55 protein-coding genes and 1 riboswitch (2 of these 56 cut by a window edge) are annotated in these 56630 nt (G+C 65.9%); of the genes, 24 read left to right on the top strand and 31 right to left on the bottom strand.

From position 1 onward, the window contains the following. On the bottom strand, window positions 1-216 hold the 5' portion of the coding sequence (locus CFOUR_RS04435; RefSeq protein ID WP_230471796.1) for an ECF transporter S component. The gene continues 585 nt to the left of window position 1, outside the view; 216 of the gene's 801 nt are visible here — the first part of the coding sequence; it begins with the start codon at window positions 214-216; the stop codon falls past the left edge of the window. Window positions 217-527: 311 nt separating this feature from the next. Between CFOUR_RS04435 and CFOUR_RS04430 the strand changes: the two genes are divergently transcribed. After that, window positions 528-1511: a hypothetical protein gene (locus tag CFOUR_RS04430; RefSeq protein ID WP_085957557.1), complete on the top strand. Its 984-nt coding sequence runs from the start codon at window positions 528-530 to the stop codon at window positions 1509-1511. 77 nt (window positions 1512-1588) lie between these two features. Here CFOUR_RS04430 and CFOUR_RS04425 read toward each other — a convergent pair whose 3' ends face one another. The 3 genes from CFOUR_RS04425 to CFOUR_RS04415 are packed head-to-tail and all read right to left on the bottom strand — an operon-like array spanning window position 1589 to window position 4413. Then, window positions 1589-2584, bottom strand: a complete 996-nt coding sequence (locus CFOUR_RS04425) for a nucleoside hydrolase (protein WP_085957556.1) — start codon at window positions 2582-2584, stop codon at window positions 1589-1591. Then, entirely contained in the window at window positions 2581-3780 is a 1200-nt protein-coding gene (locus CFOUR_RS04420) for an MFS transporter (RefSeq protein WP_085957555.1), read from the bottom strand. Before CFOUR_RS04420 ends, CFOUR_RS04425 begins: the two co-directional genes overlap by 4 nt. A gap of 3 nt (window positions 3781-3783) precedes the next feature. Further along, the gene (locus CFOUR_RS04415) at window positions 3784-4413 is read right to left on the bottom strand and encodes a DJ-1/PfpI family protein (protein ID WP_085957554.1); all 630 of its coding nucleotides are present in this window, start codon (window positions 4411-4413) and stop codon (window positions 3784-3786) included. Between the two features lie 88 nt (window positions 4414-4501). Between CFOUR_RS04415 and CFOUR_RS04410 the strand changes: the two genes are divergently transcribed. Further along, entirely contained in the window at window positions 4502-5026 is a 525-nt protein-coding gene (locus CFOUR_RS04410) for a hypothetical protein (protein WP_290180085.1), read from the top strand. On the opposite strand, the gene CFOUR_RS04405 is transcribed toward CFOUR_RS04410, so the two are convergent. Further along, window positions 5013-5858 (bottom strand): hypothetical protein, encoded by an 846-nt coding sequence (locus CFOUR_RS04405; RefSeq protein ID WP_085957553.1) that lies wholly within the window; start codon window positions 5856-5858, stop codon window positions 5013-5015. The two genes, CFOUR_RS04410 and CFOUR_RS04405, sit on opposite strands and share 14 nt — an antisense overlap. An 88-nt stretch (window positions 5859-5946) precedes the next feature. Then, window positions 5947-7530: a carboxylesterase/lipase family protein gene (locus tag CFOUR_RS04400; protein ID WP_085957552.1), complete on the bottom strand. Its 1584-nt coding sequence runs from the start codon at window positions 7528-7530 to the stop codon at window positions 5947-5949. A gap of 82 nt (window positions 7531-7612) precedes the next feature. Here CFOUR_RS04400 and CFOUR_RS04395 point away from each other — a divergent pair, with 82 nt between their 5' ends. From CFOUR_RS04395 to CFOUR_RS04385, 3 genes are all read left to right on the top strand, one after another. Continuing rightward, entirely contained in the window at window positions 7613-8518 is a 906-nt protein-coding gene (locus CFOUR_RS04395) for a hypothetical protein (RefSeq protein WP_085957551.1), read from the top strand. A 76-nt stretch (window positions 8519-8594) separates the two neighbouring features. After that, window positions 8595-12107, top strand: coding sequence for an ABC transporter ATP-binding protein (locus tag CFOUR_RS04390; protein WP_435383887.1), 3513 nt, complete (start codon window positions 8595-8597; stop codon window positions 12105-12107). Between the two features lie 123 nt (window positions 12108-12230). Next, a complete protein-coding gene (locus CFOUR_RS04385; protein WP_085957549.1) occupies window positions 12231-15965 on the top strand; it encodes a multifunctional oxoglutarate decarboxylase/oxoglutarate dehydrogenase thiamine pyrophosphate-binding subunit/dihydrolipoyllysine-residue succinyltransferase subunit in 3735 nt (1244 codons plus the stop codon). Between the two features lie 86 nt (window positions 15966-16051). Here CFOUR_RS04385 and CFOUR_RS04380 read toward each other — a convergent pair whose 3' ends face one another. Together CFOUR_RS04380 and CFOUR_RS04375 are read right to left on the bottom strand one after the other, a co-directional pair. Beyond that, entirely contained in the window at window positions 16052-16762 is a 711-nt protein-coding gene (locus tag CFOUR_RS04380) for a hypothetical protein (RefSeq protein WP_085957548.1), read from the bottom strand. Then, entirely contained in the window at window positions 16755-17276 is a 522-nt protein-coding gene (locus CFOUR_RS04375; protein WP_085958424.1) for a YflT domain-containing protein, read from the bottom strand. Before CFOUR_RS04375 ends, CFOUR_RS04380 begins: the two co-directional genes overlap by 8 nt. A gap of 52 nt (window positions 17277-17328) precedes the next feature. Between CFOUR_RS04375 and CFOUR_RS04370 the strand changes: the two genes are divergently transcribed. Beyond that, the gene (locus CFOUR_RS04370) at window positions 17329-18465 is read left to right on the top strand and encodes an Mrp/NBP35 family ATP-binding protein (protein WP_085957547.1); all 1137 of its coding nucleotides are present in this window, start codon (window positions 17329-17331) and stop codon (window positions 18463-18465) included. Here the strand turns inward: CFOUR_RS04370 and tatB are convergent. Genes tatB through sigE form a run of 3 tightly spaced genes read right to left on the bottom strand, consistent with a single transcriptional unit; the run spans window position 18458 to window position 19853 of the window. Further along, on the bottom strand, window positions 18458-18871 hold the full coding sequence (gene tatB, locus CFOUR_RS04365) for a Sec-independent protein translocase protein TatB (RefSeq protein ID WP_085957546.1): 414 nt from the start codon (window positions 18869-18871) through the stop codon (window positions 18458-18460). The genes CFOUR_RS04370 and tatB overlap by 8 nt on opposite strands. A 10-nt stretch (window positions 18872-18881) precedes the next feature. Further along, window positions 18882-19241: an anti-sigma factor family protein gene (locus tag CFOUR_RS04360; RefSeq protein ID WP_085957545.1), complete on the bottom strand. Its 360-nt coding sequence runs from the start codon at window positions 19239-19241 to the stop codon at window positions 18882-18884. Window positions 19242-19259: 18 nt separating this feature from the next. Next, the gene (sigE, locus tag CFOUR_RS04355; protein WP_230471794.1) at window positions 19260-19853 is read right to left on the bottom strand and encodes an RNA polymerase sigma factor SigE; all 594 of its coding nucleotides are present in this window, start codon (window positions 19851-19853) and stop codon (window positions 19260-19262) included. An 87-nt stretch (window positions 19854-19940) separates the two neighbouring features. Between sigE and CFOUR_RS04350 the strand changes: the two genes are divergently transcribed. Beyond that, the gene (locus tag CFOUR_RS04350; RefSeq protein ID WP_085957543.1) at window positions 19941-20624 is read left to right on the top strand and encodes an O-methyltransferase; all 684 of its coding nucleotides are present in this window, start codon (window positions 19941-19943) and stop codon (window positions 20622-20624) included. Here the strand turns inward: CFOUR_RS04350 and glgC are convergent. Next, the gene (gene glgC / locus CFOUR_RS04345; RefSeq protein WP_085958423.1) at window positions 20621-21838 is read right to left on the bottom strand and encodes a glucose-1-phosphate adenylyltransferase; all 1218 of its coding nucleotides are present in this window, start codon (window positions 21836-21838) and stop codon (window positions 20621-20623) included. The two genes, CFOUR_RS04350 and glgC, sit on opposite strands and share 4 nt — an antisense overlap. 67 nt (window positions 21839-21905) lie before the next feature. On the opposite strand from glgC, the gene glgA reads away from it, so the two are divergent. Together glgA and CFOUR_RS04335 are read left to right on the top strand one after the other, a co-directional pair. Continuing rightward, the gene (gene glgA, locus CFOUR_RS04340) at window positions 21906-23060 is read left to right on the top strand and encodes a glycogen synthase (protein ID WP_085957542.1); all 1155 of its coding nucleotides are present in this window, start codon (window positions 21906-21908) and stop codon (window positions 23058-23060) included. After that, window positions 23060-24460 carry a GH32 C-terminal domain-containing protein gene (locus CFOUR_RS04335; RefSeq protein ID WP_290180077.1) on the top strand — a complete coding sequence of 467 codons (1401 nt, stop codon included), beginning with the start codon at window positions 23060-23062 and terminating at the stop codon, window positions 24458-24460. The genes glgA and CFOUR_RS04335 overlap by 1 nt, the downstream gene beginning before the upstream one ends. 65 nt (window positions 24461-24525) lie before the next feature. Here CFOUR_RS04335 and CFOUR_RS04330 read toward each other — a convergent pair whose 3' ends face one another. From CFOUR_RS04330 to dapE, 7 genes are read right to left on the bottom strand one after another with little or no spacing between them, the layout of a single operon-like run. After that, window positions 24526-25389: a class I SAM-dependent methyltransferase gene (locus CFOUR_RS04330; RefSeq protein ID WP_085957540.1), complete on the bottom strand. Its 864-nt coding sequence runs from the start codon at window positions 25387-25389 to the stop codon at window positions 24526-24528. 17 nt (window positions 25390-25406) lie between these two features. Beyond that, window positions 25407-25577, bottom strand: coding sequence for a DUF3117 domain-containing protein (locus CFOUR_RS04325; protein WP_070475087.1), 171 nt, complete (start codon window positions 25575-25577; stop codon window positions 25407-25409). A 15-nt stretch (window positions 25578-25592) separates the two neighbouring features. Beyond that, window positions 25593-25901 carry a cell division protein DivIVA gene (locus CFOUR_RS04320; protein ID WP_179154817.1) on the bottom strand — a complete coding sequence of 103 codons (309 nt, stop codon included), beginning with the start codon at window positions 25899-25901 and terminating at the stop codon, window positions 25593-25595. A gap of 10 nt (window positions 25902-25911) precedes the next feature. Then, window positions 25912-26628: a glucosyl-3-phosphoglycerate synthase gene (locus CFOUR_RS04315; RefSeq protein ID WP_085957539.1), complete on the bottom strand. Its 717-nt coding sequence runs from the start codon at window positions 26626-26628 to the stop codon at window positions 25912-25914. Next, a complete protein-coding gene (gene folP, locus CFOUR_RS04310) occupies window positions 26625-27476 on the bottom strand; it encodes a dihydropteroate synthase (RefSeq protein ID WP_230471793.1) in 852 nt (283 codons plus the stop codon). The genes CFOUR_RS04315 and folP overlap by 4 nt, the downstream gene beginning before the upstream one ends. Beyond that, the gene (locus CFOUR_RS04305; RefSeq protein ID WP_085957538.1) at window positions 27469-28254 is read right to left on the bottom strand and encodes an LOG family protein; all 786 of its coding nucleotides are present in this window, start codon (window positions 28252-28254) and stop codon (window positions 27469-27471) included. The genes folP and CFOUR_RS04305 overlap by 8 nt, the downstream gene beginning before the upstream one ends. A 3-nt stretch (window positions 28255-28257) precedes the next feature. Next, on the bottom strand, window positions 28258-29364 hold the full coding sequence (dapE, locus tag CFOUR_RS04300) for a succinyl-diaminopimelate desuccinylase (protein ID WP_085957537.1): 1107 nt from the start codon (window positions 29362-29364) through the stop codon (window positions 28258-28260). A gap of 29 nt (window positions 29365-29393) precedes the next feature. On the opposite strand from dapE, the gene CFOUR_RS04295 reads away from it, so the two are divergent. Genes CFOUR_RS04295 through CFOUR_RS04275 form a run of 5 tightly spaced genes read left to right on the top strand, consistent with a single transcriptional unit; the run spans window position 29394 to window position 34617 of the window. Continuing rightward, window positions 29394-30314, top strand: a complete 921-nt coding sequence (locus CFOUR_RS04295; RefSeq protein ID WP_085957536.1) for a 2,3,4,5-tetrahydropyridine-2,6-dicarboxylate N-succinyltransferase — start codon at window positions 29394-29396, stop codon at window positions 30312-30314. Between the two features lie 50 nt (window positions 30315-30364). Beyond that, complete coding sequence (locus CFOUR_RS04290) at window positions 30365-31750, top strand: amino acid permease (RefSeq protein ID WP_085958421.1); 1386 nt, start codon at window positions 30365-30367, stop codon at window positions 31748-31750. Next, complete coding sequence (locus CFOUR_RS04285; RefSeq protein ID WP_085957535.1) at window positions 31750-33117, top strand: amino acid permease; 1368 nt, start codon at window positions 31750-31752, stop codon at window positions 33115-33117. Before CFOUR_RS04290 ends, CFOUR_RS04285 begins: the two co-directional genes overlap by 1 nt. Window positions 33118-33122: 5 nt before the next feature. Beyond that, entirely contained in the window at window positions 33123-34097 is a 975-nt protein-coding gene (gene dapD / locus CFOUR_RS04280) for a 2,3,4,5-tetrahydropyridine-2,6-dicarboxylate N-succinyltransferase (protein ID WP_085957534.1), read from the top strand. Next, window positions 34087-34617, top strand: a complete 531-nt coding sequence (locus CFOUR_RS04275; RefSeq protein WP_085957533.1) for a GNAT family N-acetyltransferase — start codon at window positions 34087-34089, stop codon at window positions 34615-34617. The genes dapD and CFOUR_RS04275 overlap by 11 nt, the downstream gene beginning before the upstream one ends. On the opposite strand, the gene CFOUR_RS04270 is transcribed toward CFOUR_RS04275, so the two are convergent. The 8 genes from CFOUR_RS04270 to typA form a co-directional block, all read right to left on the bottom strand. Then, a complete protein-coding gene (locus tag CFOUR_RS04270) occupies window positions 34560-35645 on the bottom strand; it encodes an HNH endonuclease signature motif containing protein (RefSeq protein ID WP_085957532.1) in 1086 nt (361 codons plus the stop codon). The two genes, CFOUR_RS04275 and CFOUR_RS04270, sit on opposite strands and share 58 nt — an antisense overlap. 87 nt (window positions 35646-35732) lie before the next feature. Next, window positions 35733-36308, bottom strand: a complete 576-nt coding sequence (locus tag CFOUR_RS04265; RefSeq protein WP_413540779.1) for a GtrA family protein — start codon at window positions 36306-36308, stop codon at window positions 35733-35735. Window positions 36309-36362: 54 nt separating this feature from the next. After that, window positions 36363-37463, bottom strand: coding sequence for a succinyldiaminopimelate transaminase (gene dapC / locus CFOUR_RS04260; RefSeq protein ID WP_085957531.1), 1101 nt, complete (start codon window positions 37461-37463; stop codon window positions 36363-36365). Window positions 37464-37467: 4 nt separating this feature from the next. Further along, window positions 37468-37791 (bottom strand): ferredoxin, encoded by a 324-nt coding sequence (gene fdxA, locus CFOUR_RS04255; protein ID WP_070421608.1) that lies wholly within the window; start codon window positions 37789-37791, stop codon window positions 37468-37470. 13 nt (window positions 37792-37804) lie between these two features. After that, on the bottom strand, window positions 37805-38128 hold the full coding sequence (locus tag CFOUR_RS04250; RefSeq protein ID WP_085957530.1) for a hypothetical protein: 324 nt from the start codon (window positions 38126-38128) through the stop codon (window positions 37805-37807). Further along, entirely contained in the window at window positions 38125-38997 is an 873-nt protein-coding gene (mshB, locus tag CFOUR_RS04245) for an N-acetyl-1-D-myo-inositol-2-amino-2-deoxy-alpha-D-glucopyranoside deacetylase (RefSeq protein ID WP_290180067.1), read from the bottom strand. Before mshB ends, CFOUR_RS04250 begins: the two co-directional genes overlap by 4 nt. Continuing rightward, complete coding sequence (locus CFOUR_RS04240) at window positions 38994-40640, bottom strand: ABC transporter substrate-binding protein (RefSeq protein ID WP_290180065.1); 1647 nt, start codon at window positions 40638-40640, stop codon at window positions 38994-38996. Before CFOUR_RS04240 ends, mshB begins: the two co-directional genes overlap by 4 nt. Window positions 40641-40651: 11 nt before the next feature. After that, window positions 40652-42568, bottom strand: coding sequence for a translational GTPase TypA (typA, locus tag CFOUR_RS04235; protein WP_085957528.1), 1917 nt, complete (start codon window positions 42566-42568; stop codon window positions 40652-40654). 205 nt (window positions 42569-42773) lie between these two features. Between typA and CFOUR_RS04230 the strand changes: the two genes are divergently transcribed. The 6 genes from CFOUR_RS04230 to CFOUR_RS04205 all read left to right on the top strand — a co-directional run bounded on the left by CFOUR_RS04230 (window position 42774) and on the right by CFOUR_RS04205 (window position 50232). Further along, window positions 42774-43445, top strand: a complete 672-nt coding sequence (locus tag CFOUR_RS04230) for an Rv1157c family protein (RefSeq protein ID WP_230471791.1) — start codon at window positions 42774-42776, stop codon at window positions 43443-43445. Window positions 43446-43448: 3 nt separating this feature from the next. Continuing rightward, complete coding sequence (locus tag CFOUR_RS04225; RefSeq protein WP_085957526.1) at window positions 43449-43985, top strand: ribonuclease FAU-1 family protein; 537 nt, start codon at window positions 43449-43451, stop codon at window positions 43983-43985. A 376-nt stretch (window positions 43986-44361) separates the two neighbouring features. Next, complete coding sequence (locus CFOUR_RS04220; protein ID WP_085957525.1) at window positions 44362-46065, top strand: ABC transporter family substrate-binding protein; 1704 nt, start codon at window positions 44362-44364, stop codon at window positions 46063-46065. Between the two features lie 130 nt (window positions 46066-46195). Then, on the top strand, window positions 46196-47179 hold the full coding sequence (locus CFOUR_RS04215) for an ABC transporter permease (protein WP_085957524.1): 984 nt from the start codon (window positions 46196-46198) through the stop codon (window positions 47177-47179). A gap of 12 nt (window positions 47180-47191) precedes the next feature. Next, entirely contained in the window at window positions 47192-48268 is a 1077-nt protein-coding gene (locus CFOUR_RS04210) for an ABC transporter permease (protein WP_230471790.1), read from the top strand. Continuing rightward, window positions 48265-50232 (top strand): dipeptide ABC transporter ATP-binding protein, encoded by a 1968-nt coding sequence (locus tag CFOUR_RS04205; protein ID WP_085957523.1) that lies wholly within the window; start codon window positions 48265-48267, stop codon window positions 50230-50232. The genes CFOUR_RS04210 and CFOUR_RS04205 overlap by 4 nt, the downstream gene beginning before the upstream one ends. Here the strand turns inward: CFOUR_RS04205 and CFOUR_RS04200 are convergent. The 4 genes from CFOUR_RS04200 to CFOUR_RS04185 all read right to left on the bottom strand — a co-directional run bounded on the left by CFOUR_RS04200 (window position 50219) and on the right by CFOUR_RS04185 (window position 53391). Next, the gene (locus CFOUR_RS04200) at window positions 50219-50686 is read right to left on the bottom strand and encodes a nucleoside/nucleotide kinase family protein (protein WP_085957522.1); all 468 of its coding nucleotides are present in this window, start codon (window positions 50684-50686) and stop codon (window positions 50219-50221) included. The genes CFOUR_RS04205 and CFOUR_RS04200 overlap by 14 nt on opposite strands. After that, window positions 50683-51444: an energy-coupling factor transporter transmembrane component T family protein gene (locus tag CFOUR_RS04195; protein ID WP_085957521.1), complete on the bottom strand. Its 762-nt coding sequence runs from the start codon at window positions 51442-51444 to the stop codon at window positions 50683-50685. Before CFOUR_RS04195 ends, CFOUR_RS04200 begins: the two co-directional genes overlap by 4 nt. Further along, window positions 51445-52773 carry an ABC transporter ATP-binding protein gene (locus CFOUR_RS04190; RefSeq protein WP_290180058.1) on the bottom strand — a complete coding sequence of 443 codons (1329 nt, stop codon included), beginning with the start codon at window positions 52771-52773 and terminating at the stop codon, window positions 51445-51447. Further along, window positions 52774-53391 (bottom strand): ECF transporter S component, encoded by a 618-nt coding sequence (locus CFOUR_RS04185; RefSeq protein WP_085958418.1) that lies wholly within the window; start codon window positions 53389-53391, stop codon window positions 52774-52776. Continuing rightward, window positions 53383-53501: riboswitch (TPP riboswitch) on the bottom strand. (Overlaps the previous gene by 9 nt.) A gap of 82 nt (window positions 53502-53583) precedes the next feature. On the opposite strand from CFOUR_RS04185, the gene CFOUR_RS04180 reads away from it, so the two are divergent. The 4 genes from CFOUR_RS04180 to CFOUR_RS04165 all read left to right on the top strand — a co-directional run. Continuing rightward, window positions 53584-54492: a DUF808 domain-containing protein gene (locus tag CFOUR_RS04180; RefSeq protein ID WP_085957519.1), complete on the top strand. Its 909-nt coding sequence runs from the start codon at window positions 53584-53586 to the stop codon at window positions 54490-54492. Window positions 54493-54513: 21 nt separating this feature from the next. Further along, window positions 54514-55560, top strand: coding sequence for a hypothetical protein (locus CFOUR_RS04175; protein WP_085957518.1), 1047 nt, complete (start codon window positions 54514-54516; stop codon window positions 55558-55560). 53 nt (window positions 55561-55613) lie between these two features. Continuing rightward, the gene (locus CFOUR_RS04170; RefSeq protein WP_085957517.1) at window positions 55614-56033 is read left to right on the top strand and encodes a cupin domain-containing protein; all 420 of its coding nucleotides are present in this window, start codon (window positions 55614-55616) and stop codon (window positions 56031-56033) included. Between the two features lie 142 nt (window positions 56034-56175). After that, window positions 56176-56630 carry the beginning of a DUF4185 domain-containing protein gene (locus tag CFOUR_RS04165; protein ID WP_101706381.1) on the top strand. Its footprint extends 970 nt past the window's final position, so the window shows 455 of its 1425 coding nt (coding positions 1-455); it begins with the start codon at window positions 56176-56178; its stop codon lies off the right edge, out of view.

Raw genomic sequence — 56630 nt, 5'->3', positions numbered from 1 at the left:
CGCGGTGCCGATGCCATAGCCGGCGAGCAGCGCGATGCCCGGGCCGGAGCCGGTGACCTGGTCCCAGTCCGCCGGGTGAACCAGAACGAAGTACAGCCAGGTGGCGGCGATGAGGACGGCGCCTGCGATGACGAGCGCGCGGCGGGCGGGGGTCCATTCGGCCTTCTGCGCGGTGTTCTCCGTGGGCGCGGCCTGAGTGGAAACGGTGTGTGACATGGAATCTCCGAGTGGTGTGCGGGGAGGAACGGGAATTACAGCCCTAATCGCCTATGTCACCTCGGCAGGGCTGTCGGTTCGGGAGTCTAGCAGGCGGTCTTGTTCTTACTCGTTTCCACCCAGCAGATTATGGCGATAACACGCCTGCTCACGCCCTATCTACCTAGGGATCTTGACCGTGGGACAACCCGCTGTTTGATCCCAGCAACTACTGCGGGAGTTTCACCCTGTCACCAATCATGAATATTAAAGCGACTTTATTTCAAGCTGTGGTTAACTTAAACGGTTCCTGTTAGAGAAATGGAGACGCTATGAAGAAGACCTCAGCGCTTCTTGCGGCCATCGCCGTATCTTTCACCGCCGTAACCGCGCCTGCTTCAGATGGCCAAGAGTTGAGCCACGCGGACCTCTACGAACCGAGGGTCTACTCGATCGGTTCGCTGTCCGCCGGTCCGTCGGACAATCTCGTGACCTTGATCGTTAATGAGGGGCCAGAGTTTGCAGACCTGGACATCCTTGAGTTTGAATCGCCGTACCCGGTCACGTACGAGCGCATTCGAAACCCAATCGTGAACTTCAACGACAAAATCTATCTGCGGCTTGAGCAGAAGATGATCTACCCTGAAGAGTTCGAAATCGCCGTCAAGCTGCTGGTGCACTACAACGATGGTTCTTCCGAAGAGGTTGAGGGGAGCTTCCCAGTTCACCCGCTGCCTGCTTTGGTCTCGGGCAATCCGAAGCCGTCTGCTACTACGAAGCAATCAACCAGCCCGGTTGCTACGAAGACCGTGGTTAAGACCACGACAGTGACAGCAGAAGCTTCCGCACCGGTAACGACTACCGTCACCCAGAAGATCAACGCGCCGACGACCGTGACGGAGACTGCGGAAGCAGCAACTACCACGACCACAGTCACCAAGAAGGCTGCACCAGTCACCGCCACCGTGACCGAGACTGTGGAAGCAGCAACCGCCACCGTGACTGAGACGATTTCGGTTCCGGCACCGGCCGAAACCGCTACTGTAACCAAAACCGCCGAAGCAGAGACCGTCACGACCACTGTTCAGCAGGCTCCCGTAACCGCAACAGAGACAGTAACTGCAACCGCTGCCCCGGCGACTGTCGAGGTTACAAAGACGGTCCCGACAACCGTTGTGAAAGCGTCTAATGATGGACAATCCGGCAGCTCGACTGGATCCATTGTCGCGTTAGTGCTCGGACTTCTCGCTTTGATCGGTGGCGTCGGCGCTGCTGTGGCTGGAAATCCTCAGTTACTCGCTAACCTCCCGTTCTAACGGTTCAGCATAAACTCCCTAACCATTGTGGCTAGGGAGTTGTCTTTTTGGGCTGTTGCCGGCTTAAGCAGAACCACCTAGTCATCCGCGCGCAGGTGGCGCAGCTCCACAATCTCGGCGTCGCCGGCGGCGACCTTGGCGTGCACCTCGCAGGCCCACGTGAACCAGCCCCAGGCCATCGCGATGTCAGCCCCGGTGATTAGGCGCGCGTTGGGCTCGCGCTCCCAAATCCCGCGCAGGTCCGCCACGGACGTGCCACGCATAAGCTGCGAGTCCGCCTCCACGTCGACGGTCGCGTCCTTCCACGAGTATTCCACGTGCCCCAGCGCGATCAGCACGGTGAGCAAGTCGTGGATCTGGGCCTGGTAGCCCTCGCCTACGTCCTCGTGGAATTCGAAGTAGAAGCGGGTGATCGCCTCCAGGTGTTCGGCGAGCGGGGAGCCGCCAAGCTTATCGACGAACTCCGCCAACGCATCCGGAGAAAGCACCATCTTCTCGGTCACGCCGAGCGAGCACAGCGTGATCGGGGTCGGTGTCATGGCGAACACATCCGCGGCGGCGTGGGGGTCCACCCAGAAGTTCCACTCCGCGCTGGGGGTGGTGTTGCCCGGGTAGTTCACTGCCCCGCCCATCACGGTGATGTGCTTGAGCTTGGCAAAGTGCTCCGGGTGGGTGTGCGCGAAGGCGGCCAGGTTGGTGGCGGGCCCGGTTACGATCAGGTGCAGGTCGTCGGTGCCACGCTCGATGGAGTCGATCCACAGTGTGTCCCAGTCGTGCTCCACGTGGCGCTCGGGCGCAGTGGCGTAGCCCAGGCCCGTCTCCCCGTGCGTTTCCGGGGTGGTGGTCAGCTCCACCTCGAGCGGTTCGGGCAGGCCGGCGGCTAAGGAGATGATGGGCAGGCCGCACAGCCCCAGGATCCATGCGGCGTTTTTGGCGCATTGATCGGCGGGGACGTTACCGGAGGTCGTCGTCAAGCAATCGAGCTCGATGAGGCCCGCTTGGGCCGCAGCGGTGAGAAAAATGATGGCGTACGTGTCGTCGATGCCCGGATCGCAATCCAAAATCACTCTCACGGTTTCGTCTCCTTCCCAGCGACAAGCCAGATAATCAACGCGACGGCACACACCGCGCCGCTGACGGCGAACGCCGCCTGAAAGCCAGCGGCCTGAGCCACCGCGCCAAGCACAATCGGGGCCAGGATGGCGCCCGCGTCCTGCGTCATCTGATACGTGGACAGCACTGTACCGCCCGAGCGCTCGTTGCCGATGATGTCCGCCAAGGTGGCCTGGGTGGCGGGACTCATCAACCCGGAGCCGATACCCGCTGCCGCCGAAAGGATCACCAACGGCCAGAAGCTGGTCGCACTACCCAGCAACACGGCAAACACGCCGGAGGTGGCCAGGCCCGCGGCAACCAACGGGCGGCGCCCCAGGTTATCGGCGAGGCGACCGGAAAACTGCAGGGTCACAGCCATACCGAGCGCGAAGGCCGTGAGCGCGAAACCGGCCGCCGCTCCCCCACGCTCGAACACGGCCGCGGCGAACAACGGCAGCACGGACACGCGCGCGCCGAGGTTGACAAAACCGTTGGTGAAACCCGCGGCCAACAGCGCCTTGTAGGTGGGAACGCGCCACACGTGGCGCACCTGCATCTTCGGTTTCGCCGGCGGCAACGGCGCGGAGCCGGGCTTGTGCTGCGTGAGCACCCCGACAGCCAGCGCCGCGGCCGCCACCGCGATGCCATAGATGGCAAACGGCGCGCGGAAGCCCAAAAACGACAGCGCCGCGCCGAGAACCGGGCCGACGACGTTGCCCACCAGAAACGCCGAGGCGTACAGCGCGCTCGCGCGTCCGCGGATGCTCGGGTGCGTCACCCGCACGATCAGCGCCTGGGCAGACAACGTGAACATGGTCGAGCCGAAGCCCGCGACGAACCGCAGCGCGAGGATCTGCCAATAGGCCTGCGCAAACGCCACGAAGAAGGTGGACGCGGCCACGATGGTCAGACCCGTGAGGTAGATCGGGCGGGAGCCAAGCTTATCCACGAGCCTTCCGGCCCCCGGCGCCCCCAGCAATCTGGCCAACGAGAAGATCGAAATCACTGCGCCCGCCGCCGCCATGGACACGCCGAAGCTGCCGGCGAACTGCGGCAGGATCGGCGCGATCAGGCCGTAGCCCAAGGCGATGATGAACGCGGCCCCGACAAGGACCCAGATCGTGCGCGGAATAGCACGTCCGGGAGTGCTAGAGATCTCTGTGCCGCTACTCATTGTCTACTGCGAATCCCTCCACGCCTTGATGGATTCCAGGTGGCGCAGGAAAGCAACTTCGCTTTTCTCTTGGTGCATGGACACCCACGCGTCGATCACAGACTCGGGAAACACTTCCGCGACACGCAAGACCTCGGCAGTGAAGTCCACAGGCGCCAAACCACTTGCAGTGACAACGCCGGAATCTGACACCGCTTCCGTTTCGCAGTAGCGTGCCTGCCCCTTATAGCCGGTGTATGCGAGAAACGACACAGCGTTTGAGGTGTGCTGCACCTCGTCGAGCATTCCTGCGCGTGCAAGCGCGACAGTGCCACCGCAGATTCCCGCGATAGGCACCCCTCGTCCTCGCATCGACACCATTGCTTGGATAAGCGCCTCGTGGCCATGAAAGTACGTGTCTGCGCCCGGCACAACGAACACCGCGATGTCCGTTTTCCCCTCAAGGTCATCAAGCGTGATTGAAGGCGTGATTACCATCCCACCTTTCGAATGCACTGGGGCCTTTCTCTCGCCGACAAAAGCAACGCGAAATCGCCCGGGAACGGCAGCCTCAGCCTCGGCAATTTGAGTAGTGAGATATGCAAATTCCCAGTCAGCCATAGTTTCTGTCGCGTAAATCGCAATTGTCCTCATGCCGCACAACCCTAGTCCACCCACACGGGTCGAACACGTGTTCTATCTGGCGATTGGGGACGTCGGCACGCTTCGTAGTGTGTGCGCCATGAAGTTCAACACGAAGAATCCGCTGCACAGCGTCAGCCGCAACGAGACCGACTACTCCCCCGCCTACACCCCGGAAGCGCTTGCCGAAGCCATCCGCGAGCAACACCCCGAAATGATCCAGTCCGCCCAAGCTGTCATGCACCACCCGCGCTCGCTGTCGCGCCCCACTGCCGCGTGGCGCCCGCCGGTTGTGACCCTGCCCCGGGTGGCCAACGGCCCGCAGCTCACCCTCGCCGTAACGCGGCGCAGAGTCGGCCCGCGGGCACGGGCGCGGATACAGGGCTACGGCGGAGAGCAGATACCTGCCTACCTCATTGAGGTCCGCATCGCCGATACCACCGGCGCGCTGGTGGACACAGTGCTCACCGAGGCCTGGGTCCGCGCGATCATCCCCAACGACTGCGCGCATGCGGTGCACGAACTGGCCGGCACACGCACGGCGAACTACGTGTGGCTCGTCGACGGCGCCTTTCACCCGATCGCGTCGCCGCCGTCCATGTTCGAAGGGCTTAGCGCGGCGTAGCGCTGCCTTCGTCCTCGTCGTCCTCATCGTCCTCGCCGGCGAAGTCATCATCGTCGACCAGCGCGTCGCCGTCGATGTCGTCGTCCTCGTCCTCGTCGTCCTGGCCGAAGATGTCGTAGACCTCGGGCTCGTCGAAATCGTCGTCGACGGGCAAAAGCTGCGATTCCCAGTCCTCAGCCTGGTCGGCGGCGAGCGAGAGCACGTCGAAAAGCCGGTCGAAGTCCGTGAAGTTACCCAGCTCTAAGCGCTCGGCGTCGATCAGCGCCTCGTCGTGGATGGCGTCGAAGAGGCGCGCACGGTCTTCCTCGGTCAGCTCCGCGTCGCCGTCGGACTCCCACAGTTCGCCCTCGGCATCGTCGAGCACGTCGTCGTAATCGTCCGGCAGCGCGATGAACGTCACCTTCGCGTTCGGCGTGCCGTCGACAGTCTCGATGGTCACCTGCAGCTCGGCGTTGTCGCCCACCTCTGCACGCACCTGCTGTGGGTTGAGGTGGTCCTGGAAAAACTCCAAATCCCCGATGCGCTCGTCGGTGCCCTCGAGCAGGTCGCGCAGCACCGTGATGACCTGGTCGGTGGCCATGTGCTCCGCCACAGCCGCCACAGCGTCCTCGACGGAGAACACCACGGCCACCAGGACAGACTCGAAGTCCTCATCATCCTCGTCCACGTCCGCCGCCGCGATGTAGACGTTCGCGGCGGGCAAATGCGGATCAATTTCCACGAACTGGATCTCAAGTGCTGCGGTCATGGGCACGAACATGGTGTCCCCGCCCACGCGCGACTCAATGCCTTCGCGGTCGAGCGCCGCTGCGATGTCCTCGAAAAAGCTCATGTCGGTGGTTCCTTCCACGTCGCGCCGTCGGGCTGGCTTGCCGCAACGCGCCCAAGCCTAGCTACCAATCCTGTCCAGCGTGTGGCATTTAGCTGTCACCCCACGCCGGATGTGCGGCACCCAGCAGCGAGGCGGCCGAATCCATCAGGTCCTGGCGGTGCGTGCCCCACTCGCGCATGTCAAAGCTCTCCCAAGCCCGGCGCTGCGACGCCTTCGGGTCCCACTCCACGTGCATCCCGTTGTCGAACACGGCGGTCGCCCGGCCCGGCTTGTCGTCGGAGCGGAACCCGTAGACCGGCCACTGTTCGCCCGGCGCGCCGGTGTGGAAAAACTGTCCCCAGTGGTACTGCATGACCCGGCTGACCTCGACGAAGCCTTCTGTGCCGCCGAAGACGTCCCAGCGCGACGCCTTCGTGGAGTTCGGCTCGCCGAACACGGCACCCAGATCCGCGGTGTGCATCGCTCCCAAGCCGAGCATGCGCATCGCCACCGACGCGTAGTCGAAGCGGTACATCCACGTTTGCGCCATGCGCCGATGCGCGGTGGCCAGGATGACGGTGGGCGCCCAAAACACCGCGTCAGCGATGAGGTCGGCGTAGTCGCCACGCTCGCCGGCGTACCCGTACGCGCGCAGTACCGCCTGGGCATTGTCGGGGTCGAACGCCTCGAGTGCCCGGCGCGCCGCACGCTGGCGGGACTTGGCGGTTTGGTAGATGGCCTTGGCAAAGCTGGCCTCGTCCGAGTTCGTGCCCACGATCAGCGGCACGGCGGCCTGCTCGCCTGCCTCGAAGATGTCGATGGGGTGCGCGGTGAGGGTGTCGCCGTCCACGGTGGGCATAAAGCTGGTGTTGAGCTGCACCAGCTCCCTGGTGTTGAGCAGCATCGACTGCCCCGCACGGACAAGTTCCTCGGCGCGCGCCTCGCGCAGGTCTGCAAGCGTGGTGGTGCGCGGCAAGCCCATCCGGTTGACCAGTTCGCGCACCCACATCGCCGCCTGCAGCCGCGAGTGCACGCTCGCCGGCGGCGGCGACTGTGCCACCGCGCCGTGGAACAGCCCCCGGGCGCCGGGCGCGCACATCAGGTGCACCACGGCCGCGCCGCCGGCGGATTCGCCCATGATGGTCACCCGGTTCGGGTTGCCGCCGAAGTTGGCGATGTTTTCGCGCACCCACTCCAACGCCAAAATCTGATCCAGCAGCGCGGGCGTGGCCACGCAGTCGTGCCCGAGCGCGCGGAAGTCCAAATACCCCAGCACGCCCAGGCGGAAGTTGACCGAGACGTAGACGACCTTGGTGGCGTCGGCAAGCGAATGCCCCTGCAGTACCTTTTCGTGGCTTGCGCCGGTGACGAAGGTGCCGCCGTGGAAGTAGACCACCACGGGCAGCTCCTCGTCGGTGTCCGGGCGCACGATGTCCAGAGTCAGGCAGTCCTCGGTGCCGATGACCATGTCGCGCCAACCGAACGTGCCTTGCATGGCGGGCGGGGCGAAACTGGAAGCGTCGTAAAGCCCCTGCCAACGCTGCGCTGGCTGCGGGGCGCGGAACCGGCCGGTGCTCGCGGTCGACGCGCCGAACGGCACCCCGCGCCAAGTGCGCATACCTGAGCGCTCATCCACCACGCCGCGGACCTTGCCCGCGGTGGTGTCTGCGACTGGATGCTCGGCGGCAGTCATGCGCCCCAGGGTAGACGGATGTGCGCAAAGTCCAACTATGCTGGACCGACGTAAATCAGACCATTAACGAAAGAGCAAAACGATGTTTGGCAACAAGAAGCAGTCCGAGGACCTGGCCGTACGCCAGGAGATCGAGCAGGCACTGAAAGAAGACCCCGCGCAGCTGGAAAAGGACGCCGGCCCGCTGGGGCGGGCGTTTATCGGCGCGGTGGATAAGGCGGTGCAGCTGCAAACCTCCACCATCCGCGGTTACGTCAACTGGCTGCGCCGGCAGAACCCGGACGCCTCCCCGGCGCAGATTCAGGCGCTGATGGACAAGCACCTGAAAAATACCGTCACCGGCACCGGTGCCGGCGTGGGCGCGACCGCTGCCGTTCCCGGTATCGGCCTGGTTACCGGCGCGGCCGCCGTGGCCGGCGAGTCCGTGCTGTTTTTGGACCTCGCCGCGTTTTACGCCGTCGCCTCCGCCTACCTGCGCGGCGAAGACATCTCCGACCCGGAGCGCCGCCGCGCGCTCGTGCTGTCGCTGCTGATGGGCACGAAGGGCCTGGCCATCGTGGACGCGATGCTCGGCGACGACGCGGGAAAGATCCCCGGCAAATCCACTATTGCGAAGTTCTCCGGCCCGACGCTGGCTAACACCAACAACGTGCTGCAGCGCATCGCCATGCGCTCGCTGAAGAAGTCGTTGCGCCGCGCCTGGATTGGCAAGCTCATGCCGCTGGGCATCGGCGCGATCGCCGGCACCACCGCCAACCGCAAGCTCGCCGACGGCGTGATCGACAACGTCCAGGCCGGCCTCGGCGCGATGCCCGCCGGTTTTGCGCAACCGCTTGACGACGCCGATACCGACACCGACACCAAGGGCCTGAGCCTGAACCCGAAGACCTTCGCACAGTGGGTGCTGCGCCAGTTCAAGGACGACAACAAGGTCGACGTGAAGGACGACGGTGTGAAAGAAGACGTGAAGGACGGCGACAGCAATTAATCCCCTACTCACCAGATCCCTCCAGGCCAACCGCGTCCCCGCCGCTGCCGCGTTTGCCGCCGCCGCGCTCGCCGCGGTGTTCCAGGTGGCGGTGCCGGCGCTGACCGGCCAGGCGGTGGACATCGCCACCGGCGCAGCCGAGGGGTCAGTGAGCCACATCGCGTGGGCGATGGTGGCCGTCACCGCCGCCACCTACGCACTCAGCTACGTCCGCCGCGTCACCGCGGGCCGGCTGGGCTCGAGCTCCCAGCACTGGCTGCGCACGGAGATCTTGCGCACGCTGCACCGATTAGACGGGCCGGGCCAGGACGAGATTGTCACCGGCCAGATTGTCTCGCGCTCCATTTCGGATCTGAACCAGTACCACATGGTGCTGTCCAACCTGCCCATGCTGCTCACGCGCGTGGTGCAGCTTGTGGTCACCCTCGCGGTGATGCTGTACATGGACATCCCGCTGACGGTGATGTCGCTAGCACTGTTGCCGCTGATCTTGTGGGAGGCCAACCGCTCGCGCAAGACGCTCTACGCCGCAACGTGGGTCAACCAGCACGCCGCGGCGGAGCTTGCAGAGCACGTCGAGCAGACCGTCTCAGGCGTGCGCGTGGTCAAGGCGTTCGGCCAGGAAGAGCGCGAAATCGACCAGTTGGATCAGCTGGGCCGGAACCTGTACGCGGTGAAGATGCGCGCGGCAAAGCTCACTGCGCGGTTCCAGCCGGTGCTCTCGCAGCTGCCCAAGGTGGCGCTGGTGGTCACCATCGTCGCCGGCGGCATGCTGGCCATTCGCGGGCAGATCACCATCGGCCAGTTCGTGGCGTTTACCGCGTACCTGACGTCCATGACGTCGACGATGTCCATGCTGACCAACCAGTACGTGCGCCTGCAGATGGGCATGAGCTCCTTCGATCGCCTCGACGACGTGCTCACACTCGCCCCCGGCACCGGCGAACACGCAGCCGCCGACGAGGCGCCGGCGGCACAGGGGCTGCGCTTCGACAACGTCAGCTTCTCCACCGGCGGCAACGCCGTGCTGCGCGGCTTCGATCTGGCCGTGCACCCGGGCGAGACGGTGGCACTGGTCGGCCCGCCCGGCGCGGGTAAAACCATGGCGGTCCAGCTCGCGGGCGGTTTCTACGCCCCGGATGCGGGCCGGGTAAGCAGCGCGCGGCACGTGGTGTGCGTGTTCGACGACGCCTTCTTGTTCTCCTCCTCGGTGCGCGAGAACATCGCCATGGGTGCTGCCTTGCCGCCCGCCCAGCTGGACCGCGCCGTGCGCGAGGCGGCCCGCCTGGCGTGCGCGGACGAGTTCATCGAGCGCCTGCCAAACGGCTACGACACCGAAGTCGGCGAGCGCGGCCTGACCCTATCCGGCGGCCAACGCCAGCGCATCGCCCTTGCCCGTGCCCTCATGGCGCGGCCCGAGGTGCTCGTGCTTGACGACGCGACAAGCGCCATCGACGCCATCACCGAAGCCGCCATCCTGGCCAACCTGCGCGAGCACCTGTCCGATGTCGCCGTGCTCACCGTCGCGCACCGCCAGTCCACCGTGGACCACGCGGATACGGTGGCGGTGGTCGATCGCGGAGTCGTGGTCAGGCAAGGCCCCCGCGACGAGGTGGTCCAAAGCGCCGAGTACCGCGCCACCATGTCGCCGGATGCGCCAGCCGAGCTGCCCGCCGCGCCGGAGCACGCCGAGCTGTGGCCCGAGCAGACCCAACCCGAGCAGGAGCGCGTGATCGTGCCTGCCTCGGGGCGCGCGTCCACCGTCAACGCCACCCCGGAGCTTTTGGCGCGGGTGGACACACTCCCCGCCGCAGCAGAGCAGCCGGACTTGAGCGAGCAACGGTTGACGCAGCTGCGCACCCCGTCGAGCGATTTCCACGTGCGCGAGCTGTTCCGCGCGGTGCGCTGGCTCATCGCCGGCACCGTCGCGCTGTTGGTGGTGGGGGTGCTGGCGGACCTGGCGTTTCCCACCCTCGTGCGCGCGGCCGTGGACCGCGGCATCGCCCAATCCGACCAAGCCAGCCTGATCCGCACCGGGCTTATTGCGCTGGCCGTCGTGGTGGTGGCGTGGGCGTCCATGGCCGCGATGACCGTGTTGTCCTCGCGCTCTGGCGAGCGACTGCTCTACGGGCTGCGCCTGCGCTCCTACGCGCACCTGCAGCAGTTGGGCTTAAGCTTTTTCGAGTCGCGCCTGTCCGGCAAGATCATGACGCGCATGACCACGGACATCGATACCCTGTCCAGCTTCCTGCAAACCGGGCTCGCCCAGGCCATTGTGGCCGTCGGCTCCCTGGCCGGCGTCACCGTCATGCTGGTGGCCACCGACGGTGAGCTCGCGCTCGTCGCGTTTGCGGCCGTGCCCGTGATCGTGGTGGCCACCTGGGTGTTCCGGCACTTTTCCAAGCGCTTCTACGCGCAGGCTCGCGCGCAGATCTCAGCGGTCAACGGCGAGTTCGCGGAGCTTATCGGCGGCATTCGTGTGACCCAGACCCACCGCGCCCAACACCATTTCGAGTCCCGCTTCGCCGCCATGAGCGACGAGTACCGCCGCCTGCGCATGCGCTCGGCGCGCTTAGTGGGGCTGTACTTCCCTGGCATGCAGTTCGTCTCCCAGGTCATGACCGCGGTGATCATCGGCGTCGGCGCCGCGCGCGTGGCGGACGGCACGCTGTCCGTCGGCGTGCTCGTCGCCTTCATCATGTACTTAAGCCAGCTCTACGGCCCGATCCAGCAGCTCGGCCAAATCTTCGACTCGTGGCAGCAAGCCACCGTCAGCTTCGACCGCATCCGCGAGCTGCTCGCCGAACGCACCACCGTGCCCGCCACCGGCACCCGAACAGGCACGGCCGAAGCCGCCCGCGGGGAGCTTTTGCTTGACGACGTCACCTTCGGATACACCCCCGACTCCCCCGACTCCGCCGTCATCGACCACATGGACCTCACACTCGAGCCGGGCACCACCGTCGCTTTGGTGGGGCCGACCGGGGCGGGCAAGTCGACCGTCGTCAAGCTCCTCGCCCGCTTCTACGACCCGACTGGCGGCGAAGTGCGCGCCTCGGGCACGAACATCGCCGAGTACCCGCTTGCGCAGTGGCGCCGCGCCCTCGCGCAGGTCCCGCAGGAGTCCTACCTGTTTCCTGGCACCGTCGCCGACAACATCGCCTACGGCGCACCGGGGGCCAGCCGCGAGGAGATCCAGGCGGCGGTTGAGCGCATCGGCGCGCTCGGCGTGATCGCCACCATCCCCGGCGGATTCAACGCACGGGTGGGCGAACGCGGCCGGGGGTTAAGTTCCGGCCAGCGCCAGATCATCGCCCTCGCACGCGCGGAGATGCTGCAGCCGGCCGTGCTGCTGCTCGACGAGGCCACCGCCACCCTCGACCCAGCAACCGAGCGCGCGGTACTCGACGCCTCCGACCGCGCGATGGAGGGCCGCACCTCCGTCGTCGTCGCCCACCGCCTCGCCACGGCCGCGCGCGCCGACCGAATACTCGTTATCGATGAAGGACGTATCATTGAAGACGGCTGCCACGAGGCCCTCCGAAACTCCGGCGGTAGGTATGCCCATATGTGGGCTGTCAACCGCTAACGGGGGTGAAACCCGGGGACCCCGTGGATAGGAACAATCCAAGTTAGCGCGTTACCAGCGCCGACGATTACAGTCAAAGAAACGTTCCGCGACATCAAAAAAGAAGGAAGGCGAGAACCTGCCGTGAGCAGCGAAAACACGTTCGGCCAGAACAGCTGGCTGGTTGACGAGATGTTCCAGCAGTACAAGGACGACCCGAACTCGGTGGACGCCGAATGGCGCGAACTCTTCGAGAACCAGGGCGCTCCGAAGACCGCGAAGGGCACCCCTACCGTCACCCCTTCCGCCGAGGGCGCAAGCACTCCGAAGACCGACCCCAAGGTCGCCCGCTCCACCGGCGCGCCGAGCCAGGACGGCCGCGCAACCAAGGTGGACGAGGCAGCCGCGAAGGTGGCGGCCAAGCCCAAACGCAACACCGCACCTGCAAAGTCCTCCCCGCTTGACAAGGTCAACCAAGTCGAGGCCGAAGCTGGCGAGTTCCAGCTCAAGGGCGCGTTCAAGGCAATTGCCAAGAACATGAACGAATCGCTCGAGGTGCCCACCGCCACCACCGTGCGCGACATGCCGGTCAAGCTCATGTTTGAAAACCGCGCGCTGATCAACGACCACCTCAAGCGCACCCGCGGCGGCAAGGTCTCCTTCACCCACATCCTGGGCTACGCGATTGTCCTGGCTACCAAGCTGCACCCGGACATGAACAAGAACTACAAGGAGGACGGCTCCAAGTCCTTCGCCGTGCAGCCGGAGCACATCAACCTCGGCCTGGCCATCGACCTGCCGGGCAAGAACGGCTCCCGCTCCCTGGTCGTCGCCGCCATCAAGGAGTGCGAAAACAAGACCTTCTCCGAGTTCGTCGACGCCTACGAGGACATCGTGGCGCGCGCCCGCGACGGCAAGCTGACCATGGATGACTTCTCGGGCGTGACCATCCAGCTGACCAACCCGGGCGGCATCGGCACCCGCCACTCCATCCCGCGCCTGACCAAGGGCCAGGGCACCATCGTCGGCGTGGGCGCCATGGACTACCCGGCAGAGTTCGCCGGCGCCTCCGAGGACCGCCTGGCGGAGCTCGGCGTGGGCAAGCTGGTCACCCTGACCTCCACCTACGACCACCGCGTCATCCAGGGCGCGGAGTCCGGCGAGTTCCTGCGCGACATCTCCCAGCTGCTCATTGACGACAAGTTCTGGGACGAGGTCTTCCGCTCCCTGGAGATCCCCTTCTCCCCGCTGCGTTGGGCACAGGACGAGCCGAACACCGGCATCAACAAGGACACCCGCGTCATGCAGCTGATCGAGGCGTACCGCTCCCGCGGCCACCTCATCGCGGACACCAACCCGCTGCACTGGCACCAGCCGGGCCTGCCCAAGCCGGATTCCCGCGACCTGCTCATGGAGACCCACGGCCTGACCCTGTGGGACCTGGACCGCGTCTTCCACGTCGGCGGCTTCGGCGGCAAGGAGCAGATGACGCTGCGCGAGGTCATGTCCCGCCTGCGCGCCGCCTACACCCTCAAGGTCGGCTCCGAGTTCTCCCACATCATGGACCGCGACGAGCGCGAATGGCTGCGCGACCGCGTCGAGGCCGGCATGCCGAAGCCGACCGGCGCCGAGCAAAAGTACATCCTGCAAAAGCTCAACGCCGCCGAGGCCTTCGAGAACTTCCTGCAGACGAAGTACCTGGGCCAGAAGCGCTTCTCCCTCGAGGGCGCTGAGACCCTGATCCCGCTGATGGACGCCATCATCGACACCGCCGCGGGCCAGGGCCTGGAAGAGGTCGTCATCGGCATGCCGCACCGCGGCCGCCTCAACGTGCTGTTCAACATCGTGGGCAAGCCGGTCGCCACCATCTTCAACGAGTTCGAGGGCAACGTTCGCGCAGCCCAGCCCGGCGGCTCCGGCGACGTGAAGTACCACCTCGGCTTCGAGGGCGAGCACATCCAGATGTTCGGCGACGGCGAGATCAAGGTCTCCCTGGCCGCCAACCCGTCCCACCTCGAGGCCGTCGACCCGGTGCTCGTGGGCATGGCGCGCGCGAAGGCCGACCAGATCAAGCTGACCAAGGGCCGCGAGGATCACCCGGTCGTTCCGCTGATGCTGCACGGCGACGCCTCCTTCACCGGCCTGGGCATTGTCCAGGAGACGCTGAACCTGTCCCGCCTGCCGGGCTACACCGTCGGCGGCACCATCCACATCGTGGTGAACAACCAGATCGGCTTCACCACCACCCCGGACTCCGGCCGTTCCTCCTACTACGCCACCGACCTGGCCAAGGGCTTCGACTGCCCGGTGTTCCACGTCAACGGCGACGACCCGGAGGCTGCAGCGTGGGTTGCCCAACTCGCCACCGAGTACCGCCGCGAGTTTGGCAAGGACGTCTTCATCGACCTCATCTGCTACCGCCTGCGCGGCCACAACGAGGCGGATGACCCGACCGTGACCCAGCCGGTCATGTACGAGCGCATCCAGTCCCACCCGTCCGTGCGCACCCGCTACACCCAGGACCTCATCGGCCGCGGCGACATCACCGAGGAAGACGCGGAGAAGGCTGCGCAGGACTTCCACGACCAGCTGGATTCCGTCTTCTCCGACGTCAAGGCGGAAAAGGGCAAGCCCAGCGAGCAGACCGGCATCACGGACTCGCAGGAGCTCACCCGCGGCCTGGACACCAACATCCCCGAGGAGCAGTTCAAGCGCCTGGCGGACGCGTACGCCACCCTGCCGGAGGACTTCGCGCCGAACAAGCGCCTGAAGTCCGTGCTGAAGAAGCGCGGCGGCTCCTTCACCGACGGCGACATCGACTGGGGCTGGGGCGAGCTGCTCGCCTTCGGTTCCCTGGCCGAGCAGGGCAAGTTCGTCCGCCTCGCCGGCGAGGACTCCCAGCGCGGCACCTTCACCCAGCGCCACGCGGTGCTGTACAACCCGGACAACGCCGAGCCGTACAACCCGCTGGACCACAACGCGCAGGAGTCCGGCAACGGCGGCCACTTCCAGGTGTTCAACTCCGCCCTGACCGAGTACGCGGGCATGGGCTTCGAGTACGGCTACACCCTGGGTAACAAGGACGCCGTGGTGGCCTGGGAGGCGCAGTTCGGCGACTTCGCCAACGGTGCCCAGACCATCATCGACGAGTACCTGTCCTCCTCCGAGACCAAGTGGGGCGAGCTGTCTTCGCTGGTCGCGCTGCTGCCGCACGGCTACGAAGGCCAGGGCCCGGACCACTCCTCCGCCCGCATCGAGCGCTACCTGCAGCTCGTCGCTGAGGGCTCGATGACCATCGCCCAGCCGTCCACCCCGGCAAACCACTTCCACCTGCTGCGCCGCCAGGCTCTCGGCGAGATGAAGCGTCCGCTGGTCGTGTTCACCCCGAAGTCCATGCTGCGCAACAAGGCGGCTGTGTCCCAGCCGGCGGACTTCATTGAGGTGGATCGCTTCCAGTCCGTCATCGACGACCCGAACTTCGTCGAGCGCGGCAACAAGGTTGTCGGCGACACGGACAAGGTGCAGACCATCATGCTGTGCTCCGGCAAGATCTACTGGGAGCTGGCCAAGAAGAAGGAAGAGGACGGCCGCGACGACATCGCGATCATCCGCGTGGAGATGCTCCACCCGATCCCCTTCAACCGCCTCGCCGACGCGTTCAAGAACTACCCGAACGCGAAGCAGATCCGCTGGGTCCAGGACGAGCCGGCAAACCAGGGCGCATGGCCGTTCTACAACGAGCACCTGCGCACCCTGATCCCGGACATGCCGGAGATGGTCCGCGTGTCCCGCCGCGCCCAGTCCACCACCGCAACCGGTGTGGCGAAGGTGCACCAGCAGGAGGAGAAGCAGCTCCTGGAGGAAGCATTCGCAAAGTAGCTTGACGACGGGCCTCACGGCCCCCCAAGCACCAGGGCCCCGGGGTTCACCCCCGGGGCCCTTCCTCGTGTTCGGCTACTGCCTGGCTAGTGCGCGCCGTCGCTGTCGGCGGAATCGCCCTCGGCGGCGTCCTCGTCCGGGTCGGCCAGCTCGTCGGCGTAGACGTCGATGTGGGCGTACTCCATCATCCAGGCGGCAAGGGTATCTTCCATGTCTGCCCCAGACTCGATCTCTTCAGTCATCTCCCCGAGCGCCTTGGTGGACAGGACACGGGTGATGAAGTTCAGGCGGTTGATTTCCCCGCGGTCGAACTCTGCGGTGGAAAACAGTGGCACCACGTTCTGCGGCAGCTCGCCGCTTGCCCCGCAGCCTTGCGCCGGCGAGGGGTCCACGGTGCGCACGGTCCCCGGCAGGGCGGCCACGGCCGCGTCGTAGACCATGTCGGAGATCCCCTCGGTGTCCGCCTTCGCCTCTTTAGTGAGGCGCTCGGCGGCCGCGGCGTCGGTTTCTTCGACCAGGCGGCCGGTGCACGTCACCACGAAGTCGATCGGCGTCTCCTTCAGCACGCGCAGCGTGTCGCCGGCGGAGAAGTCCGTCGCCGTGACGCTGGTGGGCCGGCCCAGCTGCTGCAGCACGCGGCTGTAGATCTCGCCCAGCACCAGCTGCTCCGGGTTGTCGGCGTCGACGCCGATGGCGACCGGGGTCTTGCTGGTGCTTTGCATGCCCGCCGGCGCGCACCCGGCGAGTGCCAGCGCGGAAACGGTAAGCGCCGCCAGGGCGCGTCTCGGCTTACGCATTGGGGTTGGGGTGCGAAGCGTCGTCGATAGGCAGCTGCCCCGCGATGAGGTCGCGTGCGCGAGGCGCCGCATCCGGATCGCACAGCACGTCGTAGCGGCCCGCCACAATCGTGGTGGCGGAGGAGAAATCGCGTTTGCCGCCGGTCAACGCGTAGGCCACGGCGGCGAAAACCGCGCCGAAGACAGCGCCCACGAGCAACGTGGAGGTAAACGTCACCCAGCCGGAGCCAGGCTCCGTGAACACGGACATGATCAGGCCCAGAAACAGGCCCATCCACAAACCGGACAGCGCGCCGGTGCCCAGCACCTTGCCCCACGTCAACCGGCCGGTGATCTTTTCCACCTGCATCAGATCCACACCCACGATGGACAGCTTCTCCACCGGGAATTCCTGGTCGGAGAGGGCATCCACCGCCTGCTGCGCCTCGGCGTAGGTGCGAAAGCTGCCGACAGGCCAGCCCGTGGGAACCTCACGCGCGGGCATACGTCCAGGATTGCTCATGGGATTTGTCATGCCCACCAGTGTATCTGTAACCGGCCGCTACCCCGTTATACTGCTTGGCAAGATGGCTACTGAACACACAATCACAGAAGCAGACGTCCTCGCCGCGCTCGAGCGGGTGGAGGATCCGGAGATTGGCAAGCCCATCACCGAGCTGGACATGGTCGAATCCGTGCGCATCACCGGCCCGGACGTGGCGGTGGGCATCTACCTGACCATCGCCGGCTGCCCGATGCGCGAGACCATCGAGTCCAACACCCGCGCGGTACTCGAAGAGCTCGACGGCGTCGGCGACGTCAGCGTCACCCTGCACACCATGAGCGACGAGCAGCGCCGCGCGCTCGCACTGAAACTGCGCGGCGAGCAGACCGGGCCAGCGATCCCCTTCGCGGACCCGGACACCCGCACGCGCATCTACGCGGTGGCATCCGGCAAGGGCGGCGTGGGCAAGTCGTCCATGACCGTGAACCTGGCCACCGCCCTGGCGGCGCAGGGGTTGAGCGTGGGCGTGGTCGACGCGGACATCTACGGCCACTCGGTGCCGGGGCTGATGGGTTCTGAGGACCAGGGCCCGACCGTGGTCGACGAAATGATCATGCCCCCGATCGCCCACGGCGTGCGCCACATCTCTGTGGGCCAGTTCGTGGAGGGCAACGCCCCGATCGTGTGGCGCGGGCCCATGCTTACCCGCGCGATCCAGCAGTTCCTCGCCGACGTGTACTGGGGCGATTTGGACGTGCTGTTCATGGATTTGCCGCCCGGCACCGGCGATGTGGCCATCACCGTCGCCCAGCTCGTGCCCAACGCGGAGCTGCTCATCGTGACCACCCCGCAGGCCGCTGCGGCCGAGGTGGCGGAGCGCGCCGGCACGATCGCGCAGCAGACGGACCAGAAGATCGCCGGCGTGATCGAGAACATGGCGGGCATGACCATGCCAGACGGCACGGTGATGAACATCTTCGGCGAGGGCGGCGGCGAACAGGTGGCCGAGCGCCTGACCCAGCTGACGGATTCGGACGTGTCGCTGCTGGGCTCCATCCCCCTCGACCCCAAGCTTCGCGAGCACGGCGACACCGGCACCCCGGTGGTCATCTCCGAGCCGGACTCCCCCGCCGCGCAGGCGATCTCTGCGGTGGCGGACAAGCTGAAAGTGCGCCGCGACTCGCTCGCGGGCAAGAGCCTCAACCCGCGCGTTAAGTAATATCCTCCCAGGAAAAGCCCTTGCTTTGCGACGGGCGTTCCGCCGACTCCCGCCGCGGCTCCTGCGCCGGCTTCGGTGCGGGACGCGGGCCGGACTTGCCGGGCTCGGGGGGCTGCCCGTTGGCGGGGTCCGGTCCGGCGGCGTCGTCTTCGAACAGCACCTTCGCCATCGCGCGCCGCGGACCCATGGCCGCGTACTGCGAGACGGTGTTGATCGGCTGCCTAAACTCCTCGAAGCCCTCCAGCTCCCCGTTGAGCTCGGCCTTCGCGTTGTTGATGGCCTTCTTCGCGGCGTAGATCGCGGCTCGGACATCTTCCACGACGGACGGCAGGCGCTCCGGCCCGATCACGATGAGCCCGATGATCAGGATGAAAAAGATTTCGCCCCAGCCGATGTTGGAAAACACTTAGACCACCCTACTCCCCCCGACGACGCAGCGCGCCCAGTGAGGACTTCAACGCAGAGCTGACGGTGTCCAGGTGCTCGCGCAGCGTCCCCTTCTGTTCCTCACCGCACGCGCCGTGGGCCACGTCTTCCAGGCGCAGCCCCGCAAGCCGCTCCACCAGCGACGCGGGCGCGTGCACCGCCGAATCGTCCACCACCCGCAGGCGGTTCGCCGCCCGGCGCTGGCAATCCACCTCCGCCATGCACTCCTCGCAGACGTCCAAGTGGCGCACGGCGCGGTGAAAGGCCGCGTCAGAAAGTTCCCCGTCCACGAAGGCGGCTACTGCTTCCGGGTTGAGGTGGTCGGTGGAGTTGAATTCGTGTTTGGCCATGCAGCATCACATCGCGTGTTAGCGGGCGCGGATGAGTTCTTTCGCTTGCGCGTCGTCAAGCGCCTGCGCCTCCAGCGACTCCCGCAGCTGCGCGCGGCCGCGGTGGATGCGCGAGCGCACCGTACCCATCTTCACTCCGAGCGTGTCGGCGATTTCCTCGTAGGTCATGCCGACGACGTCACACAACACGACGGCGACGCGGAAGTCCGGCGCCAAATCATCCAGCGCGCGCTGCAGCGCCGGATCCAGGTTGGCCACGTTGTAGGCCTCCTCCGGCGTCATGTCGGTGCCGGGAACGCGCTCGTAATCCTCCGGCAGCGCCTCCATGCGGATCTTCGCGCGGCGGCGCACCATGTCCAGAAACAGGTTGGTGGTGATGCGGTGCAGCCACCCCTCAAACGTGCCCGGTTGGTAGTTCTTCAGACTGCGGAACACGCGCATGAACGTCTCCTGCGTGAGATCCTCCGCGTCGTGCTGGTTGCCGGAGAGGCGAAACGCGAGGCGGTACACACTGTCCGCGTGCTCCTGCACCAGCTCCGACCAGGTCGGCATAGCGCCCTCACCTGCATCGAACGCAGCAGTACCGGACAGCGGAACATCCTCGACGGTCATAGCAAGCATTCTGGCAGAGCCCCCTTCCAAATGCCAGCGCGGATACTGTGAACTCACTGGGCGCCGCCGCCCCGCTATGCTGGCCGTGTGAGTGAGACAGCGTTTACCCAACTGAGCACCTACATCGACGCACGCCGGGACCACCTGCCGGAGGCGTTGAACGAGGCGTTGCAACGCGCCCGCGAGGACGCCGCAGAAAACGGTGTGCCCACCCCGAGCCACGTGGTAGGCGACCTGCTTTCCGTCCTGGCCGCCGGTGGCGCTGACGGCACCGGTGGCACCGGCGGCACCCAAGGCGCGGTCGCGGTCACCCCCGCCGCCGGGGTTGCGGGCCTGCACATCCTCGCCGGCCTGCGCGACAAAGCGACCTTGACCTGCATTGAGCCGGAAGCGGCGCTGCAGGCAGGCGCGAAGGAGAGCTTCCGGGCCGCGGGCTTCGCCCCGTCGCGGGTGCGTTTTCTCACCTCCCGCCCCCTCGATGTCATGGGGCGGCTTGCCACGGGCGCTTACCAGCTCATCTACGCCGACGTTTCGGCGGTGGAGCTGCGCCCGCTCATCGACGCCGCGTGGCCGCTGCTCGCCCCCAGCGGCACGCTCGTGATCGCAGGTTCGCTTCTCGACGGCACCGTGGCCGACACCACCCGCCGCGACCGCGACACCGAAGCGGCCCGCGACGCGGACGCCTACGTGGACACGCTCGCGCTCGACGGCGCCGCCGTGGCGCGCCTGCCCCTCGACGGCGGGCTGACGCTTCTGACCAAGCGCGCCTAAATCACTTCGCTTTTGCCCACGCACACGACTCCGTTGTCGGAGACGGTGAAGCGCTCGCGGTCGCGCTGCGTGTCCACGCCGATGATCTCGCCGTCGGAGACGTAGACGTTCTTGTCCAGGATGCAGTGGCGCACCACCGCGCCCTTGCCCACGCGCACGCCCGGCATCAGCACCGAGCCTTCCACGGTGGCGCCTTCTTCTACCCGCACGTCCGTGGACAGCACGGAGTTGCGCACCGTCGCGCCCGAGATGATGGAACCGGAGGCAACTATGGACTCCTGCGCGATCCCGCCCATGACAAACTTCGCCGGCGGCAGGTTGCCGTCCTCCGTGGCGTGGATGGGCCACGCCTTGTTGTAGAGGTTGAACACCGGGTGGGAGGAAATGAGGTCCATGTGGGCCTCGTAGAAGGAATCGACGGTGCCGACGTCACGCCAGTAGCCGCGGTCGCGCTCGGTGGCGCCGGGGACTTCGTTGCGGGAAAAGTCGTACACGTTCGCCTCGCCCTGAGCCACGAAGTACGGGATGATGTCGCCGCCCATGTCGTGGTCGGAGTCCTCGTTCTGCTCGTCCTCCAGCAGCGCCTGGATGAGCGCTTCGGTGGAAAAGCAGTAGTTGCCCATGGACGCGAACGTCGTCTCCGGGTCGTCCGGGGTGCCGGGCGGGTCCGCGGGCTTTTCCAAAAACTCGGTGATCGTTCCGTCGTCGTCAGCCTGGATGCAGCCGAACGCGTGCGCCTCCGAGCGCGGCACCCGAATACCCGCGACGGTGGCGGCCTTGCCGGAGGTGATGTGATCCTCCACCATCTGCGACGGATCCATGCGGTAGACGTGGTCCGCACCGAAGACCAAAACGTAGTCCGGCGCGTCGTCGTAAATCAGGTTCAACGACTGCACAATCGCGTCCGCCGAACCCGAGTACCAGCGTTTGCCGCGGCGCTGCTGCGCCGGCACCGAAGCGATGTACTGCTGCGTCGGGCCAGAGACGTTCCAGGCGGTAGCCACATGGCGGTCCAGCGAGTGCGACTTGTACTGGGTAAGCACCGCGATGCGCATGTAACCGGCGTTGACCAGGTTGGACAGGACGAAGTCGATCAGACGGTAGTTGCCGCCGAAGGGGACGGCGGGCTTGGCGCGGTCGGCTGTGAGGGGGAACAGGCGCTTGCCCTCACCGCCGGCCAGGACGATGGCGAGAACGCGTGGCTGGCTTTTCATAACCGCCAGGCTAATGAGAATTTCAGGTCCCTGCAGGTTTTCGCGCGCGTAAGTAGGCTCGGCGGTCATGAAAGTCGGAATGTTCACCCGCGAGTACCCGCCGGAGGTCTACGGCGGCGCCGGTGTCCACGTCACCGAACTGACGCGCTTCATGCGCGAGATCGTCGACGTGGACGTGCACTGCATGGGCGCCCCGCGCGATGCGGAAGGCGTTTATGCCCACGGCGTCGACCCAGCTTTGGACAATGCCAACGGGGCGATCAAAACCCTGTCCACCGGTCTGCGCATGGCCGACGCCGCCGCCGGGTTGGACGTGGTGCACTCGCACACCTGGTACGCGGGCCTCGGCGGCCACCTGTCTGGCCTGCTGCACGAAATCCCCCACGTGGTCACCGCCCACTCGCTTGAGCCGGACCGCCCGTGGAAGCGCGAGCAGCTCGGCGGCGGCTACAACGTGTCCTCCTGGTCCGAGAAGAACGCCTTCGAATACGCCGATGCGGTCATCGCGGTCTCTGCTGGCATGCGCGAGGCTGTCCTGCGCGCGTACCCGCGTATCGACGACGCTAAAGTCCACACCGTTCTCAACGGCATCGACCCGCAGAAGTGGTACCCGGACACCGGCACCATCGCCACAGAGCTCGGCGTGGATCCGGACAAGCCCGTCGCCGCCTTCGTCGGGCGCATCACCCGGCAAAAGGGCGTGCCGCACCTGTTGAAGGCCGCCCAGCACTTTGACGAGGACATCCAGCTGATCTTGTGCGCCGGCGCGCCGGACACCGAGGAGATTGCGGCGGAGACCGAAGGGCTCGTCGACAAGCTGAAAGCCCAGCGCGACGGCATCTTCTGGGTCAAAGAAATGATGCCCGCCGAGAAGGTGCGCGAGGTCTACTCGCTTGCCGACGTGTTCGTGTGCCCGTCCATCTATGAGCCGCTCGGCATCGTCAACCTCGAAGCCATGGCGTGTGAAACCGCCGTCGTCGCCTCGCGCGTCGGCGGCATCCCCGAAGTCGTCGTCGACGGTGAGACAGGCGTCCTCGTCGACTACGATGCGGACGACGCTGAGGGGTTCGAACGCGGCATAGCCGACGCCGTCAACGCCATCGCAGGCGATACGCAGCGCGCCGCCGCGATGGGCGCCGCCGGACTCGAACGAGCCAAAACCCAATTCTCCTGGGCAACTATTGCGCAACAAACCGTCGATATCTACAAGGGGCTGATGTGATGACCGTATACCGTCCGGAACTGCACGTAACCGCCGAGCGCGGCATCCTCGAAGGCCCCGCAGGCATCTACCGCACCGGCGGGCGCGACGAGCGCGTGTGGAACATGTTCTACCAATACCGCCCCACCCCCGACGCACCCAGCCGCTGGGGCCACCAAATCAGCGAAGACGACCCGTTTAGCTGGCTCGACTGCAACGACGTCATCGTGCCCGTCGGCGGCGAAATCGCAGTGCGCGCTGGCGGAGTCGCCCCCGCCGGCGACGGCGTGGACCTGTACTTCACCTCCGCCACCGCAGCCGGAAACACCGTCCAGGTCGCGCACGTACCCCACGTGGACCACCTCGGCGACGACCTCGACGAGGAAGAAGACCTCGACGTCTCCGCCGCCGCAGCCCGCCTCGGCGCCGTAGTCGAAGACGCCGGCGGCGTCAGCAACTTCCGCTCCCCCTGCGTCGTGCCCGACTGGGACGCCGGCACCGACCGCGACGACGCCCACGACGGCTGGCTCATGCTCGCCGTCTCCGGGCCCGAAACCGCGCCGAAGCCGGTCGTGCTCACCTCCGAAGACGGCCGCGAATGGAAGCTCGAAGGCGTACTCGAATTCGAAGGCGACACCGGCATCGACCTCGACTCCTCGCTGGTCGCCCCGCGCATCGTCCGCCTCCGCGACGAGGTCGATGGCGCAATCCGTGACGTACTGTTTGTCACCCTCGAGCGCGACGGTAAAGACACCGCCGTCTACGCCGTGGGCGAGCTCGCCGGCAACGTCTTCCGCGTGGACACGCCGTTTACCATCGTCGACTACGGCCACGACTTCACCCGCCCGCGCAACACCACCTACAACCTGGTCGAGACCGCCAAGCTGTACGAGCGCACCTACCTCTACGGGTTCATGACCAACACCGACCGCAACGGCGACCCCACCGCCGAACCCAACTGGGACGCCGAAGGGTGGGCCAACGCGCTCACCCTGCCGCGCCGCGTCACCCTGCAGGGCGGGCGCCTCTACCAGGTGCCCGCGCCGGGCCTGCCGGACGCCGTGGACAGCACCGACCGCGCCCGCATGTGGGCCGGACTGTGCGAGGTCACACCCGGCTCCTCGGTCACCGTGGAAATCCTCGACGGAAACGGCGAGGCGGCCGTGGTGATCACCCACGCCGGCGACTCCATCACCCTGGACCGCAAGGACGGCTCCCCCGCCACCGCCGACCTGCACGACGAGGACGAGGACAACATCACCGTCATCGTCGACGGCTCCACTGTGGAGGTCTACGCCGGCGGCGGAAGCGTCGTCATGTCCTCGCGCGTGTGGCTCGACGGCGACTGCTCTGGAATCCGCACCCGCGCCCACGACGGCGCGGAGATCCACAGCGAGTGGCGCCGCGGCTACGTGCGCTAACCCCCTAAAACGCCGCTGCCGCCCCTCCCAGCGTTGGAGGAGCGGCAGTTTTTTAACGCCTCGGTCTAGGCCTTGCGCATACGGATCAGCTGCGCGCGTGCGGTGACTTCCATCTGCTCCGGCAGCTCCGCCAGGCGCGCGCTGAGCACGCCGGGATCCAGGTGTCGCGCGGACGGGCTCATACCCACCTGCGCTGCGATCGCATCGCGCTCGAGGTGCATGGGGAACTCGATGAGCTGCGGGTCCGCGGCGGGCACGAGGTGGCCCTCGGACTGCGCCACGAGGCGCTCGATCTTGCCGTCTTCCACGCCGAGGATGCCGAGCGGGTCGCGCAACTCGTCAAGGTGGCCTTTATCGGCGACGAGCATGACGGCCTCGCCGCCGTCGACAAGCACACGCGCGAACTCGGCGGGGTTGCGCGGCGCGAACACCACCGCGAGCGCGTGGACGGAGCCGGTGCGGATGGGCAGCTGCTCCCACACGTCCGCCACCACCGCGCCCACACGCGGATGGGCCTTGGCCAGGTGCTTCGCGGCCGGCACGGACACGTCCAGGCCCACGCCGCGGGCGCCGGCGATCAGGTCGAGGGTGTGCGCGAGGTAGTAGCCGGTACCTGCGCCTGCCTCCATGATCACGGGGTGGTCCGCGTCGCCGGCGGCGCGCTCGACCACGTCGGCGAGCGCGTCGGAGACGGCTTCGACGAACGGGGCGAAATAGCCGTTGGACAAAAACGTCTCGCGGGAGTTGACCATCTCCAGCGAGTCGCCCTCGTGCCCGATCCCCTTGCCCGCGGCGAGTGTGACGTAGCCCTGCTTGGCCACGTCATAAGAATGCCCCGATTCGGAGACGAGACGGGTGAAATCGTCTTCGCCCCGAAGCGGGGTGAGATCTGCCGGATCGGCGAGCACGTCCACAATGTCGTTGAGCATGTGGCGATACTACCGCGTTAGGCTTCGGCGGCCTCCGTGAGCAGGCGGCCGAGCTCGCCGGCCTCCTCCTTGGACAGCTCAACCACGAGGCGGCCGCCGCCGTCGGACGGGATTCGCATCACGATCTTGCGGGATTCCTCCACCGCTTCCATGGGACCACTGCCGGTACGCGGCTTCATTGCTGCCATTCGTCTACGCTCCTTTTACTTCGTGATGGGGGTTGTCGACGATTCTACCTGAGCATCCCGCCTATCGACGGGCCCAAGGTTGCCACCCGCCAACTGCTGAAGCAGCGCATCCACCTGGTCCATGCGATAGCCGCGGTGCACCACCTCGAGCTGGATGTCGCCGAAGTTGCCCTCCTCCACGGCACGGCGGTTGGCCTCCTTCACCTCGGCGGATGGAGGCATGGGCGGAAGCGCCTCGCCGCGGCCGAAGACGGAGGCGAACACGCGCACGCCGAGGATGCTCAGCAGCGCGAGGATGAGGATGAGCAGGATCCAGGAAAGCATGACGGCTAGTTTAACCGTCCACCCACGCCGGCCGCTCGCTGACCTTACAGTCGGCCACCCCGGCGCGCGAAAGGATCGTGGCGGCGACCACGTCGGCCATCGGGCCCAGCTGCGTCAGCGGCCGGTTGCGGTGCGTGCGGGGGCTGAGGCGCGCTTCTGCGATGGCGGCGGGGCTGTGGGCGCGTGCGACGTCGATAAGCAGCCCCGCTTCAACGCCGTAGCCTGCGACAAACGGCAACCGCAGTGCGGTCGAGCGGCGGATCGCGTACTCGCCGGCCAGCGGCTGGCGGATGTGCGCCAGCTCAGGAAACAGTGCGCGCAACAGCGGCTTGGCCGTCAGCTCGGTAACGCGGCCGCCGGCGCGGGTGCGCTCGTAGTCCGCCTTGACCAGGTGGATGGCGGCGTCGTCGAACGGCGCGGCCAGCGCGTCGACCCACCACGGCTCGAGCGACGTCACGTCCGCGTCGATAAACACCACCACATCGCCTGCGGCCGCTTTCACCCCGCGCCACAGCGCCTCGCCTTTGCCCTGCCAAGGCGCACGCGGATCCACCTCGCGCCACGGCACCACCGTCGCCCCCGCCCCCGCGGCGCGCTGCGCGGTGCGGTCGGTGGAATCCGGGTCGATCACCAGCACCTCCTCGGCCACGGAAGCGCGGCACTTCTCCACGACGCCGGCAACCGTGTCCTGCTCATTCAGCGCCGGAATCACCACACTGACCCTCACGCGAGCCCCCGAACAGTATGGATGGGCCCCATTTGGCCCTGGATGGCCGCGGTCATGCGGATCACGTCCAGCGTGGCCTGCACCTCGTGCGCGCGAAACGCCGCCACCCCACGCGCAGCCGCCCACGCCGTGGCAGCAAGCGTGCCGGGCACCCGCTCAGCGATATCCGCGCCGCCGAGACCGCGGTTGACCGTTTCGCCGACAAAGTCCTTGTTCGACAGCGCCATCAGCACCGGCCAGCCTGTCGCCACCAACTCGTCGACGCGGCGCAGCAACTCCAAGCCGTGATAGGTGTTCTTGCCGAAGTCGTGCGTCGGGTCGATGAAGACGCGTTTTTCAGGCACACCCACGCTCACGGCCCGCTCCGCCAACGCGGTGGTCTCCGCGATCACGTCGGCGACCACGTCGTCGAAATGCACGCGGTGCGGACGGGTGCGCGGGGTCACCCCGCCGGTGTGCGAACACACATACCCCACACGGTGCGCGCCGGCGACCTCCACCAACTCCGGGTCGAAGCCAGCCCACGTGTCGTTGATCAGGTCCGCGCCCGCAGCGATCGCGGCCCCCGCCACCGGCGCGCGCCACGTGTCCACGCTCAGAGTCACGTCCGGGTGGCGCTGGCGGGCAGCCGCGACCAACGGCACGACCCGCTCGATCTCGGCGGCGACGGATACGTCGTCGCCAGGCCCAGCTTTCACCCCGCCAATGTCGATGATGCTCGCGCCGGCGGACACCGCGTCGTCGATACGCACCATCGCCTTCTCCTCGGCGAAGGTCGCACCCTTGTCGTAGAAGGAGTCTGGCGTGCGGTTGACAATCGCCATCACCTCCGCGAGCGGCCTAGACATCCCTGAGCCGTTGATCCGTCATCACCTTGTGCGCGTTCACGATGTGCGAGACCGCCTCCTCCACCGAATCCGTCACCAGGAACAACTTCTCATCTCCCTCCGAGATCAACCCGCGCCCAAGCAACTGGTCCTCGATCCAGCCCACCAGACCCGACCAGAACTCGGAGCCCATCAGCACAATCGGGAAGTTGGTCACCTTGCCCGTTTGCACCATGCACACCACCTCGAAGACCTCATCCATCGTGCCGAAACCGCCCGGCAGCGCAATAAATGCCTGCGAGTACTTCAAAAACATCGTCTTGCGGGCGAAGAAGTAACGGAAGTTCAGGCCCAGATCCACCCAGTCGTTCAACCCCTGCTCGAACGGCAGCTCGATGCCCAAGCCCACCGACAACCCACCGGCATCGTGCGCGCCGCGGTTCGGCCCCTCCATCAACCCCGGCCCGCCGCCGGTAATCACGGCGTACCCGGCCGCCACCAGCGCCTGGCCTACGTCGTAGGACAACTGGTACTCCTCAGTGCCCTCCCCCAAACGCGCAGAGCCGAACACCGTCACCGCCTTCGGCATCTCGCTCAACGCGTCGAAACCGGCGACGAACTCACTTTGAATGCGCATCACGCGCCACGGGTCCTCATGGCGCCACTGGCCGTCGCCGTGGCCCAACGACTCCAACAAACGCTGATCGTGCGTGGAGGCCTGCTGGTCCGCGCCGCGCAGCGCAATCGGGCCGCGCAGCTTCCGGTCGCGGTCCGGGCGGGGAATGTTCAGCGGTGCCATTGTTTACTCGCCTTCCTTCGCGCTCAGGTAGTCCATCAGTTGCCCGGATACCTGCGTGATCTGGTCCACCGGGCACTGCTCGTCTTTCTTGTGGGCAAAGCCCGGGTCGCCGGGGCCGAAATTGACCGCCGGCACGCCAAGGCCAGAAAAGCGCGACACATCCGTCCATCCGAACTTCGCGCGGAAATTCCCGCCCACAGCCTTGACCAGCCCGGCGGCGACCGGGTCACCCAGGCCGGGCAGCGCGCCCGGGGCGACATCGTCGTAGATCAGCTCCAGGCCGTCTTCCAGCGCGAGCGTGTCCTCCAAGTGCGCCTTCGCGTCGTCCACCGAGCGGTCCGGCGCGTAGCGGAAGTTCACGATCAACCGTGCGTGGTCCGGGATGGTGTTGGTTGCCACGAATCCTTCCATGCCCACCACGTTGAGGCCCTCGCGGTACTCGCAACCGTCGATCTCCACGGTGCGCGGCTCGTAGGCGGCGATGCGGGTGAGCACCCCGGCCAAATCGTGCGCCGCGTTGTGGCCGAGCCAGCTGCGCGCCGAGTGAGCGCGGGTGCCGTGCGCGTCTACGAAGACGCGGATGGAGCCCTGGCAGCCGGCCTCGATGATGCCGCCGGACGGCTCGCCGAGCAGCGCGATGTCGCCTTCGAGCAGCTCCGGGTGGTCGCGCTCCAAATGGAACAGGCCGTTATATTCCTGGGCCACCTCTTCGCCTTCGTAGGCGATCACCGTGAGATCGTGTGCTGCTTTGCCCGGCTCGGCCAGGCGCGCAAACGCGTTGAGGTAACAGGCCATGCCCGACTTCATGTCGACAGAGCCGCAGCCGTGCAAAATCCGCTCGCCCGTCGGCGAACCTGTGAGCCGATGCGGTGTGTTGTCGGCGAGAGGCACGGTGTCGATGTGGCCCGCGAGCACCACGCGAGACCCGAGACCGAAGTTCGTGCGCGCGACCACGGTGTTGCCGAAGCGGGACACCTCGGCGTGTGCGAGGCCGCGCAGCGCCTCCTCGACGGCGTCGGCGATCGCCTCCTCGTGGTGCGAGGGCGACTCGATGTCCACGAGCGCCGCGGTAAGTGCGATGGGGTCGGCGAAGAGATCTAAGGAAGTCACACGGCGATCCTACGTTTACACTCGCAGCCATGCCTGTAGGAGCGCGCGCCGTCGGAATCGCCAACATTGCCATGGATGGCACAGTGCTCGATACCTGGTTTCCATCCCCAGAGCTTTTGCCTATCGACGCCACCTCCGGCACCCACCGCGTCTCCGCCCATGAGCTGTCGCCGAAGTTTTTGAAACTAATTGGCGCGGACCACGACCGGTTGGTCGAACTCGTGCCGGTGCGCACCGAGATCGCGGACCTCGACGCAGCGCCGGTCGACGCCCACGACGTGTTCTTGCGCCTGCACCTGCTGTCGCACCGTATGGTCGAGCCGCTGACCATCAACATGTCCGGCGCGCTCGACCTGCTGGAACCGGTGGTGTGGACCAACAAAGGCCCGTGTTTGGCCGACAACTTCGAAACCGTGCGCACCAACCTGCGGGCGCGCGGGCTGATCCACGTCTACGGAATCGACCGGCTGCCGCGCATGGTCGACTACGTCGTGCCCTCCGGGGTGACCATCGCCGAGGCCGAACGCGTGCGGCTCGGCGCCTACCTTGCGGAAGGGTCCTCGGTGCTGCGCGAAGGCTACGTCTCCTACAACGCGGGAGCACTGGGACCGGCGCGGATCGAGGGGCGGCTGTCCTCGGCGGTGGTCGTCGGCGGTGGCACGGACTTGTCACTGTCGTCGGCGCTGATGGCTTCGCGGATCAGCGAGCACGAACGCGCACCCATGCGGGTGGGCCGGGACTGCCGTTTGCACCCGTCGTCGGGCATCATCGGCGTCGACCTCGGCGACCGCTGCGAAATCGGCGTCGGCGTCATGCTCGAGCCGGAAACGATGGTCTTCGACGTGGATTCGGGCACCCAGGTGCCCGCGCGCACAATCGCCGGGCGCGACGACATCCGCATCGAACACGAGCCGTTTTCCACCTCTCCTGTGGTGCGGCGACGCGCCTGAGGCGGAATATATTGCCCTCGACGTAAAAGGTTGCGTTTAAGGTGTTCGACATGTCGACACCTGTTTCCCCCGTCGCGGACTCCACCGCGCTCGCCCGCGGGCTGAAGACACGCCACCTCACCATGATGGGCCTCGGCTCCGCCATCGGCGCCGGACTGTTTCTGGGCACCGGCGTGGGCATCGCCGCCGCCGGGCCCGCGGTACTCATCGCGTACGTCATCGCCGGGTTCATCACCGTCTGCTTTATGCAGATGCTCGCCGAGATGGTGGCCGCTCGCCCCTCCTCCGGCACGTTTTCCACCTACGCCGAGCAAGCGTTCGGACCGTGGGCCGGCTACACCATCGGGTGGCTGTACTGGTTCATGATGATCATGATCATGGCCGTGGAAATCACCGGCGCATCCGCCATCGTGGCCGCGTGGTTCGGCATCTCCCCGTGGATTCCCGCCCTGGCTGCGATCCTGATGTTTACCGTGATCAACTTCTCCGCGGTGAAAAACTTCGGCGAATTCGAGTTCTGGTTCGCCCTGATCAAGGTCGCCGTGATCGTGGCGTTCCTCATCATCGGCATCGCACTTTGGCTCGGCCTGCTGCCTGCCGGCGGTTTCGTGGGCCTGACCAACGTCAGCGAAATCGGGTTCATGCCCAACGGCTGGTCCGGCGTCGCCACCGCCCTGCTCGCAGTCGCGTTCGCGTTCGGCGGCATCGAGCTGGTCACCGTCGCCGCGGCGGAGTCCGAGGACCCGCAAGCCGGCGTCCACTCCGCCATCCGCTCGATCATCTGGCGCATCTCCGTGTTTTACATCGGCTCCGTGCTACTGATCGTGCTGCTGTTGCCGTTCGACCAGATCGGCGGCGCCGACTCCGCCGCGGACTCGCCATTTACCGCCGTGCTGGAGATGGCCAACATTCCAGGCGCAGTGGGCATCATGGAAGCCGTCATCGTCATCGCGCTGCTGTCCGCCTGCAACACGCAGATCTACGGTTCCTCGCGCTTCATGCAAAACCTCGCCGCGCGCGGCGACGCCCCCCAGTCCTTCGCCCGCACCGACGCACGCGGCGTCCCCGTGCGCGCCGTCGTGGTCTCCGTCGCCTTCGGCTTCGCGGCGGTCGCCCTGCAGTACTGGAACCCGCCCGGCCTGCTTGCCTTTTTGCTCAACGCGGTCGGCGGCTGCCTGATCGTGCTGTGGATCGTCGTCGCGCTGTCGTTCGTGCGCATCCACCCCAAGCTCGTCGCTACCGGTGAGATCACAGAGGTGCGCATGTGGGCGCCGGGTGTGCTGCCGTGGGTGATGATCGCACTCGCCGGCGGCGTCATCGCACTCATGCTGTCTGATCCGGACGGCCGCTACCAAATGCTCGCCGTCACCGTCGTCGTCGGCATCATCGCCATCGCGGGAGCCATCCACCAGAACCTGCAGAGGAAGGAAGGCTGATGGCGACCGAAGGAACGTCGACAAGCCAAGGCGACCTCGGCTCCGGCCTGAAATCGCGCCACCTAACCCTCATGGGCCTCGGCACCGCTGTCGGAGCAGGCCTGTTCCTCGGTGTCGGCGTTGGCATCCGCGCCGCCGGGCCAGCAATCCTCATCGCATACGCGATCGCCGGCCTAATCGTCATCGCCGTGATGCGCATGCTCGGCGAGATGGCCGCCGCTCACCCGTCCTCCGGCTCCTTCGCCACCTACGGACGCATGGCGTTCGGGCACTGGGCCGGATTCCTCCTCGGCTGGATCTACTACTTCCTGCTCATCATGGCCTGCGGCGCTGAGCTCACAGGCGCATCCGCCATGATGGCCGGCTGGTTCTCAGTGCCGCAGTGGGTGCCCGGACTGATCGTCGTCGCCGTGCTGACCGCCGTGAACCTCTCTCAGGTGAAAGGATTCGGCGAATTCGAGTACTGGTTCGCCATGATCAAAATCGCCGTGATCCTCGGCTTTTTGGTCATCGGGGTGCTGCTGTGGGCCGGGGTACTGCCCGCCAGCGGCTTCGTCGGCTTCGAGCACGTACGCGAATCTGGCTTCGCCCCCAACGGCATCGCCGGCATCGCCGCTGGCCTGCTCGCAGTGGCGTTCGCCTTCGGCGGCATCGAAGTGGTCACCATCGCCGCCGCGGAAAGCGAAAACCCCTCGGATAACGTCAAGCGCGCCGTCAACTCCATCATCTGGCGCATCGCACTGTTTTACATCGGCTCCGTGGCCGTGATCATCCTGCTTCTGCCCTACGCCGCCATCGACGGCGCCGACTCCGCGGCAGACTCGCCGTTCACCGCAGTGCTGGAAATAGCCAACATCCCGGGTGCCGCGGGCTTGATGGAGGTCGTCATCGTGCTTGCGCTGCTGTCCGCATTCAACGCGCAGATCTACGGCACCTCCCGTCTGGGCTACCAGCAAGCGCTCGAAGGTGACGCACCGGCGTGGATGGCGCGCACCAATTCAGCGGGCGTGCCGCGCAACTCGGTGCTGGTTTCCGTGCTGTTCGCGTTTTTGGCCGTGGGCCTGCAGTGGTGGAACCCGCCGGGGATGATCGACTTCATCATGTCCGCTACCGGCGGCTGCCTCATCGTCACCTGGATCATGATCACGCTGAGCTTTATCAAGCTCCACCCGCGCATCCGCTCCTCCGCCGTGCGAGTGCGAGGCGCGTCGTGGGTGCCGTGGGTGACGCTGGCGGCGCTTGTGGGGCTGGCGGTGCTCATGCTTTTCGACGACGCTTCACGCTCCCAAGTCATCAGCGTGAGCATTTTGTCCGTCGTACTTGTGGCGTGCTCGTTCCTCACCCGCAACCGAGGTGTCGTAAGGTAGCGGGCATGGTTTCCCCTACTTCCGCGATTGCCCGCGGTGTCGCCACCATCACCCACGACGGCACCGTCCTCGACGTTTGGTACCCCGCCCCCAAGGTAGATGAACCGGTTGAGGAAACCGGGACGCGTCGCTTAGCAGAGCCCGACGCACGCTTCGCCGACCTCGTCGGGCCGGACGATGCGCGAGGTGTCGCCCGCGTGGCAGTAGAAACGGCCATCAAAGACCTCACCGAGCCTGCCGTGGACGCGTACGACGTCTACCTGCGTCTGCATCTGCTGTCGCACCGCCTGATCCGCCCGCACGGCGCGAACATGGACGGCATCTTCGGTCTGTTGTCGAACGTGGTGTGGACCAACTACGGCCCCTGCGCTGTCAACGACTTCCAAATGACCCGCGGCCGCCTCGCCGCGCAGGGTCCCGTCGTGGTGTTCTCAGTGGACAAGTTCCCGCGCATGGTCGACTACGTCGTGCCTTCCGGCGTGCGCATCGGCGACGCCGACCGCATCCGATTGGGCGCGCACCTCGCCGAGGGCACAACCGTCATGCACGAAGGATTCGTTAACTTCAACGCCGGCACTCTTGGTGCCTCCATGGTGGAGGGCCGTATCTCCGCAGGTGTTGTGGTCGGCGACGGCACCGACATCGGCGGCGGCGCCTCCATCATGGGCACCCTGTCCGGCGGCGGCAAGGAAGTCATCTCGCTGGGCGAGCGCTGCCTCCTCGGTGCGAACGCCGGTGTGGGCATTTCGCTTGGCGACGACTGCATCGTCGAAGCCGGCCTCTACGTCACTGCGGGCACCAAGGTGGTGTTGACCGCCCCGGTCGCCGAAGCACTGGGCAAAGAAGCCGGCGCCGAAATCAAGGCGCTCGAGCTTTCTGGGGCGAACGGTTTGCAGTTCCGCCGCAACTCCGTCACCGGCGCCGTCGAGGCGGTGCCCGCGAAGGGCATCGAGCTCAACGAAGCCCTACATGCCAACTAACGGCCAACTACAACTTTTGCCCTGGCGCGACGTGGCGGCGCTGCCAGGGGTGCGCGGCGACATCGTGGCGTCGTGCAACGACCCGCACACGGTGCGCTGGACAACCGTGCCCCACCCCTACACCAGCCGTCATGCAGAGGAATTCCTTGCTGCCCCGCCACCGCACGTGCAGCGCTGGGCGTACGTGGTCGACGGTCGCTACTGCGGCAACATCGAGCTGCGCCTACCGGACGGCACCCTGGGCTATAACACCGCCCCGTGGGCCCGCGGAGGCGGACTGACCACGCAGGCGGCCAAACTCGTCACCGGCCACGCTTTTGCACAAGGTCTGCCGCGGGTGGAGATTCACGTCGCCGAGGGCAACGCCGCGTCGCGCCGAGTCGCTGAGAAAGCGGGTTTCATCGCCGACGGCCTCCTCCCCGAGACTGTGCGCCTGCGCGGACACGAGGACCGCATCGTCCGCTACGTCGCGCTCGCCCACGCGCATTCGTCGCCGAACAGCACTGCCATCGCCCCGTAGGGGTGGTAGCCGTTGACCGCTGGCCACCCGTTGGGCGAGACCCATGTCGGCGTGCCGCTCCTGCGCTGTACCCCGCCGCGTGTGTTGGTGTGCGAAGGATCGTCGTGGTTGATCTGGTTGTGGTACGGACAAACTGGGGCGAGGTTTTCCATGTTCGTCTCGCCACCTTGCGACCACGCCAGCATGTGGTGAATCTCGCAGTAGTCGGAGCCGTGGCGGCACCCCGGCCAGGGGCACACCGTCAGCGTCGTGCGTGCGAGATCGCGCTGCTTATCGTTGGCGTGGCGCTGGCCGCGGTAGAGGTTAACGGGCCCTTCTGCCGGGTGAAACAGCGCCACCTCGTCGAGTTCGGGTTGCATCGCTAGGTATTCGGCCCCGGTGATTGTGGTGCCGTCGGTCAGCCCGAGGATCACTTCGTCGCCCTCGCCGCGCAGGATCTCCACATGCTGGTCCAGCCCCACTACGACGATGGGGCGACGAACGCTCGTCGGTATGCTCCCGCTGCCTTGTATGAGGTCGAGGAATCTGCGCAGCATTTGAGGCCCCGGTGGTTTGGAGGGGTCGAGCCCGTCGCGCAGGTAGTGCTCGATGTCGGCGGCGTCGTGCTCGTCCACGGTCGCGCGGATGGTGCGTGTTCCGTGGACCGATTTTGTGATGGTGACCTTAAGTTTCGGCTTCGTGCGGGCAGGTTTGAGGATGAGTTTGTCCGCTTTCGCTTTCAATGCGTGATGCGTGGTGCGCTTTTCCAGGAGTTTGTGGCGCACGCGCCAGCGTTCTGCCTCGTTGGGGATGGCTTTGAGGCGGTCTTCGATGTAGACGAGTTGGCTCAGGGAGAATGCGCGGGCTGCTTCGAGTCCGCGGCGTTGTTGTTTGGCCCATCGCGTGGCCCCGTAATAGACCGCGTGGAGTGCGGCCCATTTGCTCGCGAGATTCGGGATGATGCCGGCGGCGATGGCGTCGCGTTTTTCAAAACCGACGAGTACTTCGATGGTCGGTTGGGTGTCGAGGAATTGCTGGAATGGTGTCATGCCCCAGAAGCTAAATCACCGCAAGCCCCGGCGAAAGACCGTGGCCGAAATGTGGATAACTTAACCTGAGAATTTCACAATCCGCAGCTAGGAGGCACCTTTTGGTTTTCCGAAGGTCCAGAATTTATTGATGATGAAGTTCACCGGCATCGCGATGAAGGTGGAAATAGCTTGCGCCCAGTACGACTTGGTGCGCAGGCCCGACGAGTCGTCGAAGACGCTGTCCGGCAGGCCGATGGGGGTGGTGGGGTTCATCAGCAGCGTCATGCAGGTCAGTGACACCACGAATGCCAATGCGCCGGTGGCCAAGAAGGGGAAAAATCCGCGCAGCCACGAACGCGCGTGCACGCCCCGGAAGGTCCAGGAGCGGTTGAGCTGGTAGTTCCAGGTGTTGGCCAGCAGGAATGCCAGTGTGGACATGACGTGGTACCAGCGCACGTTCCAGCGGGTGGAGCCGAGTTGGGAGACCACGTCGTTGGCGTGGAGGTGCAGGCCGTTTTCGAGGGCCTTGTTGGCCAGGTAGAACACGACGAAGTTGACCAGCACGCCCGAGCCGCCGACGATGCCGAATTTGATGAATTGGCGCAGCCCGGCAGCGAGCCTCACCGCGGTGCTGCCGCGTGTCGCGGTGGGCGCGGTGGACTGTTCCAACGTCACTGCCAACCTCCTTGGAAAACTACACAAAACTTTCGTAAGTGTAGTCCCGCGTGGTTGTTGTTACGAAACCAGGCGTTTCGCCGCGTCCGCGATGCGCTCGTCCGTGGCGGTCAGCGAGATGCGGACGTGGTCGGCACCGGCGGGGCCGTAAAAGTGGCCGGGGGCGGCCAAGATGCCGCGCTCCGCCAGCCAGTCCAGCAGCTCGCGGGAGCTCATCGCTTCTCGACGGCACCACAGGTACAAACCGGCATCGGAGTCGTCGACGGCAAGGCCCGCTTCAGTGAGTGCCTTGAGCAACGTGACGCGGCGCGTGGCGTAGATGGACTGCTGCAGCTTTTCGTGGACATCGTCGGAAAGCGCGGCGACCATCGCGGCCTGAATCGGACCAGGCACGATAAGCCCCGCGTGCTTGCGCACAAGCAGCAGCTCCTGCACGAGATCTTCGTCGCCGGAAATGGTGCCGGCGCGGTAGGACGCCAGGTTGGACGTCTTCGACAGTGAATGCAGCGCCAGCAACCCAGTGTTGTCGCCGTCGGTGACTTTCGGGTGCAGGATGGACACCGGCTGCGCGGACCACGCCAGCGACAGGTAGCACTCGTCGGAGGCGATGATCGCTCCCGTTTCGCGGGCGAAGGCGACCCAGGCGCGCATCTGCTCGACCGACAGCACTGCCCCGGTCGGGTTCGACGGGGAATTGATGAAGACGAGGGAGGCGTCGCGGGGGGCGGCCGAAGGGTCGTCGCAACGCACGACAGTGCACTCGGCCATGAGCGCGCCGACCTCGTAGGTGGGGTAGGCAACCTCCGGGATCACCACGGTGGCCCCGCGCAGCCCCAGCAACGTGGGCAACCAGGCCACAGCTTCCTTCAACCCGATGACCGGTAAGACCGACTTTTCCGTCAGCCCGGCGATGTCGAAGCGGCGCGCGAGTGCGGACACGATGGCGCGGCGAAGCTCGGGCGTGCCCGCTGTTTGCGGGTAGCCGGGGGCAGCGGCGGCTTCAGTCAGCGCGAGCTGGATCGACGGCGCAACCGGGTCCACAGGTCCGCCGACCGACAGGTCGATCAACCCGCCTTCGTGCGCCGCAGCGCGCTCGCGCACATCGGCGATGGTGTCCCACGGAAAATCAGGTAGCCGGGAGCCGAGGGGGGTGCGAGCCAACGGCCTAGTCCTGGTTCTGCGGCGGCAAAGCGGCCACAAACGGGTGGTCGAAGTCCTGCGGGCCGGTCTTGGCGGCGCCGCCCGGGGAGCCGAGCTCGTCGAAGAAGCCGACATTGGCGTCGTAGTACTCGCTCCACTCGTCGGGAGTGTCGTCCTCGTAGAAGATAGCCTCGACCGGGCAAGCCGGTTCGCAGGCGCCGCAGTCGACGCACTCGTCGGGGTGGATGTAGAGCATGCGCTTGCCCTCGTAGATGCAGTCGACGGGGCACTCTTCAACGCAGCCGCGGTCCATGACATCGACGCACGGTTGAGCAATCACGTAAGTCATGGCACACAGTATGTCACTTCGCGCGGATAAGGGGCCAAACGCCACCCGCTACACCGGCAAACAACAACGCGAGTGACCAGCCGGTTGGCGGCAGCACCGCAAGTGAAACCAAAAACGCTACCGCCCACACCCCCAGCGGGAGAAGTGCGTGGCGTTGGGACCATAGCCGCGCGGTTTTCGTCAGCACGGCGTTAAACAGCAGCGCCGCGACAACCCAGAACCAGTTGAGGTAGACCACCTCCAGCAACAGGGATACGGCGGCACCGATGCTGAGCCAGACCAGTCCGGCGACGGCCTCGCCGCGGGAGAAGTCGTCGCGCACGACGGGGTGGCTCATCGCGCGATCCCGCTTAAGAGCGAAGCTGCGTCGTCAAGCGGAAGCCCCGCGCCAAGCTGGTAGTGCTCCACGCGTTGGATGGGCTGGACGATGAGGTTGGACAGTGCGTAGTAGACCACCGGCCCGGCAGCGAGCGCGGCGTGCGGATTGACGTCGGTGGTGCGCCCGTCCGCGATCCACAACTGGGTGGCGTGCGCGCGCATGGCCTCGACCTTGGCACTGTAGGCGCGCTCGTCGAGTGCAATGGCGGCGTCAGACGACTCCACACCGTCGAGCTCGCCGTCTTCGGGCAAACGCCAGCTGTCCGGTACCTGTTCGGGCATGAGCGCCGCTGTCTCCTCGGCGAGACGCACCGCCCACAGGACGCGCGGAATCTCCACCCGCTGTGCCGCGGCATGCGTGATCTCGTGCGCGCGGATGTGGTCTGGGTGGCCGTAACCGCCGTCAGGGCCGTAGGTGAGCACGAGGTGCGGCCGTTCCTGTGCAAAGATCGCGGCAAGCTTTTCGACGGCCCCCTCACCCGAATTCACAAACGCCCGTGGGTTACGGCTCGCGGGCGAGCCCGCCATGCCGGAATCGCGGTAGCAGCCGGCGCCGCCGAGGAACTGCCCTCGCGCGCCCAACGCCGCCAAGGAGCGCTGCAACTCCTGGATGCGGAAACCGCCCAGCTGGTCAGCCTCGTCCACCACGAGGTGCTGATACGGCTCGCCGATGACCTCACCTTCTTCGCCGAGGGTGCAGGTGACCACCAGCACGTCGGCGCCACGGGCGGCAAGGTCCGCGATGGCGCCACCGGTGGTTATCGCCTCGTCGTCCGGGTGTGCGTGCACGGCCACCACGCGGTAGCCGGAAAGGTCTCGAGCGGTCATTGAACCTCCTGAATCGTTGATCGACGCCCCACTGTATCGGCCAGCTTCCACCCGCCAGCCGACGACAGCCCGCCGGGCCACGCGTCAACCGGCGCGCCCGGGCCGCGCACGCCGCCTGCGGTCGCCGCGAGACGGGTCTCGCGCAAAATCGGCACCCACAGCACCTCGCGGTCCTCGATCTCCGCGACGCGCTCGGCGGCGAGTGCCGGCGGTATTTCGCCGGAAAGTATGCGCCGCGCGATGTCGTCGCCCGCGACAGAGCACAAGCCGGAAAGATTGCCGGCGAGCGCCTTCTCAGGCGGGCACGCGATGCGGCTGGCCAAGGTGGCGGCGGAATCGCCGTCGTCACGCCAATGCACCACAAGGTCCACCTCCCCCGCCGGCAGCCCACCACCGGCGACGGCCGGCAACTCATTGGCCACCACTTTGGCAGGCACGCCAGCCGCGTCGAGCAAATCCACAAGGGAACGCGCGGCAGCAGACGCCGACGGATCGGCGGCATCCGCAGCGACCCGCAGCACCCTGCCCTCCGCGGCGAGCGCGTGCAGCAGCGCCAACGAACCGGGGGCGGTCGGCGAGGCAGCGTCCACGTGGGTGCTGCGGCGGGCAGCGATGTGGGCGAGCAGGGGGACGTCGACAAGCGAACGCACCTCTGCGCGCGCCTGCGCGTTCAACCCGCTCGTGGCCGACATCGTGACGCCGAGCGTGCGAGCGCCTGGAAACACGCGCGTTTGCGCCCCCGGAATGAGACCGAGCACATCCGCGGTAGTGTCCTGCGGCGCCATATCCACGAAAGCGAGCTGGCCGCTGCGCAATTGATCCGCCACCTGCGTCGTCTCGCGGGTCGCAGCAAGGGTGAGGATGTCGATCGGCGCCGGATCCGGCCCCCAAAACCTGTCATTGCGGTTCAGCGTGACCGTTCCGTGCGCACGGTCCACAGTGCGCACCAAGTACCGTCCCGCAGACGCTGGCACCGTGTTGCGCAGCGCATAAGCGAAATCAGCCGCGTCCGCCGCGAGAAGATGCGACGGCAACAGGTGCCGGAACAACACGCGCCAATCCCCCACCGGCTGCGCGAAATCAACGTCTACGACTTTGCCGCCGGGCCCGCTGACGCGCACGTCGGACACCGCACGGTAGGCAGCCGGGTCCACAACACCGGGCGTCTGGGTCATGCCGCGCCACAAATAGGCGAAATCGGCGCCGGTGATCGGGGTGCCGTCGGACCACTGCGCGTTGTTCGCAATCACGTAACGCACGGTGAACGCGTCTGGCGAAGTCGCCAGCACAGACGCACCGTCAAGCAAGTTGGGATCCTTTACGCCGTCGGGGGTAAATGCGCTGGGCAGCACAAGATCGGCGATGCCGCGGACAGCGGCGGACTCGTCGCCGATCAAATGCGGGTTAAAACCGGCACGGATTGGGTCGATGCCCACCTGCGCTTGGGGTCTGTCCGACTGCTGGTCTGGTTCCTCGGCGCTGGAGGAGGTGGTTTCCGTCTCCTGCGACGCTTCTGCAGGCCGATCTTCCGGCTCCACCAGCGGCGGCGGGCCGGGGTCGGCCGCGCACGAGGAAACGAGGCACAGCGCAGAAAGCGCCGCCGCAGCATGCATAACTGGGCGACGCGTTCTCCTCTGGTGCATGAAAGAACAGGCTAGCTGTTCTTCTGCTTCGCGCGGGAGCGGGCGCGGCCACGCTCGGTGGCGTTGAGGATGATCTTGCGCACACGCATCGCCTCAGGGGCGACCTCGACGCACTCGTCATCGTCACAGAACTCGATGGCCTCGTCCAGCGACAGGGTGCGAGCCTTCTGCAGAGTGACCGTGGCGTCCGCGGTGGCGGAACGCATGTTGGTCAGCTTCTTTTCCTTGGTGATGTTGATGTCCATGTCCTCGTCGCGGGAGTTCGCGCCCACGACCATGCCCTCGTAGGTCTCTGCACCCGGCTCGACGAAGAAGTCGCCGCGGTCTGCCAGCTGCTGCAGCGCGTAAGCGGTGACCTGGCCGGCACGGTCGGCGACCAGCGAGCCGGTGGGGCGGCCCTTGATCTCGCCTGCCCACGGACGGTGCTCGATGGAGTACGAGTTGGCAATGCCGGCACCGCGGGTCTCGGTGAGGAACGTGGTGCGGAAACCGATCAGGCCGCGCGACGGCACGTCGAACTCCATGCGCACCCAGTCGCCGGAGCCAGCGTTGGACATGGAGGTCATCTGACCCTTGCGGTTAGCCATCAGCTGGGTGACGGCACCCTGGTGTTCGGACGGGACGTCGATGATCATGTGGTCGTACGGCTCGTAGGTCTTGCCGTCGACCTCCTTGGTCACCACCTGCGGCTTACCCACGGTCAGCTCGAAGCCCTCGCGGCGCATCGTCTCAATAAGCACCGTCAGCGCCATTTCGCCGCGGCCCTGGACTTCCCAGGCGTCCGGACGATCCGTCGGCAGCACCTTGATGGAGACGTTACCGATCAGCTCCTGCTCCAGGCGGGCCTTGACCATGCGGGCGGTGAGCTTGTCGCCGCCGTTGCGCCCTGCCATCGGAGAGGTGTTGACACCGATGGTCATGGAAATCGCCGGGTCGTCGACCTTGATGCGCGGCAACGGTTCAACGTGCTCCGGGTCGCAGATGGTGTCGCCGATCATGATGTCTTCGACGCCGGAAATGGCGGCGATGTCGCCGGCGACAACCTCGCCGGTGGCGGGGACGCGGTCCAGGCCTTCGGTGACCAGCAGCTCCGCGATCTTGACGTTTTTGACCTGCTGGTTACCTTCAGCGTCGTAGTGGACCCACGCGACGTTTTGGCCCTTCTTCACGGAACCCTTGTACACGCGGATGAGCGCAATACGTCCAAGGAAGGACGAGGAGTCGAGGTTGGTCACCTGCGCCTGGAACGGCGCGTCGATCTCTGCGGATGGCTCCGGCAGCACGTCGTAGATGACGTCGAACAGCGGCTGCAGGTCCTCGTTTTCCGGCAGCTCGCCGTTGCCCGGGTTCTCCAGGGAGGCACGGCCTGCGCGGCCGGAGGTGTAGAGCACCGGCAGCTCGAGCAGGTTCTCGGCGGCCTCGGCGGCTTCGGGGTCCTCCAGGCTGGCGCCGAGCTCGAGAAGCAGGTCCTGCGCTTCCTCCACGACCTCGTCGATGCGGGCATCGGGGCGGTCGGTCTTATTCACGCAAATGATGACAGGCTTTTTCGCCTCGAGCGCCTTGCCGAGCACGAAGCGGGTCTGCGGCAGCGGACCTTCGGAAGCGTCGATAAGCAGCACGACGCCGTCGACCATGGACAGGCCGCGCTCGACCTCGCCGCCGAAGTCGGCGTGGCCCGGGGTGTCGATGACGTTGATGACAAGGTCGGTGCCGTCCTTGCCCTTGCCGGCACGGCGAATGGCCGTGTTCTTGGCCAAAATGGTGATGCCGCGCTCGGACTCGAGCTCGCCGGAGTCCATCACGCGGTCGCCGTGCTCGCCGTGGTCGCCGAACACACCGGACTGTTCCAGCATGGCGTTGACCAGGGTGGTTTTACCGTGGTCGACGTGGGCGACGATGGCTACGTTGCGAAATTCAGGGTGCGACACTCGACAGATCCTTTGAGGGTTGGCGGAAAGAACGCCTAAACGATACTCCCCGCCCAGCCAGTTCGCACTATCTCGTCACCCGCTGAGCGTGGCGCGTGGCTCGACGACGGCGTCAACGAAGTTCGGCTGCCAATTCAGCCAAAATTCACACAGCAAAACGCCAGTTCCGCTTGACGTTGTTATGGATGTGACTAATGTGGCGCAAGTGCACAACTATCGATCTTTCGCTCGCGCCACCGTTGCGGCGGTCTGCGCTGCCGGTTTGGTGGTGGCCGGAGGCGTCGCAAAGCAAACTGCCCACGCCCAGTCGTCTCTAGTAGACCCGCTCGGCCGCCCCACGCCGCAGGCCGTTGCGCGCGTCAACGCGTTCGCCGACCAGCCCTATGTGCCGCAGCAGGTGGGCAACGCGCTGCGCACCGCCGTGCAGTTCTTCGCCGGCACCGGAGAACTCGGCGGGCCTCCCCTGCCGGAAAACGCACCCCAGTTCACACAGTTTTATTGGCCCACCGTCTCCGGCAACTGCATCGGCGAGGGGCTGCACTCAACCGCCTCCGCCATTGCAGTGCCAGGACCTGCGCAAGCGCCCGCCCCGGGTGCGGGCGCGGGGCAAACCACGTTCGTCTTCACCGCCTTGGGCACCCCAGCCGCCGCACAGGACCAGGGAGAGATGAAGGTTTACTGGATCAACCTGACCAACCTGCAAACCGGCGTAACACCATTGGGCAACAACGGGATAAACCCCACAGGACCGGCCACCTTGTCCGCCACCGCAGACACAGGCTCCGGGCGGGTCCTGGCAGTTGTCGACGGCAGCGTGCGCACCGTGGACAAGGTCTGCCCGTTCGCACCGACCGCCGCATCTATAGACGTGAGGTAACCCATGGCCGCCGATCTGCACCCCGTCAAGCAGGAGACGTTCGACACCGCAGCCCGCATCAACACCGACCCCAAAGGATTCTTGCGCGAGGTGGACACCTTCCGCGTCACCGACTTCGGCCTGTACATGGGCCGCGGCGCAGACCACCCCGAGTTCGGATACTTGGAAAGCTGGCTGCTACCCCAGCTGGGACTGCGCGCCAACATCTTCCACTTCCGGGAGGGATCGGAGCGCAAACAGGACTTCTACTTCGACGTCGCGGACATCGACGTCGACGGGGAGGTCTGGCACACCCGCGACCTCTACGTCGACCTCGTCTCGCTGACCGGCAACCCGATCGACGTGCTGGACATCGACGAGCTCGCCGCCGCCACCTCAGCGGGCTACATCTCGGCCGAAGAAGCAGAAATGACTATCGACGTCACGCTGGCCGCCGTCGAGGGCATCACCCGCCACGGCGACGACGCGATGGAATGGCTGCGCGCTCAGGGCATCGAACTGACATGGGCGGACGAAGTGGAGCTCACCCCCGTCGGCTAATTCACCTCGCGTTAACCCCACCCGCACTTCCGTCGGGTGGGGTTTTTACTTTGCAAGAATAAAATTCATTTTTACCTATAGTTTGATAGCTATAGCGGTTGTGGTCGTTCACCCACCACTACATGCAGACTTTCCAATCTGCGCCACTTCGGTTGAAAAATTCTTCGCATAAAACGCAAAATACTTTGCCAAAGCAATGTGAACTACATGACACGTGCGGTAAGTTGTGCTCAACCTGATTCACGTCGTGTTTACCGAATCGCGTTAACCGAGCAGTGTGCAGGAGACGCCGGAACATTCCGCCGGCACCAGTGCCCGCCTTGGGCAACCGTCGCAAAGCATCTGCGGACGGACGACCTACGAAAGGAACCTGACCATGAGCAAACGCCTCCGCGTCGCGGCTCTCGCCGGCTTGTCCTCCCTCTCCCTCGTACTCGCCTCCTGCTCCTCGGACGGCAACTCTGAAAGCACAGGGGCAGGGAGCGGCCAAGAAACCGCCAACAGCAAGTCGGAGAAATCCGGCGACGGCGAGCAGCTCCAGGTCAACGCCGCTGGCGACTACAACCCGCTCGAGCGCGACCAGATCCAAGACGGTGGCGAGCTCACACTCGCGATCACCGAGATCGCAGAACAGCAAAACGTCTTCCACGCGAACATGAACCTCTACACCCGCACGCTGTGGAGCAAATACAACCCGCAGATGTCCCTCTCCGACGGCGACGGCACCTACCACCCGAACCCGGCGTACCTGACCGACGTGAAAAGCGAGGACGTCGACGGTAAGACCGTAGTCACCTACACGATCAACCCGGAGGCCAAGTACAACGACGGGACTCCGCTCGACTGGACCGCCTACGAAAACACCTGGAAGTTCAACAACGGCACCAATCCGGAAGTGCAGGTCAACTCCACCGACGGCTACGAGCTGATCGAATCCGTCACCCAGGGTGCGGACGCAAAGCAGGCAGTGGTGACCTTCAAGCAGGCCTATCCTTGGTGGGAAGGTCTCTTCGACACCCTCGTGCCCCCGCAGGTCAAAGACGCCGACACGTTCATGAACGCCTACCTCAAGCAGGTCCACCCCGAGTGGGGCGCAGGCCCGTTCAAGGTGGAAAACGTCGACTTCGAATCCGGCACCGCCTCGTTCGTGCCCAACGAAAACTGGTGGGGCGAAAAGCCGAAGCTGGACAAGATCAGCTACCGCCAGATGGAGGACCAGGCGTCCCTCAACGCCTTCCGCGCAGGCGAGGTCGACGCCACCGGCGCCGGCACCCGCGACCGTTTGGCCACCGCCAAGGAGATGGGCGACGCAGTGGAAATCCGCACCGCGCTGCAGCCGTCGAACTACCTGATGACCATCAACTCCACCGCTCCCGGCCTGGACGACATCAGGGTGCGCGAGGCGATCATGCGCGGCATTGACCGCGAGCAGCTCGCCGCCATCCGCTTCCAGGGCCTCGGCTACACGGAGGAGCTGCCGGGTTCGTTCACCCTGTACCAGACTCAGGAAGGCTACGAGGACAACTTCGGCGCGGTTGTACAGTACGACCCGGAGAAGGCCAAGGAGCTGCTCAAGGAAGCGGGGTACGACGAGTCCAACCCGCTCTCGGTGCGCTACGTCACCCTCGGCGACTCCCCGATGGTGCAGGCAACCACCTCCGCACTGCAGGCGATGCTGCGCAACATCGGCGTCGACGTGCAGGTGGAAGAGCGCCCCAGCTCCGACTTCTCCAAGGTCACCGCAGAGCGCGACTTCGACCTGTTCATGTCCGGCTTCAGCTCCTCCGACCCGTACGGTGTGGCGTACTTCGGCCAGACCTACGCCTCCGACTCCGACCTGAACAAGTCCAGCACCGGCACCCCGGAGATGGACAAGAAGATCGAGGAGCTGCAGCAGATCCCGGACGCCGACGAGCAGATCAAGCGCGCCAACGAACTGGAAAAGGAAGCTCTGGCCCAGTACGGCATCATGCCCTACGCCAACGGCCCCCAGATCGTGGCTGTGAAGAAGGGCCTGGCCAACTACGGCGCCAACTCCTTTGCTGTCCTGCCGATCGAAAACGTGGGCTGGGCCAAGTAGCCCCGCTCACAACCTGGTGAAACAGCCGCAGTGAGTGCGAGCCCGCCCAGCCGACACGCTGGGCGGGCTTCGGCACTTGGTTTACCGCCCTTAACCTGCATACCCGTCGACACCGGAACCGAGAACCCACATGTTTCGATACCTGCTCCGAAAAACGCTGAGCTGGGGCCTGATCGTTTTCCTGGCCACCAACCTGACGTACTTCCTCGCCAGTTTTTTCCTCGACCCGCGCGCCAACTACTTCGGCCGGCGCCCTCCCCTGCCCGACGACCAGATCGACCGACTGCTCGAGCCGCTGAACTTGAGCCCGAACACCCCACTCATCGAGCGCTGGTGGACGTGGCTGACCGGCGTAGTCACCCGCTGGGACTGGGGAAAATCCCCTCTCGGCGACTCTGTGAACGAACAGGTCTCCTACCGCATTTGGGTCTCCGCCCAGCTGACGCTTGGTGCGACCTTGCTGTCCATCATCATCGGTGTCGCCCTGGGCGTGTACACCGCGTCGCGCCAGTACAAGCGCGCCGACCGCATGTGGCAGGGCATCTCCATCATCACCATGAACATCCACGTGGTGGTCGCGTCCATCGCCGTGGTGTGGCTCGGACTGAAAATCAACGAATGGACCGGCAAGCGCATCTTCTACGTCACCGGCGCGTCCACCCCGGGCATCGAGGGCTTCGGCCCAAAAATGCTGGACTACGCCCAGCACCTGGTGCTGCCCACGTTGTCGCTGCTGATCATCTCCTACGCCGGCTACCACTTCATGCAGCGCACGCTGCTACTGGACAACTTAAACGCCGACTACGTGCGCACGGCCCGGGCGAAGGGTCTGACCAAGGCGCAGGCCGTTCGTCGTCACGCACTGCGCACCTCGCTGATCCCCGTGGCGACCTCGGTGGCGTTCTCCGTGCCCGGCATTTTCACCGGCGCGGTGATGACCGAGCGCATCTTCGCCTGGCAGGGCATGGGCCAGTACTTCATCCAGACAATTTCGCGTAACGACGTCCACGGGGTTGTCGTCGTGGCTGCGTTCGGCGCCGCCATGACCGCCGTCTCCGCCATCCTGGCCGACCTCATCGTCGTCGCCCTCGACCCGCGCGTGCGCGTGAGCTAAGGAGCACCGAACATGGCACCGAACACTTCACGCGGCGCATCCCGCAAACTCAAAGACCCCCGCGCGCACAGCTCCACCAGCCTGGGCATGCACGCGAACATGCCGCTCAACGACCTCACCGCCATCTCCGAGACCGGCCGCCAAGCCGACGGCGTGATGAGCAAGGAGGAAAACACTCCCCGCCCCATCCCGAAACAGGGCAACAGCATCGACGACCAGCAGACGATGAAGGCCACCCGCAAGGCGAAGATCTACTACCGTCGCTTCATGCGCAACAAGGCGGCAGTCATCGGCCTGATCATCTTCTTCCTGCTTGTCCTCCTCGCCGTCTTTGGCAAGTTCCTCACCCCGTGGAACTACCAAGACCCCGACTTTTTGAACCTGTCGGTCGGCCCGTCATCCGAGCACTGGTTCGGCACCACCGACTCCGGCAACGACCTGTTCGCCCAAGTGGTCCACGGCCTCGGGCGCTCGCTGACCATCGCGATCCCAGCGTCGATCGCCACCACGATCATCTCCGCCATCGTGGGTGCAGGCGCGGCGCTTTACGGCGGCAGCGTGGAAAAGGTCGTCCTGGCCATCATCCACTTCCTGCTTGCCGTGCCCACCTTCCTCATCATCGCCCTGCTGGTTTCCGGCTCAGGCGGCGATTGGAAGGTGCTCACCGTGGTGCTCATCGCCTTCGGCTGGATGTACTCAGCGCGTGTGATCTGGTCGCTGTCGCTGTCCATCCGCGAAAACGACTATGTGCGCGCGGCGAAGTTCATGGGTGTTTCCCGCCCAAAGACCATCGTGCGCCACGTGGTGCCGAACGTCGCTTCGCTGTTGATCATCCAACTGATGCTGGGCATCGTCTCCACCATCATGTCGGAGACCGCACTGTCCTTCCTGGGCCTCGGTGTGAAGCTGCCGGACGTCTCGCTCGGCACCCTGCTGCAAACCGGTACATCGACGCTGATTACCGCACCGTGGCAGTTCTACTTCCCCGCCCTGATCCTGACCCTGCTCACCGTGTCCATGGCGTTTATCGCAGACGGCCTGCGTGACGCGCTGGATCCGAACTCGAACTCCGGAGGCTCCGCAGCATGACAACCAGCATCCACAATCCCGGCGGCGCACGCTTCAACGGTGCCGCTCCCGCCCCGACGGGCGACCCGGTGCTCGCCGTGCGCGACCTGCACGTCTCCTTCCCCTCGGAAGCGGGCGTGGTGCGCGCGGTGCGCGGCGTCGACTTCGACCTCTACCCCGGCCGCACCCTCAGCATCGTGGGCGAGTCCGGCTCCGGCAAGTCCGTGACGTCGTTGGCGGTGATGGGCCTTTTGCCCGAGTACGCCAAGGTCACCGGCTCGGTGAAGTTCGCGGGCGACGAGCTGTTGGGCAAGTCCGACGCCGCGATGTCCAAGATCCGCGGCAACGGCATCGGCATGATCTTCCAGGACCCGCTCTCCGCCCTGACCCCGGTCTACGACATCGGTACCCAGCTGGTGGAAGCCATCCAGGCGCACAACACCATCTCCAAGTCGAAGGCGATGGACCGCGCAGCGGAGCTGCTGGACTTGGTGGGCATCCCCGAGCCGAAAAAGCGCCTGCGGTCGTTCCCTCACGAGTTTTCCGGCGGCATGCGCCAGCGCGTGGTCATTGCCATCGCGATCGCCAACAACCCCAAGGTGCTGATCGCAGACGAGCCGACCACGGCGTTGGACGTGACCATCCAGGCGCAGATTCTCGAGGTGATTAAGAAGGCGCAGCGCGAAACCGGCGCGGCCTGCATCATGATCACTCACGACATGGGTGTCGTCGCTGGCACTGCCGACGATGTGCTGGTGATGTACGGCGGCCGCCCGGTCGAGCGCGCCGAGGTGCACGAGCTGTTCGGCAGCCCGAAGATGCCGTATTCGGTCGGTTTGCTCGGCTCAACGCCGCGCGTGGACCAGCCGTCCTCTGAGCCGCTGACCTACATCGACGGCAACCCGCCGATGCTCATCGACGTCGCGGACCGCTGCCAGTTCGCGCCCCGCTGCCCCATCGCCGTGGACGAGTGCCTGGCCAAAGAACCGGCGCTCATCCCCGACAAGGGCGACAACGACGACCACCTGGTTGCCTGCATCCGGCGCGAGGAAATCGTCGAAGGCAAGATCAACGGCAAGCCGCTGTTTCCCGCCCCGGTCCTGCCGGAGAACAAGTTCGCCGGCATCCCGCGCGATCAGCGCGAGGTCACGCTCGAGGTGGAGAACCTGCACCGCGAGTTCCCCCTGACCAAGGGCGCGCTGGTGAAGCGCCGCATCGGCACCGTCACCGCCGTCAACCACATCTCTTTCGACGTGCGCGCCGGCGAGTGCATGGCGATCGTGGGCGAGTCCGGCTCTGGCAAGACCACTACCCTGCTGGAGATTATGAACCTGGAGCCGGAGGGCGACTCCCGAATTGTCATTTGCGGCCAGGACGCCGCGAAGATGAACGCGTCCCAGCGGCGCGAGGCGCGCAAGAACATCCAGATGGTGTTCCAGGATCCGATGAGCTCGCTGAACCCGCGCATGACCGTCAAGGAAATCATCCAGGAGCCGCTCGACGCGCTCGGGTACGAAGGTGACAAAGATGCCCGCATATCAGAGCTGATGCGCACCGTGGGCTTGGATGCGAAGCAGCTGGACCGCTTCCCCGGCCACTTCTCCGGCGGGCAGCGCCAGCGCATCGGCCTCGCCCGCGCGCTGGCCACCAACCCGTCCGTGATTGTGCTGGACGAGCCGGTCTCCGCGCTCGACGTGTCCATCCAAGCTGGCGTGATCAACTTGCTGGATTCTTTGAAGCGCAAATTGGGTCTGTCCTATTTGTTTGTCGCACACGATCTGTCCGTGGTGCGCCACCTGTCGGACCGCGTGGCTGTGATGTACAAGGGCAACTTCGTGGAGTTCGGCGACACGGACGATGTCTTCGATACCCCTGAGCACCCGTACACCAAGGCGTTACTGTCGGCGATTCCGATTCCGGACCCGGACGCGGAGCGCTCCCGTGTGCGCACGGTGTACACGCCCGAGGAGGTCACACCCTCTTAACCTCCACGTCCACGTCCACTTTGGGCAGCAGCTTTTCCTGCTGCGCCCACATGTCCCACCACGGCGCGTAGCCCGGGTCACGCTCAAGGGCCCGGGCTTTCCTCGTTACCGCGGCCGCGCTCACCCGCAGCGTGTCCACGTCCCCGCGCGCTTTCGCAGCGCCTATCGACGCCTCCGTGACCGCCCCCACCCCCTCAACAATCACATCCGCCCCCGGTTCGAGCGGGACCCACTCGGCGCGCCGGTTTCGCTGCCAGTCCCAGCGCCAAAACCCCGGGTGCCGCGGATCGAGCACGTCCTCGGCTACCATCCGGGCGCCCGCGGCCAGGCCGTTCCAGCCGGGGTAGAAATCGTCCAGGTGCACCACCCGGATGCCCAAGGCGTGGCCGATTTGGTTGGCCAGGGTGGTTTTGCCGGCGCCCGAAGGCCCGTCGATAAGCAAGGTGTACGTCATCGCACAGCCCACACCGGGCGCAGATAGCCCGTCGCCCACGCGAGCGCGAGCGCGGCGGCGGCGACGGCAACGCACGCGGCCATGACTGCCCAATCGCGGGTGCGGAGTTTGGATTCGCGGGCCCACATGCGCGTGTGCGGCCCGCCGAAACCGCGCGCTTCCATGGCGGAGGCCAGCTTGCCGGCGCGGCGCAGCGACATCACCAAAAGGCCGAACGAGAGGGAAAACCAGTACTTGATCTTGCCCTGGTCGGCGATGCCACGCGCCCGGCGGGAGCGGCGCATGGCGTCGAGGTCGCTGCGAAGAAGCGTGAGCATGCGCAGCGCCGCGACGGTGCCGATGACGAAGCGCTCAGGCAGGTGCAGCACCTGCGCCAGTCCGTCGCCGAGGTCCGTGGGGTCCACGTCTGCCGAAAGCAGCACGACAGGCAGCGCGATCGCCAACACGCGCAGGATCACAGCCCACGCGAGCGAGACCGACAGTTCAGTGACGTGCACCAGCCCCCACTCGAAATACGTCTGCCCTCCCGCCTGGCCGTAGAGGGCCATGGGGATGCCCGCGAGCGGTGCGACAAGCAGAATCGGCGCCGCGCGTTTGAGAAAACGGCCGAAGCTCAAGCCGCACAGCGGCACCATCGACAGTGTGAAGGCGAGCACGACGGTGGCGGAGACCCAGTCGATGGTGAACATCAGCGGCGTGGTCAAAAGCGCCAGGCCGAGGATGCGCGTGACGGGGTTGATGCCGCGAAGGAGATTCATTTACCGCTCACCCGCCGTGATGTGCTCGACGTGGTCGCCCAAGGAGGCGATGAATGCTTCGTCGTGAGTGATGGAAATGACGGTCACGCCCTGTTCGGTCAGCTCGCGGATCAGCCCGACGAGCTCCACAAAGGTGCGGTCGTCTTGGCCGAACGTCGGCTCGTCCAAGATCAGCAGCTGGGGTGCGTTGACCAGGGCGGTGGCCACGGACAGGCGCCGCTTCTCCCCGCCGGAGAGGGTGAACGGGTTCGCGTTGACCAGGTGCTCGAGGCGCAGCCGGTGCAGAAGGTCGTCTATGCGTGTCTGCGGCGCGCCCGAAAGCGCCATCTCCTCGCGCACGGTGGCGGTGACGAATTGGTGCTCCGGTTCCTGGAACACGTAACCGATGCGGTGTGCAAGGTCCTTCGACGACCACTGAATGGACGGCTTTTCCAGCCCCTGCGCGACGGCGTCCGAGTACTCCACCCGCCCCTGCTTCGGAGCAGTCAGCCCCGCCAGCACCTCGACGAGCGTGGTTTTGCCCGAGCCGTTTTCCCCTGTGATGACGGTGGAGTAACCCTCCGGCGCGCGCACTGTGCGCGGCGGCCCGAAGCGTGTGAGCAGGTCGTGCGTTGCGACGGCCGCAGGCACCCCCGCTGCCACCTTCTTCGCCGGGGGCAGCGCCGGCGCGTCCGGTAGCTCGGCGGCGCTGATGCGCACCAGGCCCGAATTGTCTAGGCGGTAGTAGGTTTCCACCACATCCGCCCAGTGCTTCGGGCGGTGCTCCACCACGATCAAGGTGGCGCCGGTGCGCTGGCAGACCCGGTCCACCGCGGCGATGACCTCGTCGCGGCCGCGCGGATCCAGGTTGGCGGTGGGCTCGTCCAGGACGAGGATGTCCGCTCCCATCGCGATAACGCCCGCCAGTGCAAGGCGCTGCTTCTGCCCGCCGGACAGGTGCGCGGTGCTGTGCTCCAAAGGCACATCCAGGCCCACCGCATCAAGCGCGCGTTCCACCCGCGGCCAGATCTCATGGCGGGGCACGCCGAGGTTTTCGGCCCCGAAGGCGACATCGTCGCCCACGCGGGACAAGATGGTCTGCGCTTCCGGGTCCTGCATGACCATGCCGACGGTTCCGTCCACGTCGATGGTGCCGGAGCGGCTGCCGTCCTCTGAGTCGTCGATAAGCTTCGCAATCACTGCGAGCAACGTGGATTTCCCGGAGCCCGAGTCGCCGGTGATGAGGACGCGCTCCCCGCGCTCGACGTCGAGGTCCACGCCGGTAAACGCGGGAGCCGGGCGGGTGGCGTGCTGGTAGCTCAGCCCCTGCGCTCGAATGGCCAGCGACATCTACGCGGCGGTGTTGAAACGCTCGCGGCCCGCACCGAAGCGGTCCAGCGCGCCAGTCTGGGCCAGCGCCTTGACCAGGTAGTAGCTGAGCACGCCGGCGAGCACCGCACCGGAGATGATCAGGCACGTCAGGTAGATGAGGTTGAACTGCAGGCTCATGGCCAGGTTCGGCGTGAGGAAGAGCTCCAGGATGAACGCGCCGACGCCAGCGCCGATGCCGGAAAGCACCGCGGTCGGAAGCCCGAAGCGGCGGTAGGCGAACACCAGGAACACAAGCTCCGCGCCGAGACCCTGCGCAAGACCGGAGTACACGGTTTCAGGGCCCCACTGGCTGCCGAGCACTGCCGACACGGACGCAGCGAGCACCTCGACGAAGACGGCCGCGCCTGGCTTACGGATGATCAGCCCGCCGAGCACACCACCGGTAAACCAGATGCCGGTGACCAGCCCGCCCAGCCCCGGTGTCAGTGCGTCGAGCGCCTTGAATCCGGCGTAGCCGACGCTGTTCCACACCCAAAACAACAGGCCGCAGGCAACGCCCAGGACGGCTGCAGTGACGATGTCGATGACGCGCCAGGAATTGTTTTTCGGCGCCGCGGGATTGGCGGGTGCAGTCATGTGCTTCCTTCCTATCGCCGGAATTACCCGGATCAGGTTCGACGGTTCGCCGAGGAGTGTTCGGCATCTCAGCCGCCGCGTGCTCTGCGGCGGCACCCGTGTGCGGTTCAGTTATGCACGAATGATGCTACATCAACCACGGTTTACACCGTATGCTGGTCGAGTTCCCAGCTCCGACCGGAAGGATCCCACATGGCCGGTGGCCTACTTGCCCTGCTCGACGACGTCGCCCTGATCGCCCGCACCGCCGCCGCGAGCGCGGACGACGTGGCCGGCATGACCGCGAAAACATCCGCCAAAGCCGCTGGCGTAGTCATCGACGACGCGGCGGTGACCCCGCAGTACGTCTCCGGTGTCACCCCGGCGCGTGAGCTGCCGATGATCTGGCGCATCACCAAAGGCTCGCTGCGCAACAAGCTGCTGATCATCCTGCCGATCGCGCTGTTGCTCAACGCCTTCGCCCCGTGGGCGCTGACCCCGATTCTCATGCTCGGCGGCACGTACCTCGTCTTCGAGGGCGCGGAGAAGATCGCGCACAAGTTCAGTTCCAACGCGGATGAGGAAGCGGAGAAGGCCGCGAACAAGTCCGAAGAAGACGAAGACCATCTGGCCAACAGCGCCATCCGCACCGACCTGATCCTGTCGGCGGAAATCATGATCATCTCCCTCGACGAGGTGAAGGACCAGCCGGTGTGGATGGAGGCGGCCGTGCTGGTGGCCGTGGGCATCTTCATCACGCTTGCCGTCTACGGGGCAGTTGGGCTGTTGGTCAAGATCGACGACATCGGCCGCGGCATGATCGAGCGTGGCAACACACCGAAGCTCGGCCGTGCGCTGGTCAAGGCGATGCCGCACGTGCTCAATGCCATCGGCGTCATCGGCACCGTCGCGATGCTGTGGGTGGGCGGCCACCTGATTATCCGCGGTTTGGACGAAGTGGTGGGCTGGCACTGGCCGCACCACATCATCGCCCTGGGCCAGGAAGCCGTCGGCGGCGGCGCGCTCGGCTGGTTCGTGGAGACCGGCATTTCCATGGTCGCGGGCTTGATCGTCGGCTTCATCGTGCTCGGCGTGGTGCAGCTGGTGAAGAAGCTGCGCTAGCGCCTGCCTACAATTCGCCCTATGGCAGCCAAGCAGTACCCCCTCGCCCCGTCCACGTGGGGCGCGGGCGTGGAAGTGCCCGTGGACCACGTCTCGCAGGCCGCCCTCTTTTCGGATTTCGCGGGGCGGCGAGGCACTACGTATGTGGACGTGGTGCTGGAAGCTAACCCGCTCAACCGGTCGTGGCGGGTCCGCCGGCGCAGCACCGGTGATCTTCCCGGCCCTGTGCTTGGCGAGGTCGCGCCCGAGTGGCGCGCCCACTTTCCTGAGATCGAGCGCATCCACTCCTCTTTCTTGCAGCCGGCGACCGTGGCCGCGGTTAGCCTCAACGGGCAGACGGGCCGGTTCGACGTGCACGTGGTCCTGCCGGAGCCGCAACTTGCGGTGCCGCGCAACAACGCTCCGGAGGACGCGGCGGTGCTGCGGCCCGGCGACATGCTGGTGGTGGATACGTCCGTCGGCGAGTTTGGCGCCGCCGAGCTCGAACAGCGCTCCCCCGGCCAGTGGTTCGTGGGGCTTTTGCCTATGGACGGCGCAACGCTTGCCACCCTCGACGGTCGAGTCCTCGGCGCCCTCACCGAACCCGACAGTGAAGCTGCGCTGCGTTGGCTTCAAGGATTCGAGCACGGTGAGCTGTGGGCGCGCGTTTTGCTGCTGGACGGGATGGCCGGTGTGGACGCCGCCGCTCCGGAGGAGGGCACCGAGCAGGTGCCCGCACTCTCGGGCGCGCCGCAGCGGCGGACCGAACCGTGGCAGCTCATCGATTTCCCCGGCGGCGGGTGGGCTGTCACGGTGGACCGGGACTTCGCCACCGACCCCGACGACGAGGTAAAACCGCGGCACACTGCGCGCTACGTCTCCCTCGGCGGCGGCGCGCGGCCCCAGGAACTCGGTGCACCGACGGAGATGTTCGGGCGCATCGACGAGCCCGCCGAGGAACCGCAACGCCCCGAGCCGACGGCCGTGGCCGCGCAAAATAAGGGGGACGGCTACCTCACGGAGGTGGAGAAAGTCCAGCTCAGACGCAAGAACCGGCGTCGCAGGCGGGGCGGGAGGCACCGTCGCTAAGCAAATGCTCCTACAGTCGGAATTGGAGTGATTCCAACAACAAAGGAGCAACGATGGCTGATAAGGGACCGAACCCGTACGTGGTGGACATTGAGAAGGCGACGCTGGACAACGGGGCGTTCCGCGACACGCTGTGGACCGGCAAGAACCTGCAGCTGACCGTCATGACCATCCCGGTCGGCGGCGAGATCGGCGCCGAGATCCACGACGACCACGACCAGTTCCTCCGCCTCGAGGAAGGCGAGCTGCGCGCGAAGATCGGCCCGTCCGAGGACGACCTCGAGATCGACGAAGTGATCAAGGCTGACTGGGCGGCGTTCGTGCCCGCCGGCAAGTGGCACAATTTCGTCAACGAGTCCGACGCGCCGGCGAAGCTCTACTCCATCTACGCCCCGGCGGAGCACAAGCCGGGCACCCGCCACGAAACCAAGGCGGACGCCGACAACGACCCGAACGAAACCGACGCGGTCTAGCCTCTACTACGCAGGTGAAAGCCCGGATGCGACACGCTCGCATCCGGGCTTTTCTAGCCCACACCCGAGTCGGCGCCAGGTGCTACAGTGCTCTCTGTCTCTTTGCACACTTTGAGTAACATTTGTTGAAAAGGCTAACTTGATGCGCACCTCGTCGAAGCCCCTGTCCCTGATCAGTGCTGGCGTGGCCGGCGCACTTGCATTGGCTGCCGTGCCCCTGCCTGCGGCGCACGCGCAATCGAGCCTGAGCAGCTCCTCCGGCACCCCCGCGAAGAAGCGGACCGAGAAGAAACCGTGGGTGAACGTGGAACCACCGAAGAAGACCGCCTCCTCACCGATGCGGATGCCCAACGGCACCACCATCCAAATCATGGACGACGTACTGGGCAAGTACTCCGAGCACACCGGCTTCCGCACCGGCGATCTGGGCACGATGGCCCCGATCAGCGACGACGAGTTCGCCATGATCTTCGGCGATTCCTTCCGCGGCGATTTCGGCAACGGCTGGATGAGCCCGGTGGGCGTGGTGGCGACGAAGGACGAGGACGGCTTTATCAAGATCGTCCGCCCCATCGACAACACCTCCGAAGTCACCGA

It is taken from the genome of Corynebacterium fournieri, assembly GCF_030408775.1.
Lineage (GTDB): Bacteria > Actinomycetota > Actinomycetes > Mycobacteriales > Mycobacteriaceae > Corynebacterium > Corynebacterium fournieri.
This window is presented reverse-complemented; position numbering and strand designations above follow the sequence as displayed.

Bases quoted from the DNA above. Each gene is read 5' to 3' on its own strand.
- CFOUR_RS04430 (WP_085957557.1), top strand. From the start codon at position 528: ATGAAGAAGACCTCAGCGCTTCTTGCGGCCATCGCCGTATCTTTCACC.
- CFOUR_RS04420 (WP_085957555.1), bottom strand. From the start codon at position 3,780: ATGAGTAGCGGCACAGAGATCTCTAGCACTCCCGGACGTGCTATTCCG.
- CFOUR_RS04415 (WP_085957554.1), bottom strand. From the start codon at position 4,413: ATGAGGACAATTGCGATTTACGCGACAGAAACTATGGCTGACTGGGAA.
- CFOUR_RS04410 (WP_290180085.1), top strand. From the start codon at position 4,502: ATGAAGTTCAACACGAAGAATCCGCTGCACAGCGTCAGCCGCAACGAG.
- CFOUR_RS04405 (WP_085957553.1), bottom strand. From the start codon at position 5,858: ATGAGCTTTTTCGAGGACATCGCAGCGGCGCTCGACCGCGAAGGCATT.
- CFOUR_RS04400 (WP_085957552.1), bottom strand. From the start codon at position 7,530: ATGACTGCCGCCGAGCATCCAGTCGCAGACACCACCGCGGGCAAGGTC.
- CFOUR_RS04395 (WP_085957551.1), top strand. From the start codon at position 7,613: ATGTTTGGCAACAAGAAGCAGTCCGAGGACCTGGCCGTACGCCAGGAG.
- CFOUR_RS04380 (WP_085957548.1), bottom strand. From the start codon at position 16,762: ATGCGTAAGCCGAGACGCGCCCTGGCGGCGCTTACCGTTTCCGCGCTG.
- CFOUR_RS04375 (WP_085958424.1), bottom strand. From the start codon at position 17,276: ATGACAAATCCCATGAGCAATCCTGGACGTATGCCCGCGCGTGAGGTT.
- CFOUR_RS04370 (WP_085957547.1), top strand. From the start codon at position 17,329: ATGGCTACTGAACACACAATCACAGAAGCAGACGTCCTCGCCGCGCTC.
- CFOUR_RS04360 (WP_085957545.1), bottom strand. From the start codon at position 19,241: ATGGCCAAACACGAATTCAACTCCACCGACCACCTCAACCCGGAAGCA.
- sigE (WP_230471794.1), bottom strand. From the start codon at position 19,853: ATGACCGTCGAGGATGTTCCGCTGTCCGGTACTGCTGCGTTCGATGCA.
- glgC (WP_085958423.1), bottom strand. From the start codon at position 21,838: ATGAAAAGCCAGCCACGCGTTCTCGCCATCGTCCTGGCCGGCGGTGAG.
- glgA (WP_085957542.1), top strand. From the start codon at position 21,906: ATGAAAGTCGGAATGTTCACCCGCGAGTACCCGCCGGAGGTCTACGGC.
- CFOUR_RS04335 (WP_290180077.1), top strand. From the start codon at position 23,060: ATGACCGTATACCGTCCGGAACTGCACGTAACCGCCGAGCGCGGCATC.
- CFOUR_RS04330 (WP_085957540.1), bottom strand. From the start codon at position 25,389: ATGCTCAACGACATTGTGGACGTGCTCGCCGATCCGGCAGATCTCACC.
- CFOUR_RS04325 (WP_070475087.1), bottom strand. From the start codon at position 25,577: ATGGCAGCAATGAAGCCGCGTACCGGCAGTGGTCCCATGGAAGCGGTG.
- CFOUR_RS04320 (WP_179154817.1), bottom strand. From the start codon at position 25,901: ATGCTTTCCTGGATCCTGCTCATCCTCATCCTCGCGCTGCTGAGCATC.
- folP (WP_230471793.1), bottom strand. From the start codon at position 27,476: ATGTCTAGGCCGCTCGCGGAGGTGATGGCGATTGTCAACCGCACGCCA.
- CFOUR_RS04305 (WP_085957538.1), bottom strand. From the start codon at position 28,254: ATGGCACCGCTGAACATTCCCCGCCCGGACCGCGACCGGAAGCTGCGC.
- CFOUR_RS04295 (WP_085957536.1), top strand. From the start codon at position 29,394: ATGCCTGTAGGAGCGCGCGCCGTCGGAATCGCCAACATTGCCATGGAT.
- CFOUR_RS04290 (WP_085958421.1), top strand. From the start codon at position 30,365: ATGTCGACACCTGTTTCCCCCGTCGCGGACTCCACCGCGCTCGCCCGC.
- CFOUR_RS04285 (WP_085957535.1), top strand. From the start codon at position 31,750: ATGGCGACCGAAGGAACGTCGACAAGCCAAGGCGACCTCGGCTCCGGC.
- dapD (WP_085957534.1), top strand. From the start codon at position 33,123: ATGGTTTCCCCTACTTCCGCGATTGCCCGCGGTGTCGCCACCATCACC.
- CFOUR_RS04275 (WP_085957533.1), top strand. From the start codon at position 34,087: ATGCCAACTAACGGCCAACTACAACTTTTGCCCTGGCGCGACGTGGCG.
- CFOUR_RS04270 (WP_085957532.1), bottom strand. From the start codon at position 35,645: ATGACACCATTCCAGCAATTCCTCGACACCCAACCGACCATCGAAGTA.
- fdxA (WP_070421608.1), bottom strand. From the start codon at position 37,791: ATGACTTACGTGATTGCTCAACCGTGCGTCGATGTCATGGACCGCGGC.
- CFOUR_RS04250 (WP_085957530.1), bottom strand. From the start codon at position 38,128: ATGAGCCACCCCGTCGTGCGCGACGACTTCTCCCGCGGCGAGGCCGTC.
- mshB (WP_290180067.1), bottom strand. From the start codon at position 38,997: ATGACCGCTCGAGACCTTTCCGGCTACCGCGTGGTGGCCGTGCACGCA.
- CFOUR_RS04240 (WP_290180065.1), bottom strand. From the start codon at position 40,640: ATGCACCAGAGGAGAACGCGTCGCCCAGTTATGCATGCTGCGGCGGCG.
- CFOUR_RS04225 (WP_085957526.1), top strand. From the start codon at position 43,449: ATGGCCGCCGATCTGCACCCCGTCAAGCAGGAGACGTTCGACACCGCA.
- CFOUR_RS04220 (WP_085957525.1), top strand. From the start codon at position 44,362: ATGAGCAAACGCCTCCGCGTCGCGGCTCTCGCCGGCTTGTCCTCCCTC.
- CFOUR_RS04215 (WP_085957524.1), top strand. From the start codon at position 46,196: ATGTTTCGATACCTGCTCCGAAAAACGCTGAGCTGGGGCCTGATCGTT.
- CFOUR_RS04210 (WP_230471790.1), top strand. From the start codon at position 47,192: ATGGCACCGAACACTTCACGCGGCGCATCCCGCAAACTCAAAGACCCC.
- CFOUR_RS04205 (WP_085957523.1), top strand. From the start codon at position 48,265: ATGACAACCAGCATCCACAATCCCGGCGGCGCACGCTTCAACGGTGCC.
- CFOUR_RS04200 (WP_085957522.1), bottom strand. From the start codon at position 50,686: ATGACGTACACCTTGCTTATCGACGGGCCTTCGGGCGCCGGCAAAACC.
- CFOUR_RS04195 (WP_085957521.1), bottom strand. From the start codon at position 51,444: ATGAATCTCCTTCGCGGCATCAACCCCGTCACGCGCATCCTCGGCCTG.
- CFOUR_RS04190 (WP_290180058.1), bottom strand. From the start codon at position 52,773: ATGTCGCTGGCCATTCGAGCGCAGGGGCTGAGCTACCAGCACGCCACC.
- CFOUR_RS04185 (WP_085958418.1), bottom strand. From the start codon at position 53,391: ATGACTGCACCCGCCAATCCCGCGGCGCCGAAAAACAATTCCTGGCGC.
- CFOUR_RS04180 (WP_085957519.1), top strand. From the start codon at position 53,584: ATGGCCGGTGGCCTACTTGCCCTGCTCGACGACGTCGCCCTGATCGCC.
- CFOUR_RS04175 (WP_085957518.1), top strand. From the start codon at position 54,514: ATGGCAGCCAAGCAGTACCCCCTCGCCCCGTCCACGTGGGGCGCGGGC.
- CFOUR_RS04170 (WP_085957517.1), top strand. From the start codon at position 55,614: ATGGCTGATAAGGGACCGAACCCGTACGTGGTGGACATTGAGAAGGCG.